Annotated in this window: 28 protein-coding genes and 2 pseudogenes (1 of these 30 cut by a window edge); 21 read left to right on the forward strand and 9 right to left on the reverse strand. The window is 59.5% G+C overall.

Going from position 1 to position 40511, the window contains the following annotated elements; genetic code table 11:
• The 4 genes from BN1130_RS16280 to BN1130_RS16295 form a co-directional block, all read left to right on the forward strand.
• Window positions 1-85, forward strand: the 3' end of a protein-coding gene (locus tag BN1130_RS16280; RefSeq protein ID WP_084218236.1) for a chitinase. It extends 1367 nt beyond the left edge of the window; only the last 85 of its 1452 coding nucleotides appear in the window; its start codon lies beyond the left edge, outside the window; the stop codon is at window positions 83-85.
• A gap of 169 nt (window positions 86-254) precedes the next feature.
• Window positions 255-620, forward strand: a complete 366-nt coding sequence (locus BN1130_RS16285; RefSeq protein WP_042043230.1) for a VOC family protein — start codon at window positions 255-257, stop codon at window positions 618-620.
• Window positions 621-832: 212 nt separating this feature from the next.
• Complete coding sequence (locus BN1130_RS16290) at window positions 833-1231, forward strand: GFA family protein (protein ID WP_042043232.1); 399 nt, start codon at window positions 833-835, stop codon at window positions 1229-1231.
• A gap of 52 nt (window positions 1232-1283) precedes the next feature.
• Entirely contained in the window at window positions 1284-1493 is a 210-nt protein-coding gene (locus BN1130_RS16295; RefSeq protein WP_042043234.1) for a DUF4287 domain-containing protein, read from the forward strand.
• 236 nt (window positions 1494-1729) lie between these two features.
• On the opposite strand, the gene smrB is transcribed toward BN1130_RS16295, so the two are convergent.
• Window positions 1730-2254 carry an endonuclease SmrB gene (gene smrB, locus BN1130_RS16300; protein ID WP_042043236.1) on the reverse strand — a complete coding sequence of 175 codons (525 nt, stop codon included), beginning with the start codon at window positions 2252-2254 and terminating at the stop codon, window positions 1730-1732.
• 66 nt (window positions 2255-2320) lie between these two features.
• Between smrB and prmB the strand changes: the two genes are divergently transcribed.
• The 10 genes and pseudogenes from prmB to BN1130_RS16350 all read left to right on the forward strand — a co-directional run.
• Entirely contained in the window at window positions 2321-3256 is a 936-nt protein-coding gene (prmB, locus tag BN1130_RS16305; RefSeq protein WP_042043271.1) for a 50S ribosomal protein L3 N(5)-glutamine methyltransferase, read from the forward strand.
• A gap of 9 nt (window positions 3257-3265) precedes the next feature.
• Window positions 3266-4354 carry a chorismate synthase gene (aroC, locus tag BN1130_RS16310; protein ID WP_042043237.1) on the forward strand — a complete coding sequence of 363 codons (1089 nt, stop codon included), beginning with the start codon at window positions 3266-3268 and terminating at the stop codon, window positions 4352-4354.
• A 371-nt stretch (window positions 4355-4725) separates the two neighbouring features.
• Window positions 4726-6114: a DEAD/DEAH box helicase gene (locus tag BN1130_RS16315; RefSeq protein WP_042043238.1), complete on the forward strand. Its 1389-nt coding sequence runs from the start codon at window positions 4726-4728 to the stop codon at window positions 6112-6114.
• A gap of 541 nt (window positions 6115-6655) precedes the next feature.
• Window positions 6656-8197 (forward strand): ShlB/FhaC/HecB family hemolysin secretion/activation protein, encoded by a 1542-nt coding sequence (locus tag BN1130_RS16320; protein ID WP_052448247.1) that lies wholly within the window; start codon window positions 6656-6658, stop codon window positions 8195-8197.
• Between the two features lie 11 nt (window positions 8198-8208).
• Window positions 8209-19704, forward strand: a complete 11496-nt coding sequence (locus BN1130_RS16325; RefSeq protein WP_042043240.1) for a two-partner secretion domain-containing protein — start codon at window positions 8209-8211, stop codon at window positions 19702-19704.
• Window positions 19697-19942 (forward strand): hypothetical protein, encoded by a 246-nt coding sequence (locus tag BN1130_RS16330; RefSeq protein ID WP_042043241.1) that lies wholly within the window; start codon window positions 19697-19699, stop codon window positions 19940-19942. Before BN1130_RS16325 ends, BN1130_RS16330 begins: the two co-directional genes overlap by 8 nt.
• A 282-nt stretch (window positions 19943-20224) precedes the next feature.
• Entirely contained in the window at window positions 20225-21448 is a 1224-nt protein-coding gene (locus BN1130_RS22375; protein WP_157014059.1) for a DUF637 domain-containing protein, read from the forward strand.
• Between the two features lie 303 nt (window positions 21449-21751).
• On the forward strand, window positions 21752-23038 hold the full coding sequence (locus BN1130_RS21360; RefSeq protein ID WP_052448248.1) for a DNA/RNA non-specific endonuclease: 1287 nt from the start codon (window positions 21752-21754) through the stop codon (window positions 23036-23038).
• Between the two features lie 2 nt (window positions 23039-23040).
• The gene (locus BN1130_RS21795) at window positions 23041-23571 is read left to right on the forward strand and encodes an SMI1/KNR4 family protein (RefSeq protein WP_084218238.1); all 531 of its coding nucleotides are present in this window, start codon (window positions 23041-23043) and stop codon (window positions 23569-23571) included.
• 178 nt (window positions 23572-23749) lie between these two features.
• Window positions 23750-23944: pseudogene (locus tag BN1130_RS16350) on the forward strand (alpha-amylase family glycosyl hydrolase); the annotation flags it as partial.
• 81 nt (window positions 23945-24025) lie between these two features.
• Here BN1130_RS16350 and BN1130_RS16355 read toward each other — a convergent pair.
• The 4 genes from BN1130_RS16355 to cra all read right to left on the reverse strand — a co-directional run bounded on the left by BN1130_RS16355 (window position 24026) and on the right by cra (window position 27963).
• On the reverse strand, window positions 24026-24715 hold the full coding sequence (locus BN1130_RS16355; protein WP_042043244.1) for an RES family NAD+ phosphorylase: 690 nt from the start codon (window positions 24713-24715) through the stop codon (window positions 24026-24028).
• On the reverse strand, window positions 24712-25116 hold the full coding sequence (locus BN1130_RS16360) for an MbcA/ParS/Xre antitoxin family protein (RefSeq protein ID WP_042043245.1): 405 nt from the start codon (window positions 25114-25116) through the stop codon (window positions 24712-24714). Before BN1130_RS16360 ends, BN1130_RS16355 begins: the two co-directional genes overlap by 4 nt.
• 256 nt (window positions 25117-25372) lie before the next feature.
• Window positions 25373-26566 (reverse strand): aromatic amino acid transport family protein, encoded by a 1194-nt coding sequence (locus BN1130_RS16365; protein WP_042043246.1) that lies wholly within the window; start codon window positions 26564-26566, stop codon window positions 25373-25375.
• 413 nt (window positions 26567-26979) lie between these two features.
• A complete protein-coding gene (gene cra / locus BN1130_RS16370) occupies window positions 26980-27963 on the reverse strand; it encodes a catabolite repressor/activator (RefSeq protein WP_042043275.1) in 984 nt (327 codons plus the stop codon).
• A gap of 333 nt (window positions 27964-28296) precedes the next feature.
• Between cra and fruB the strand changes: the two genes are divergently transcribed.
• From fruB to fruA, 3 genes are read left to right on the forward strand one after another with little or no spacing between them, the layout of a single operon-like run.
• A complete protein-coding gene (gene fruB / locus BN1130_RS16375) occupies window positions 28297-29397 on the forward strand; it encodes a fused PTS fructose transporter subunit IIA/HPr protein (RefSeq protein WP_042043247.1) in 1101 nt (366 codons plus the stop codon).
• A complete protein-coding gene (gene pfkB / locus BN1130_RS16380) occupies window positions 29397-30404 on the forward strand; it encodes a 1-phosphofructokinase (RefSeq protein WP_042043248.1) in 1008 nt (335 codons plus the stop codon). Before fruB ends, pfkB begins: the two co-directional genes overlap by 1 nt.
• The gene (fruA, locus tag BN1130_RS16385) at window positions 30401-32134 is read left to right on the forward strand and encodes a PTS fructose transporter subunit IIBC (RefSeq protein WP_042043251.1); all 1734 of its coding nucleotides are present in this window, start codon (window positions 30401-30403) and stop codon (window positions 32132-32134) included. Before pfkB ends, fruA begins: the two co-directional genes overlap by 4 nt.
• Window positions 32135-32267: 133 nt before the next feature.
• Here fruA and BN1130_RS16390 read toward each other — a convergent pair whose 3' ends face one another.
• Window positions 32268-32513 (reverse strand): DUF1289 domain-containing protein, encoded by a 246-nt coding sequence (locus BN1130_RS16390; RefSeq protein ID WP_042043252.1) that lies wholly within the window; start codon window positions 32511-32513, stop codon window positions 32268-32270.
• A 448-nt stretch (window positions 32514-32961) separates the two neighbouring features.
• Here BN1130_RS16390 and mltA point away from each other — a divergent pair, with 448 nt between their 5' ends.
• A complete protein-coding gene (gene mltA / locus BN1130_RS16395) occupies window positions 32962-34113 on the forward strand; it encodes a murein transglycosylase A (RefSeq protein WP_042043253.1) in 1152 nt (383 codons plus the stop codon).
• A 147-nt stretch (window positions 34114-34260) separates the two neighbouring features.
• Window positions 34261-35028, forward strand: a complete 768-nt coding sequence (locus BN1130_RS16400; protein ID WP_084218239.1) for a hypothetical protein — start codon at window positions 34261-34263, stop codon at window positions 35026-35028.
• Window positions 35029-35108: 80 nt separating this feature from the next.
• Here the strand turns inward: BN1130_RS16400 and BN1130_RS16405 are convergent, their stop codons facing one another.
• The 3 genes and pseudogenes from BN1130_RS16405 to BN1130_RS16415 form a co-directional block, all read right to left on the reverse strand.
• A complete protein-coding gene (locus tag BN1130_RS16405) occupies window positions 35109-35582 on the reverse strand; it encodes a DUF2919 domain-containing protein (RefSeq protein WP_042043278.1) in 474 nt (157 codons plus the stop codon).
• Window positions 35583-35750: 168 nt separating this feature from the next.
• The gene (gene corA, locus BN1130_RS16410; RefSeq protein ID WP_042043254.1) at window positions 35751-36698 is read right to left on the reverse strand and encodes a magnesium/cobalt transporter CorA; all 948 of its coding nucleotides are present in this window, start codon (window positions 36696-36698) and stop codon (window positions 35751-35753) included.
• A 200-nt stretch (window positions 36699-36898) separates the two neighbouring features.
• Window positions 36899-38486: pseudogene (locus tag BN1130_RS16415) on the reverse strand (electron transfer flavoprotein-ubiquinone oxidoreductase).
• A gap of 137 nt (window positions 38487-38623) precedes the next feature.
• On the opposite strand from BN1130_RS16415, the gene BN1130_RS16420 reads away from it, so the two are divergent.
• Window positions 38624-39388 carry an electron transfer flavoprotein subunit beta/FixA family protein gene (locus BN1130_RS16420; RefSeq protein WP_042043258.1) on the forward strand — a complete coding sequence of 255 codons (765 nt, stop codon included), beginning with the start codon at window positions 38624-38626 and terminating at the stop codon, window positions 39386-39388.
• On the forward strand, window positions 39385-40305 hold the full coding sequence (locus BN1130_RS16425) for an electron transfer flavoprotein subunit alpha/FixB family protein (protein WP_042043259.1): 921 nt from the start codon (window positions 39385-39387) through the stop codon (window positions 40303-40305). Before BN1130_RS16420 ends, BN1130_RS16425 begins: the two co-directional genes overlap by 4 nt.
• Window positions 40306-40511 lie beyond the last annotated feature (206 nt).

Raw genomic sequence — 40511 nt, forward strand, 5'->3', positions numbered from 1 at the left:
GGGCGCCACCTATCAGGCGAAGTGGTGGACCCAGGGTGATGAGCCAAACAAAGGCGGGCCCTGGGCGCTGCTTCCCACCAGTTAAGGGCAGCGTTAGCTTCACAGATTGAGTCCTAAGAGGGAGGCATTAGCCTCCCTCGATTGATTGTTGGCGAGGTTGTCACAAGGGTACTGACTCTGGTGCATAGGCGTTATGTTGATAAATAAGACACATAGTGATGACGGCGCGGGATATATCAAGGAGGGAGCCAAACATGAATATCGCCATGAATTTTGAAATACCGGTGACGGATATGGCACGAGCCATCGGCTTCTACTCCCGAGTATTTGGCATCCCATTCGAGCGAGCAGACATAGATGACAACGAGATGGCGCTATTTCCGCTGTGCGAGGGCATGGCGGGTTGCTCCGGCGCCCTGGCCAAGGGGGAGAGCTATGTACCCAGTCTCGACGGCGCCCGCATCTATCTGAGCGTGGCTGATATCGAACAGACCATGACCAGGGTGCTGCAGTGCGAGGGGAAGATACTCTATCCCATCACCCAGGTGAGTGATGGCATCAGGGTGGCCGAATGCCAGGATTGCGAAGGAAACCGCATCGCCTTGCAACAGTCGCGATAACCTTTATTCACCGGATGCATGCGTGGATGGAGTTCATTCGCCGTGTTTATAGTCATCGGGGTGGGTGGGCTCTTTGCCGGAAAGAGTGGCGTGCCGAGGATGGCGATGCGCAACATGGTCAGTTGCCGAGTTCGGGATTTGCATGATACTCATCTGACCGTAAATGGCGGCGGCACCCTGTCGGCGCCCACGCTGAATATGAGGAGGATGATATGCAAGGCAGCTGTCTGTGTGGCGGGATCGTCGTGTCGAGCGAGCAGCATAAAGAGGTCAGCCTGTGCCACTGCGCCATGTGTCGGCGCTGGTCAGGGGGGCCCATGTTCGCGGTACATGGCGGCACTGGCGTCATATTCAAGGGGTTGACTCCCGTCGCTTACCGCTCCTCCGAGTGGGCGGAGCGCGGCTTCTGCCCGACCTGTGGCACCCATCTTTTCTATCACCTGTTGCCAACGGATGAGTACATTCTCCCCGCTGGCCTGTTCCAGGAGGAAGGGTTCGAGCTTGCCAGCCAGATCTTCATCGACGAGAAGCCGGACTTCTACGAATTGAAGAACGAGACGCCAACCCTGACCGGGCAAGAGGTGTTCGAGCAGTTTGCCCCGAAACCCTGAGTCCACCATCGGCCGTGCCTGCCCGGACTGGCAGGCCATCAAGGAGCATGACATGGCTGAACAGCAGAAGGTAAAGGGGCCTGCCTCCTATTTCCCGGCCATCGAGCAGAAGTATGGCCAGCCCGTTGCGCACTGGCTGGCCCTGTTGGCAGGTCAGGAGCACAAGAAACACATGGCGCTGGTGGCCTGGCTCAAGGCAGAGCACGGCATGGGCCATGGCCATGCCAACGCCCTGGTGGCCCACTATCTGGCACAGGGGTAGAGCGCCCCTGTCTCTGTTAGGTGCCGTCACTCAGGGTAGGGCGGGGGTCCCCGTCTCATCACTATCCTGCGCCCCCCGACGTCATCAGGCATCGGGGGCGTTTTTTATCCAAAGCCGCAGGCCGCAGCTGGACGTCTGTTGTTCAACGAGGGCAGAGCAGGGGAAACAGGCCGGGTTTGGGATGGGCAAGCGCCCCGAGCCGTCGAGTGGCTTGCAAAGGGCGGCGGGCTTTTGAGTTACTCTTCGATGTCCAGCAGCACCAGGATGGCGCTGTCGCCGCCCCATTCGCGGGGAGCCTGATGGAAGGCGCGCACATTGGGGTGCTGGGCCAGCCAGTTCGGGATCCGCTGTTTGAGAATGTGTTTGCCGATGCCGTGCATGACGGAGGCGACATGAATATTCTCTTTTTGGCAGAGGCTGAGCAGGGCGGCGAGCTCCTGCTTGGCCTGATTCTGATTCATGCCATGCAGATCCAGGTAGATCTCCGGCGGATAGAGGCCGCGCTTGAGCTTTTTCAGCTCAAATTTTGACACATCTTCACGTACATATCGGGTCGGCCCCTCTTCGTCCAGATGGGGCTGATATTCATCGCTGAAAAAGTGGCCAACCCCAAGCATTTCGCGGCTCTCACGCATTTCGCGTTTCTGCTTGACCGGGCGCAACTCGGCCCTTAAGGTATCTTGCTTGATTTTCCGGGTACCTTTTATCGCATCGCGGAACAGCTGGCTTTCATCGCTTGTCAGTGAAGGCGTTTTTTTCATCAGGTACTCGTCTTGCTCGCTATATAAGAATGCTCGGGCCGGATATTACTCGACTTGGAGGTGGATTTGGACAAGATATTTATCGACGAGGTGGTTGCCGAAATGCACACCATCCAGGACATGTTGCGCTGGGCCATGAGTCGTTTCAACGACGCCGGTATCTTTTACGGCCACGGCACGGACAACGCCTGGGATGAGGCCGTGCAGCTGGTACTGCCTGCGTTGCATCTGCCGCCGGATGTGGACTCGGGCATGCGCCACTCCCGTCTGACCCCGACCGAGCGCCATCGTATTGCCGAGCTCATCATCCGCCGGGTGCAGGAGCGGGTCCCTGCGGCCTACCTGACCAACAAGGCCTGGTATGCGGGTTGGGAGTTCTACGTGGACGAGCGGGTGCTGATCCCGCGCTCCCCCATCTCCGAGCTGGTGGCCAATCGCTTCGAGCCCTTCTTGAAAGAAGAGCCGACCCGGATCATGGACTTGTGCACCGGCTCGGGTTGCATCGCCATCATCATGGCCCACGAGTTTCCCCATGCGGAAGTGGACGCCATCGACATCAGCGTCGACGCCCTCAACGTGGCCGAGCGCAACATCGCCGATCATGGCCTCGAGCAGCAGGTCATCCCGATCCGCTCCGACCTGTTCCGGGACTTGCCGGCCGGTGACAAGTACGATCTCATCGTCTCCAACCCGCCTTATGTGGACTCCGAAGACATGTCGGACTTGCCTGACGAGTTCCGTCATGAGCCCGAGCTGGCGCTGGCCTCCGGCTCCGATGGCCTCAAGCTCACCAAGCGTCTGCTGGCCCATGCCGCCGATTTCCTCAAAGACAATGGCGTGTTGGTGGTCGAGGTAGGCAATAGCATGATCCACCTGGAGACCCAGTTCCCCGAGGTGCCCTTTACCTGGGTCGAGTTCGAGAATGGCGGCCATGGTGTCTTCGTGATGACCAAGGCTGAACTTGAGCAATATCAGCCTCATTTCGCGATTTACAAGAACTAAGGAGCACAGATGGCAGGGAACAGTTTTGGCCAACTCTTTCGGGTCTCCACCTTCGGTGAGAGCCATGGCCCGGCGCTGGGCGCCGTGGTTGATGGCTGCCCGCCCGGGCTTGAGATAAGCGAAGCGGATCTGCAAGTCGATCTGGACAGGCGCAAGCCTGGCACCTCCCGCTACACCACTCAGCGCCGCGAAGCGGACGAGGTGAAGATCCTCGCCGGGGTGTTCGAGGGCAAGACCACGGGGACCTCCATTGGACTGCTGATCGAGAACACCGATCAGCGCTCCAAGGATTACTCGGATATCCAGGACCTGTTCCGCCCGGGTCATGCCGACTACACCTATCACCAGAAGTTCGGCCAGCGCGACTACCGTGGCGGCGGCCGCTCCTCGGCCCGGGAGACCGCGATGCGGGTCGCGGCGGGGGCCATTGCCAAGAAGTACCTCAAGCAGATCCATGGCATCGAGATCGTCGGCTTTCTCTCCCAGCTTGGCCCCATCAAGGCCGAGGCCTTCGATCGGGAGCAGATAGAGCAGAACCCCTTCTTCTTCCCGGATGCGGGCAAGCTTGAGGCCCTCGATGAGTACATGCGAGCCCTGAAAAAAGAGGGCAACAGCATAGGCGCCAAGGTGCAGGTGATGGCGATCAATGTGCCGGTGGGCCTCGGCGAGCCGGTGTTCGACCGGCTCGACGCCGACATCGCCCATGCCATGATGGGCATCAATGCGGTGAAAGGTGTGGAGATCGGTGACGGTTTCGCGGTGGTGGAGCAAAAAGGCTCCGAGCATCGCGACGAGATGACCCCGGCCGGCTTTGCCAGCAACCATGCCGGTGGCATCCTCGGCGGTATCTCGTCCGGTCAGGATATTGTGGTGAGCATGGCGCTCAAACCCACCTCCAGCATCACGGTGCCGGGCAAGACCATCAATACCCGGGGTGAAGCGACCGAGATGATCACCAAGGGTCGCCACGATCCCTGTGTCGGCATCCGCGCCGTGCCCATCGCCGAGGCCATGCTGGCCCTGGTGTTGATGGATCACCTGCTGCGCCACCGTGCCCAGAATGCCGGTGTCCATACCGCGACCCCGCAACTGCGCTGACGGTGGTTGCCCCATGATCTGAAACAGGCAGCCTTGGCTGCCTGTTTTGTTGGGGGTTGACTCAGGTTGGCCGGGATATTGCTGATGTGCCTCCCCCAGGGGCGTGCCACGGGCTGCTGGACAGAGATAAGGAGGGCAGGGCAGTCGATGCTATTTGCCTCGTTTTTTAATCATGTTGCGATAGTTGTCACATTTCTCTCGTCTCGGGACGCCAACTCCGCTAGACTGCGGCCTCTATTCTTTCCCCTTTGCTCTGCTCCCCGGGGAAAATCGTTGTTTTCTCAATAGGCCCAGTTCTTGTGAGATGGCATCGGCTCGGCAGAGGAGCCCCACCACAAATCCCCGGCGCCCCAAATCCCTAGCAGGTAACTATGAGTTTTACTTCCCTCGGTCTGGCCGAGCCTTTGCTCCGTGCCGTCGCCGAACAAGGCTACGACACTCCGTCCCCCATTCAGCTGCAAGCGATCCCGGCCGTACTGGCTGGCCGTGACCTGATGGCGGCGGCCCAAACCGGGACCGGCAAGACCGCAGGCTTTACCCTGCCGATGCTGCAACGTCTGACCGAGAGCAAGCGCAAAGTGTCGCCGAACCGGATCCGCGCCCTGGTGCTGACCCCGACTCGCGAGCTGGCCGCCCAGGTGGGCGAGAGCGTGCGCAACTACGGCAAACACCTGCCGATCCGCAGTCACGTGGTATTCGGTGGCGTCAGCATCAACCCGCAGATGATGGCGACTCGCCGTGGTCTGGACGTACTGGTGGCCTGCCCGGGTCGCCTGATGGATCTCTACAACCAGGGCGCCGTGAAGTTCGACGAAGTCGAGATCCTGGTGCTGGACGAAGCGGATCGCATGCTCGACATGGGCTTCATCCGCGACATTCGCAAGATCCTGGCCCTGATGCCCAAGCAGCGTCAGAACCTGCTGTTCTCCGCGACTTTCGCCGAAGAGATCCGCGAGCTGGCCACCGGCCTGCTCAACAACCCGGCCGTGATCGAAGTGGCCCCGCGCAACAGCACCGCCGAGCGCATCGAGCAGCTGGTTCACCCCTGCGACAAGGCCAACAAGATTGGTCTGCTGAGCCACCTGGTGACCAGCAACGATTGGCAGCAGGTACTGGTGTTCACCCGTACCAAGCACATGGCCAACCGTGTCGCCGAGACCCTGGACAAGAACGGCGTCAGCGCTGCCGCCATCCACGGTAACAAGAGCCAGGGCGCCCGTACCCGTGCCCTGGCCGGTTTCAAGGATGGCAACGTCAAGGTGCTGGTCGCCACCGACATCGCCGCCCGTGGTCTGGACATCGACAAGTTGCCGCAAGTGGTCAACTTCGAGCTGCCCAACGTCGCGGAAGACTATGTGCACCGTATCGGCCGTACTGGCCGTGCCGGTGCCACCGGTCACGCCATCTCCCTGGTTGCCGCCGATGAAGGCAAGCTGATCAAGGCCATCGAGCGCCTGACCAAGCAGAACATTCCCTGCGAGCAGGTTGCCGGTTTCGAAGCGTCCCGCGAGACTCTCGATAACATCGCCCGTGGCATCGGTGCGCCCCTGCGCAAAGAGCCGCGGGATCCGAGCGAAGAGCGCCGTGCGCCGCGCCCGCAGCAGCGCCAAGGCGCTGGCCGTTCCGGCAATGGCGGTGGCCGCTCCGGCGGTGCCAGCAATGGTGGTCAGCGTTCCGGTAACGGTCCTCGCCCCGAAGGCGCGGGTGCTGGCAAGCCAGCCCAGGCTCGTCGCCCCCGTCGCTCCAGCCATAACCAGTAAGCAGGCGAGGGGACTCCCTCACCGCTCACTGCGCTGTCGCGTAATATAAAAAAGCCCCGCCAATCTGGCGGGGCTTTTTCATGTCTGGGGCCAGGGTATTGGAGCAAAGTGGTTGGTGCTTTCCTCGATACATGCCTGCCTGTCATTGCTCCTCGACAGGTACAGCATTAGGAGTGATGGCTCGTCTGTCGAGCCATGAGGCCGTGATACATCAACCTATCAGGTGACATCATGCATACGTCTTTGGCGAGACGGATGTCACACGAATAAGACAAAAGGTGTCGCGTTAAGAACACTTTCTATATAATCCGGCTCGTTCAGGTCTTGTCATCCAACTTAAAGAAGCCGAGTCGAGTTTCTGGCCCATGGCAAGGTGGCACTAAAAAACAATAAAAGAATTATTACAATGAGTTGTCATACCTCACGCATGTGCACGGGCGCAATTGCGTTGCTTCTGTTATTGGCTCAGAGCGCCGATGCTGCTGGGCCTCTGTCGTCTCCGCTTGATCAAAGCGATATTGAACTTCGCCAGCGTACTCAGTTGGAAGAGGCTGCACGCCAGCGTGATGAGGTCGCACGGCAACAATCTTTACCCACCCAGGTGGCTCCGGCTAACGCCGATGAGGGTGGCCCCTGCTTCCTGGTGACCGAGATCCGTCTGGAGGGGAGCACTGTCCTAGATGCCAAGGCCAGATCCAGGCTCAACGCTTCCTATCTGAATACCTGTATGGGCCTTTCCCAGATCAACACCCTGATGCGTGACGTCAGTCAGTGGTATCTGGCCAAGGGCTATATCACCAGTCGGGCTTTCCTGCCGGAGCAGGATCTGGCTGGCGGTATCCTGACGCTGGGGGTACTGGAAGGGCGTATCGAGGCCATCCTTGTTGAGGGCAAGCCCGACCCTATAGCCCTGACGCTGTTCCCGGGACTGGAGGGGAAGATCCTCAATCTGCGAGATCTGGAGCAGGGGGTGGATCAACTCTCCCGATTGCGCTCACTCTCCTATCAACTCGACATTCAACCCGGCCATCAGGCTGGGCTCTCCATCGTCAATCTCAAGGGGGGGCGTGCCTCTCCCCTGCAGGGCAGCCTCGAATTTGATAATGGCGGCCAGCAGAGCACCGGCGAAGAGCAGGGCCGGTTCTCTCTGAGTGCCGATGATCTGCTGTCGCTCGCCGAGCTGTGGACCCTGGGGGTTGTCAGCAGTACCGATGGACGTACCGCCCACAACGCCGCCAGTTGGCAGGCAGGGATCAGCCTGCCTTATGGCTATTGGTTACTGGATGCCGGTTATCAGTACAGTGAATATCGCAACGATCTGCTGTCGCGAGGGCACCTGTTCGAGAGCCGTGGCGACACGCGTACCACCATCGCGAACCTGACTCGTACCCTCTATCGAGATGGTCACAGCAAGATGTCGGCGGTGGCTGGTGTTACCCATCGCCAGAGCCGCAATCTCATCATGGAGCAGTTGCTAGATAGCAGCAGCTATGAACTCTCTTCCCTGCGGCTGGGCCTCAATTTTGCAACCCGGCTGGATCGCCACTTCTTCACCCTGAATCCTGCCTTGACGCTCGGCACCGACTGGTTTGGTGCCGACAATGACAGTGGCCGCTCGGATCTGTGGCCTCAGGCACAGTTTGAAAAGTGGGGGTTGTTTGGCAGCTACAGTACGGCTGGTGAGCATCTGGGCTGGTTGTCGACTGGTTCGTTGCAGTGGTCACCTGATGTGCTCTACAGCGTGGAGCGTCTCTCCTTGGGAGGGGATGGCTCGGTGCGCGGTTTCAAGGAGCAGAGCATCAGTGGCGAGAGTGGTGGCTATCTGCGCAACGAGCTGAGCTGGCAGGGGCAAGCCCCCAGCTGGTTAGGTCAGTGGCGCACCTGGTTGGCCCTCGACATGGGACGGGTCGATCTGGGCAACCAGCAAGATGGCTGGCGCAGCCTGGTGGGGACCGCCATGGGCTGGGAGCAGCGCTACCGCCATGTGACTACCCACATCAGCATAGGATTTCCCGTCAGCGCACCTGGCTGGCTCAACCCCGACCCCTGGGTATTGTACTACCGCGCCAGCGTCGCGTTTTAAGGAAAAAACCGATGACCACCAAGACCATCCGTCAACCTCAACTCTCTCTGGTGTGCCGCGCTCTGGTGTACCAGACCTGTCTGATGATGGTCCTGCAGCCTGCTCACCCGGCCTTTGCCGCAGGGATAGCCGTAGCAACAGGTAATACCAGCCTCAATCAGGCTGGTAACGGGGTGCCCATAGTGGATATAGCCACCCCCAACGGCGCTGGGGTGTCCCACAACCGCTACACAGATTTCAACGTCGGTCAGGTTGGCGCCATTCTCAACAATGCCACGGGTCAGCTGACCCAGACCCAACTGGGGGGGCTGATCCAAAACAACCCCCATCTCAATGGCCAAGCGGCCAGCCTCATCATCAATGAAGTGGTGGGCGCCAATCCATCGCAGTTACGAGGCTATCTGGAAATCGCAGGCCAACAGGCTGGTGTGGTGGTGGCCAACCCCAATGGGCTGACGTGCGATGGTTGTGGCTTCATCAATACCCCGAATGTGACGCTGTCGACCGGCAAGCCGGTGCTGGATGCCCATGGACAGCTGCAAGCACTCGATGTCAAACGCGGCACGCTGACGGTGGGAGGCAAGGGGCTGGATGCCAGCCATCAGGCCTCGGTCGATCTGATCGCGCGAGCAGTGCACCTCAATGGTGCCCTGCATGGCAAAGAGGTCAACGTGATAGCCGGGGCGAATCAGGTCAACCGCCAGACCGGGGAAATCCGGGCCCAAGCTGGTGAAGGTCCGGCACCGGAGGTAGCCATCGACACCGCGGCGTTGGGCGGTATGTACGCGGGCACAATTCGGCTGGTCTCGACTGAGCAGGGGGTGGGAGTCAACTTGGCCAATGCGGTGGCAAGTCAAGGGGATCTGACCCTGGATGCCAGCGGCAAGATCCGGTTGCGAAACTCATCTTCCGCTGGCGCCCTGCGGGTAGCGGGGCGTGATGACGTTGCCCTGACTGGCAAGGTACAGGCCGGTGGCTCTGCCCAGATTGGCGCAGCGGGGACGCTGAGTGTACAGAATGCAGACATTCAGGCCGCACAAGACGCTCGTCTTGCGGGCAAGTCGCTGCGGCTCGATCAGAGTAACCTCACCAGTGGTGGCACCTTGGCACTGCAAGCCGATGAGGGGTTGACACTCGCGGGGGGCAAGTCGCAAGCGAATGTTATCGATGCCAACGCCCGGAATATGAATACGCATACCGAGATGACGGCCAAACGGGTTGTCCTAGCGGCAGATGATCTCGTTCAGGCGGGGGAGCTTCAAGGGGATAGCGTCAGTCTCACCGGAAAAAGTGTGCGCAACCATGGAAAGGTGAAAGCAGGGCAAACTCTGAATGTGCAGAGTCAGCATCTTGATAACAAAGGCCTCCTAAAGAGCGGACAGGCGTTGACCGTCACGCTTAATGACAGCGGTAGTAACGATGGCTTGCTGAGTTCGGCGGGCTCGTTGGAAATCAGGGCTGGCGATGAGTGGCAGCAAGGCTCACAGGGCAAAAGTGAATCGGGAACCAAGACCACTCTGCAGGCAGGGCGAGCGGCCTTGGAGGGTGAGGTTACCGCTCAGCGGCTTGAGGTGAATGCCGAAGACCTGACCGTCGGCGGCAAGGTCCGGGGTAAGGAAGTCCAGCTGGCGGCGGGCAAACTCAGCAACCAGGGTGAGGTACAGGCTGGTCAGACCTTGAGCTGGCAAGGGCGTGAGCTGGAGAACAGCGGCAGCCTGCAGGGGGACAAGCATCTGGTGCTCAAGGGGGACTCCCTGAGCAACCGGGGTTCCCTGGCTGGCGGTGACACCCTGGCAGTCGAGGCTGGGAAGCTGACCAACGGGGGGCGCATCGCCAGCCAGGATGTGGCGATTGACGCCCATCAACTCACCAGTGATGGCACCTTGCTGGGGGTATCGCGGCTTGTGCTCGACGGGGATGAGTTGGTGCTGGCGGGTCAGCAGTTGACCGACGGTGAACTGCAGCTGGGCAGCCGGCTGTTGCAACTGAGTGGTCAGACTCTGGTGGGGGGCAAAGCCCAGGTCACGGCCGAGAAAGGCGAGTTCGATGGATTGCTCAAGGCGCAGTCACTGGTGCTGGCCGTAAACCAGGCCAAGAGTGACGGCAAGCTGCACAGCCGGGAGGGGATAGCGTGGCTGGGACAAGAACTCACGACCGGCCCTGACAGCGAGCTGATAGCCAACCAGAGCGTGACGCTGACGGGGCAAATGCTGACCCTGGGCGGCACGGTGGGTGCGGGTAATGCACTGAACATCCAGGGTAAAGAGGTCAGCCAGAGCGGCATCCTGGTCAGTGGCCAGGCCATGACCATCAAGGCCGATGACTTGTCATTGGCGGGGCAGGTACAGGGGCAGTCTGTTCAACTGACCAGCGACCGTGGTCATCAGAGTGGTCGACTGTTGGCATCGGACAACTTGGTATGGCAAAGCACGCAGCTGGAAGGTAATGGCTGGATGCAGGCGGGGGCCGATCTGACCCTGTCAGGAGATACCTTGATCCACAAGGGCACGGCACTGGCGCAGGGACATATGGCGCTCGATTTTGCGGAGTTAAGCAGCCAGGGGGGATTGCTCGCCCGGGATATGACCTTGACGGGATCTCGATTGATCCTGGATGGAGCCCTGGAGACGACTCAGGGCGCTCACTTGCAGGGGAATACGCTGCAACTCGGCGGGGAGTCCCGCATCGGCACGGATCTGACCCTGGGTGCCACCCTGTTAAGCCTGTCTGGCACACTGCAAGTCGGTGGCACGCTGCAGCTGAGGGCGAAAGAGGCCAACCTCGGCGGTGAACTGGAAGTGGGCGAGGGGCTCAACGTGAAGGCCCAGACCCTGCGCAGCGCCGGCAAGGTGCTGGCCAAGCAGGCTGATATCGAAGCTGATCAGTGGGATCTACTGGGATCGCTGACAGCGGACGATGCGCTGGTCTGGCGTGGAACACGGCTGACCCAGCAAGACAAAGGTGTGTTGCAGGCAGGTGGCAAGCTGTCATTGGCCGGAGATGCGGTGAACCTGGCGGGTACCTTGGCAGCCAAGGGGAACGTGGGTATCACGGCGGGCAACTATGTCCAGCTCGGTACGCTGAACACAACCCAGGACCTCAGTATTAAGGCCGACAAGCTGCAACTGGGCGGCTCGACACAAGCCAGGATGGCGGCGTTGCAAAGTCGTGAGGGTCTGAGCAGTGGCCAGCACCTTATCAGCGATGGCTTTACCTGGCAGAGCGATCTGCTGACCAATAAGGGGTGGTTGCAGGCGGGCAAGGATCTGACGCTGACCACTCGCACCCTCGATAACGATGGAACTCTCATCGCCGGTGGTAAACACAGCATCGAGGCCCAGGAGCATCTGACCAATCTGGGGAGCCTCGCGGGTAACCAACTCTCCCTGACCAGTAAAGAGCTGCAAAATAGTGGCTTGTTGCAAGGCAAACAGGGAGTTGAGCTTTCGGCGGAGCGCGCCACCCTGACCGGGCGTCTCACCAGTCAGGGGGCTGTCCAGCTTGGCGCCAGCCTGCTGACTCTGGGAGGGAATACCGATATCGGTGGCTCTTTGACCTTGAAGGGAGATGAGCAGCAGTTGTCCGGTAATTGGCGTGTTGGCGGCCTGCTGCACAGCACGGGCAAGAAACTGACGCTCGATGGGGACTGGCAAGCCAGCCAATGGCAGCTGTTGGCCGACTCCCTGGTCAACAAGGGGCGTTTGGCGAGTGAACAGGCAGCGAACTTTACCGTCGGAGAAGTACATAACCAGCAGGGGGCAACTCTGGTGGCCGGTGGGCCGCTCACTCTGGTCGGCACGAGCCTGTTGCAAGAAGGCTCCTGGCTCGGCGCAGGCGATCAGTCCATCAAGGTTGATGATGTGCAACAGCATGGCCAGTGGGTCAGTGATGGTGCGCTGCAAATGGAAGGCTCTCAATTCAACAACAGCGGCGCCTTGCGTGCGGCCAGTATGGGGCTGGCATTCGACCAACTGACAAACCGTGGGCGGATGGAGAGCCTGGGGGAATTTGGCTGGGAGGGGAAACAATGGCACAACCTGGGGACCTTGATTGCCGGAGGGGCGACCCTGTCGGGCCAACATCTCATCAACAGTGGTGATGTGGGTGTTCATCGGCTGACCATGAAGGCCAGCGATCGTCTCGTGAACAATGGGGTCCTTGTTGGCAAGGACCAGTTCAACTTGACCGCTGCGACTCTCGACTCCCAAGGAGACATGCTCAGTAGCGGCGATCTGGCCCTGGGAGCCGACTCCTTGACCCTGGGTGGCCTCACCCAGGCCAAAAACCAACTCGCACTGACTGCAGGGCAGGCAAGTTTGGCAGGCAATGTCGTGGCCGATCGCCTGCAATGGGGTGGTCAGCATCTGATCATGGGGGGGACAACCGTCGCCCGCGAGGCCGAACTCACCGGTAGCCAGATCTCCCTGGAGGGGACCCTCAAGGGGGATCGCCAGACACTGGAAGCCAGCACTCTCACTACAGGCAAGGCAAGTAGCCTGCTGGCCAGGGACAATCAGCAATTAAAAGCTGACCAGATGACATTGCAAGGCAGTATAGTGGCTGGCTTGCAGCAGAATATTCTGGCGACAGCCTTGACCCAGCAGGGTGTCTTGGCCAGTGGGGGAAGCCTGGCTCTGCAGGTGGCAAATACCCTGCATAACGAAGGCAAGATCTCGAGTGAGACGCTTGCGCTGGAAGCCGGTCATATCGACAACGGTGGTGCTCTGGTCAGCAAAAGGGCTCTGGTCTTGCAGACTGGTGATCTGATCAACCGTGGTCATTGGCAATCCGATCAAGGCATCACATTGACTGCATCCCGATTGCTCAATAGCGGATCCTGGATCAGCGGCCTTGCGCAAAGCCTGACACTGGGTGAGCTGGACAATAGCGGTACGCTGCAATCTGGCAGCATCATGACCCTGACGGCGCAGCACCTTGATAGCCGTGGCAAGTTGTTGGCCAACCGGGATATGTCCCTGACTGCCGACGAGATAATTCTTGAGAGCGGCAGTACCACAGCCAGCAACGGCCGGTTGACGCTCAATGCTGCGGATGTCAGCAGCGCCGGCATGCTCTCCGCTGCTGATGACCTGAGTTGGCAGGGTCAACGCTTCAACCACAGGGGCACGACCGTCACGGATGGGGCGCTGCGACTAGAAGGCGAGACCTTGACGTTGGATGGCGCCTTGCAGGGGGAGACTGTCGCTCTGGATACCAACAGCCTGACGACAGGAGGCAGCCTCAACAGCCAGGGTGATCTGGTGGTAAACGCCCGAGGTGCGATTCAGCATGGCGGGCAGTTGCAAGGCGGTAATCTTGTTCTGAACAGTGCGAGCTGGCAAGGGGCGGGTACTCTGGGTAGCAACGGCACTCTGACGCTGCGCACCGGCCAACTGCAACAGCAGGGTCCATGGCGTATCCTCGGCGTGACCGATATCCAGGCGGATACAGTCACGATAAACGGTTCATTGATAAGCGGCGGCGATCTAACGCTGCTGAGCCGCGGCGATCTGGACAGCAAGAGTGGCAGCCAGCTGGTATCGGGCGGGAATCTGTCGGTCGAAGGCAAGCTGCTGACTCAGCAGGGGCTCTGGCAGTCCGAGCGAGCGATGCAGGTCAAGGGCAGCAGCTTTGAACAGCAGGGGGATATGCTGGCAGGGACCGATCTCGGACTGCGCAGTGGCAGCTGGCAACAGAGTGGCAAGACCCGCGCCAGCGGTACCTTGAATGCCACATTCACCGAGAATTCGGTGCTTGCGGGCACGGTACAGGCCGATGGGGGCATCCTTCTCTCTGCGCCTTCACTGACTCTCAAGGGAACGCTGGCCTCCAAGGGCAATGTCAATCTCACCACTGCCTCCCAGCTAACTCAGTTGGGTAATCTGCTCAGTGGTGGTGAACTGGCTCTGGGGGCGGCCCGCATCGACCAGCAAGGACGTATCGAGGCTGGCAGTCTGCAGAGTCGTGGTGAGCTGCAAAACGACGGCATCATGCTGGTTGCCGGTCAAGGGGGCCTGAGTGGTGCCCGGCTGGATAACAGGGGAACCTTGCAAGGGGATGGGCTCACCATCACGAGCGCTCAACTCGATAACCGGGGAGCCTTACTTGCCAATAATCTGGCCATCATCAATACCGGGGTTCAGAACCGTGGGCGTGTGCAGGGGGGCTCTGTGCGCCTTGAGACACAGTCCCTCGACAATCAGCAGGGCGCCGTGCTGCGAGCACAGAACCAGGGAGACATTTCGGCGGCCATACTGAGTAATGCTGGTGAGATATCATCCCGCAACCATTTGATCCTCAAGGGGAATCAGTTCAGCAACTCGGGGCTCGTCAGCGCCAATTGGCTGGAGGCCTCTCCATTGGCCCGCCTGGTCAATACAGGCACTCTGTTCGGGCAACAGCTGACCCTGCGCAGTGCCAACTTTTACGCACCCGGCAAGATCCTGGCGGGGCAGAAGGCCACGCTGGAGGCAGGCCAGGTAACCGGCATAGGTGAATGGCTATCCGGTGGCGATCTCTCCCTCAAGGTTGGATCCTCCCTCAATAGTCAGGGCACCCTGAGTGCCAAGGGCATACTGGACTTGCAGGTGCAGGGCAACTGGCAGCATCAGGGACAGTGGGGAGCGGGTCAGCGTTTCAATGCAGGCGTCACCGGTCAGCTCACCAATAGCGGGGCTCTGGTGAGTAACGGCGTGATGCAGCTGAGTGCTCAGCGACTGGAGAACAATGGCAGTATCCAATCCGGCCAAGGTCTGACTCTGAATAGCCAGGGTGAGCTGCGTAACACCGGACTGATGGCCAGCAACGGGGATATTGGGTGGCAAGGTAATTCCCTTTATAACCGAGGGACTATCTATAGTGGTGGAACTCAGAATCTGACGGCAAACAGTAATCTGACTAATGAATACGGTACATTGCTGGCAGAAAAGAGCTCTTATTTAAAAGTTCATAATGGCAGCATTCTCAACTCGTCAGGAACAATAGAATCTAATGGGGATTTGACGTTATTGGCAGGTAGGGTTGTCAATCAACGAGCTAAGTTTGTTTCTACTCATGAAGGAGGGGCGGGCAGTCAACCACCTCAAGGCAAGGTGGTTACACCAGAATGGTCCGAAGGTACGGAAGGTCGAGGGGGTGACCATGCCGACAGATACTATGTTAGGTTGTCTTATCCAAAGTTCGTAACTGATGCTATCGCAGGTCAAAATATTAAAGTGTCAGACTACTCTTCAGCGGGTAAAATAAATGCCGCTCGACATTTATCAATATCTTCTGGCGAACTTGTCAATTCATACTCTGATGTATACTCAGGTCAAAATATGAGCCTTGACATAGGTGCGCTGACAAATAGCTCTTTAGTGGAGGGAAGGACGGAAATAAATTTGGAATATAGGCCTGATGAAGGCTTCAAAACTTCTCAAAAATATGTAGGGGGAAACCAAGGTTCGAGGCCAAATGTTCCCCATAGTGCTAGGTCCGCAACTTACAAGCTGTACTCTGTAAATGAAGTTCTAATCGGTGAGGGAAGAGTATTCAATAGTTTCATCTCCGCCGGCGGCAATCTAACCGGCACAGTTGCTGGCATGATTGATAACGTCACCATCAAGGCTCATGCCGGGCCGGTCAGCAGCAGCACTCAACGCCCTGGAATGTCACTGCCTCAAGCCCAGGGAGCCGGTGCGGTACCTGGATTGCAGGGGGATGCCCAATATCTGTCACAGGTGCTCAAGCCGGTCGGCCCCGACAACGGGGTGCCGATGCCGGACTTCCAGTTGCCCTCGGGAGACAAGGGACTCTTTACCATCAATCACAGCGGTGACAGCCCTTATCTGATTGAGGTCAATCCGCTGCTTGCCAACCTGGGGCAAGCCGGCAACGGCATGATGGAGCGTATCGATGCCGCTCTCCAGCAGCAGTTACAGGGTACTGGGCAGCTCTCCTTCGATAGCATTTCTGGCAATGGCGGAATAACCCCGGCTAATGGTCAGAACGCGAGCTGGTCGTTGCCTGGGCGTGTGATTGGCGAAACTGCATCCCCCAACCTCCAAGACTTGAATAGCGTCAGGCCAGTCAACAATGGCCATGCTACCGTCTCTCAGCAATGGCAGCAGAGCCTGCAACCAGACTTTGACCCCAATGCACAGGGTCCTCAGATTGGGTCTGGAGCGACCGGTGTCTCAGGCCAATGGCAACAGAGCCTGCAGCATGGCTGGCAGGGCCAGATCGTCAGCGGCGTGTCGGTGACGGCGCCCGGCGCCGTGCAGATAAACAACCAGCCCATGCCAGCCCTGGTAACGGCTCCAGTGGTTGAAACCAGCCCGGTTTTGACCCAGGTCGACCAGTTTCTCGGCTCCAACTATTTTTTCGAACAGGTGAACTTCGCCCCGGAGAAAGACATCAAGCTGCTCGGGGATGCGGCTTTTGATACCCGTGTCATCCGTGATGCAGTATTGGCTCAGACAGGTCGGCGCTTCATCAACAATGAGATGGGGTCGGATCTGGCCCAGATGCGGGCGCTTATCGACAACGCAGCAAGGAACCAACGTGAGCTCGGGCTCTCTCCTGGGGTCGCCTTGACTGCCGCCCAGGTGGCGCAGCTTGGCCGCAGCATGGTGTGGTGGGAGCCTGTCTGGTATCAGGGCAAGATAGTCTTGGCACCCAAGCTCTATCTGACCGAGGCCGACCAGCGCCACCTCTCCGGTAGCGTCATCACGGCGGGCAATATCGATCTCAGTGCAGGGGGTATCAACAACAGCGGCACCCTCTTGGCCGATGGCACCCTCTCTCTCAAGAGCGGCAGTACCCTGACCAACCAGGGCGCGCTGCAAGCCGGAAGCGACCTCAGCTTGCTGGCGCTGGATGACATTCTCAACCAGGGGCAGATATCCGGCCAGAACGTGACGCTTGCCAGCGCCAACGGCAGCATCATCAACCAGTCCCAGACCGCCCAGCGCCATGTGGATGTCAACGGCATCCTCTCCGATGTCTTGAGCAATCAGACCCGCTTTAGCCGCACCGATGTCGGTGACACCGCCAGTATCACGTCAATGGGCAATCTGTGGCTGCAGGCGGGGCAGAACATTCAGCTCAGTGCCGCCGAGCTGCTGGCGGGCGATAATATGGCCCTGCAGGCGGGTAACGATATCACCATCGGCAGCCTTGAGAATCGCCACATCTGGGAGGCGGGACAAAACCGCTTCTCACGCATCGACCAGCTGATGAGCGAGCTCAACGCCGGTGGCAACCTCTCTCTCAGTGCCGGTAATGACCTGAGCCTGGTGGCCTCAACGGCCGAGGCCAAGGGCGATGTAAACCTGAGTGCAGGCAATAATCTGGTACTGGCCAGCGAAGCGAACCAGACCAGTGACGATATACGCAAGGGCAACAAACACACCATCGACCGCACCACTACCCAGGTGGGTGCGACTATCTCTGGCGATAACGTGAGCCTGAGCGCAGGCAACAACCTGCTGGCCCAGGCCAGCATCATCGAGGCGCAAGGCAATGCCAGCCTGCAAGCCGGTGGCGAGCTGCAACTGCTCACCGCAGACAACGAGGTCTACCACTTCGAAAAGAGCAAGAGCAGCAGTACCTTTGGCTCCAAAAGCAAAGAGGTAGAGCAACGTGATAGCAGAGCTCAGGGAACGACCATCATGGCGGGGGGCGATGTCACCCTGACCAGCCAGGGAGACATGACCCTTAAAGGCAGCAACATCAAGGCAGAGGAAACCTTGCACCTTAACACGGAGGGCATGCTTAACTTGCTCACCGCCACCGATGAGCACTTCTATCGCAAGGATGAGAAGAAGAGCGGTGTCATGGTGAAGATGTCCGGGGAGGGGGAGACCAGCACTAACGAGCGTCAGAACCAACTCAGTGCCGCCGCCATCAAGGTTCATGCAGGGGAAGGTGTCTTGTTGCAGGTGGGGCAGCGGGAGGGTGAAAGCCTGCAGGCGCGGCTGGATACATTGGCGACGCAACCCGGCATGGAATGGGTCAAGCAGCTGGAACAGCTGCCGGATGTGCAGCGCCAGGCGGTACAAGAAGCGTTTGATGAGTGGCACTACAGCCAGCAGAGCCTGGGGCCTGCGGCGGCGGCCATCATCGCCATCGCGCTTGCCGTCGTGACGGCTGGGGCGGGGGCCGCGGCCCTGGCCGCGGCACAAGGGGTCGCAACTACTGCCGTGACAGGGGCGACGGCGGCCATGGCCAATGCCGCCATGAGTACGCTGATCAGTCAAGCGGCCTTGTCTACCATCAACAACGGCGGGGATCTGGGGGCGGTTCTGAAAGAGATGGGCAGCAGCGCCAATATCCGTCAGCTGGCCACCTCGGTGGCGACGGCGGGGGCCTTGAGTGGCTTTAACGAATGGGCTGGCTTGTCAAGCGGTGCCCCCAACGCTCCGGCGCCCTATGCCCAGCCGGGAGCGGCAGAGATGTTCTCCTGGGATACTTTCAACCGAGTTACCAGCAACGCCGGGATCACGGCCGGAATAGATAGCACCATCAATGGCTCCCACTTTGCAGACAGCTTCAAAGCCAGCCTGCTGGCCAATATTCAGGGGGAAGTGGGCCAGTCCACCGCCAACTGGATAGGGGATAATGGGGACGTTCTGGGTAAGGCGGGCAAGACGGTTGCCCACGGGGTCACCAGCGGCGCCATTGCCGAGATCACCGGTGGCAAGTTTGCGGCGGGGGCGGCAGGGGGCGCCATGTCGGAGTGGAGCAGCGGCTGGGTCAGCCAGACCTTTACCAACCCGGAAGCCCAGGTTGGGTTGAGTCAGATCCTGGGCGGCTTGGCCGCAGTGGCAGTGACCGGCGATCAACACGAGTTCAATACCGGCGCAGACCGGGCGGAGACGGTGTATCGGTACAATGCGATGGCTCATACGTTGGCCGGATTGAAAGCACGCGATCCTGAGCAATTTTCCAAGTTAATGAAGGCAAAGCAAGATCAGTTCCGTGTCTGTGGTGAATCTACAGAGTGCAAGAATGTTGCGATAGCCAGTTTTGGTGTACTGGGTCTTCCATTACTGTCATCCGAACTGCTACTGGTTGCGGGGATTGGAGGCAGTGCAAGTACGGGCTTTCAGTTGTGGGCAAGCGGTGGCGATATCAGTAAGGTAGATGCCAGTGATGCGGTATTTGCGGCTTATTTGAGTGCAGCTACAGCGGGCTGGGGATTTTGGCCAACAGTGGGGGCAAACGGTGCTGGGGGGGCATACATGAGCTACCTGAAAGGAGAGGACCCGCTTACTGGTGGTATTGCAAGTGGTGTTGGTGCCAGTATTGGGTACGGTGTGGGTAAAGTGATTGAGGTGCCCTTGAATGGCGTATTTAATCCCAATTGGAAGAATTATGAATGGGTTGATTTAGGTTTTGGGATAAGTAAGCCGCTTGAAGCTAGCTCAGTACCAAGTACAGTTGGTAACGTCATTAACTCTGGCTTTTCAGAGGCATTTTCTGACGAGACTAAAAAAATAGTTAAGGAAGCGCCTCATGATTAAAAATAAATTTTCACAACTGGTTTTCTTTATATTTATATTGTTCGCATGCTCATTGCTAACTGCTGTCGCTTTTGGTGCTGGAGGCATTGCCATGAAGTCCTTTGTATACCTCATTTACGGCTCGGATTTCGATGCGATAGATGTGTTTTTATTTTTCTGTAAAAAAGGTGCTGTTGTTGGAGTGGTGGCGGTCTTATCAGCTTCATTGTTAGTTTTATATAAAAACAAGGGAGGTTGAAGTGTAATACACTGATGAAAAATAAAAGGCTTACAAGAAAATTTTATATCATTATCAGTTTGGCATGAGGTCGTAGACTCGATTCATGTACATCTCATACTGTTGGGCTAAATCTTGTTGGTTAGTGTTGAATGCAGTGAAGCCCAACGCTTACCGCGAAGATGATTTTATTTTCGGCCAGTAAAGGCGCAACGTTGGCAATATTGGCTTAGAACGCCACTTTTCAATCAGCGTCAACCACAAGGCATTAATACTGCTCTTTAAAAATTAGAACCTACCTTTTTGCTGGCCAATATTCAGGGGGAAGTCGGGCAATCCACGGCGAATGTCATCGGCGACAATAGCGAGGTGCTTGGCCAGGCGGGCAAGATGGTTGCCCACGGGGTCACCAGCGGCGCCATTGCAGAGATCACCGGTGGCAAGTTTGCGGCGGTGGCGGCGGGGGGCGCCATATCGGAATGGAGTAGCGGCTGGGTCAGCCAGACCTTTACCAACCCGGAGGCGCAGATTGGGTTGAGTCAGATCCTGGGCGGCTTGGCCGCAGTGGCAGTGACTGGCGATCAACACGAGTTCAATACCGGCGCAGGCAGGGCGGAGACGGTTCATCGCTACAACTATTTGAGCCACCAACAGAAAGATATTCGTGAACAGGATTTCGCCTCGTGTCAGGGGGAATTGCTGTGTGTCGCCCAGCATGGTGCCAAGTGGGATGCCATCAGTGCGTTACAAGAGACCAGCTACGGTGCGGGCTTATTGGTAGGCGTACCAGCAGGCATGGTGGATAGTGTACAAGGGTTGGTGCAACTGGGGCTGAACCCTGCGCAAACGTTGGATGCCATAAAAAGTCTGATCACCAGTGGCGATCTGCTTGGTAACGTGACCGATGCGGTAAAGCAGAATTACCTGGCCCGAGTTGAGGCTGCGGAGGCCCAATACCAGAAGGCCGGAGCCAGTGGCTCGTTCAATGCCAGTGTGGAGTATGGCAAACTACTGGCCGAGGGGGCTTCGCTGGTCGCTGGGGGTGTTGGTGCAATCAAAGGCGCAGCGCTGCTGACCGAGAAAATCACAGCTAAGTTGGTGAGGGAGGGAGTTGGTCAGACTGTAACTGCAGGATCAAAAGGCGTAGGGCAAATAGTTGCGCAGTATGGACCAATCAATCAAGGTTCTTTGCCTAAAGGCATTGCAGATACATTTCGTAGTGGTACGTATTCTGAGATTGTCACACAACAACCGACCACGCTGTACAGGGTCTATGGTGGCACAGCTCAGGAGTTAGGAGGGTATTGGACAACAACGCCCCCATCCGGACCTGTTCAATCAATCATTGACAGCGCTCTGAACCCTAAATGGGGAAATACAGCTACGAATGTTGTAAAAATTGAAGTACCGAAAGGAATAAAATACTTTGAGGGCATTGCTGCTCCTCAAGGGGGATTGGTCGGTGGTGGTAACCAAGTACTTTTCCCAAAAGATTTTAAAATAGACCCTTCTTGGATAAAAGAATGAAAAACTGTAATTGGGAAGTCATAGATGGATTTTCATCTCCTTGGGAGTATGAGCGGTTCACAATCTGGATAAACAGTCAGGTTACAGCTGGACTGGCAATTCAAGTGTCAGTTCAGGAATATTATGCAGGATCTGCTTTTGATGAAAAATGGTTTAAATGTCTCAGCTCATCTGATATTTGGAGATTAGTTTCGCCTCAGGCTCCATTTCATGGTTATTGGGGGCCAGTATAGTCCCTATTAGTGAAGAATTATCGAGCGCATAGGCTTTGGTGATGGCCTGCTGGCCAATATTCAGGGACAAGTGGGTAAATCGGTCTCTGGCGTTATCGGTGATAAAGCCGATGCGTTGGGTGAGGCTGGCAAAACCATCGCCCACGGCGTCACTAGCGGCGCCATTGTCGAGATCACCGGTGGCAAGTTTGCGGCAGGGGCGGCAGGGGGCGCCATATCGGAATGGAGTAGCGGCTGGGTCAGCCAGACCTTTACCAACCCAAATGCGCAGGCTGGATTAAGCCAGATCTTGGGAGGCTTGGCCGCAGTGGCAGTGACTGGCGATCAAAACGACTTCAATACCGGCGCAGACCGGGCTGAGACGGTGCATCGCTACAACTATTTGAGCCACCAACAGAAAGAGATTCGTGAACAGGATTTCGCCTCGTGTCAGGGGGAATTGCTGTGTGTCGCCCAGCATGGTGCCAAGTGGGATGCCATCAGTGCGTTACAAGAGACCAGCTACGGTGCGGGATTATTGGCAGGTGTGCCAGCAGGCATGCTGGATAGCGTACAAGGCTTGGTGCAGTTGGGGCTGAACCCTGCTCAAACGTTGGAGGCGCTAAAGAGCCTGATAACCAGCAGCGATCTGCTTGGTAACGTGACCGATGCGATAAAGCAGAATTACCTGGCCCGAGTTGAGGCGGCGGAGGCCCAATACCAGCAGGCAGGAGCCAGTGGCTCGTTCAATGCCGGTGTGGAGTATGGCAAACTACTGGCCGAGGGGGCTTCGCTGGTCGCTGGGGGTGTTGGCGTAGTCAAAGGCGGTGCGCTGCTGACCGAGAAGATCACGGCCAAGTTAGTGAAGGAGGGTGTTGGTAAGGCTGTAACTGCAGGGCCAAAAGCAATTCCAGAAAGCAGTTACCCGTCGCTTGCCAAGCCAAGTCCAAATGCCCCAAGCAATGTAATTCTTGGTGAGCTTGACTCACTTGGTCGACCTACTGGGGTTACAGCAGTCCTTAGGGAGGATTCATTGGGAGGCGGTTCAAGCGCTAACCCAGCGATTCGACCTCCAGGTTTTGAGGGGCAGCCTGCTAACCATGCGCGAGGACATTTGCTTGCAAATTCACTAGGAGGGGCTGGTGATGATGCAAGAAATTTGGTAACACTTTTCCAGCGTAACGCAAATCATCCAAATATGAGTTCATTTGAGCGTCAAGTCAGGGGGGCAGTGCAGAGTGGTGAAACAGTAAGCTATAGGGCGGTGCCTATTTATACAGGTACAAACCCAATGCCAACCGGAGTAACGTTGTCTGCTCGTTGGTCAGGCGGTTTTACTCTTGATGTATCAATTCCGAACGTAAGTGGAGTTAAGTGAGAATGATAAATAAGCTGGTTAGTCTTCTTTCGCCACCCTCTCAGCGAATCTTTGATAATGCGGATTGGACGAACTTTGAATCTGAGGGAAGTCTGCGATTACCGAACGATTTTAGACAGTTCATATCAATTTACGGATGTGGAGCAGTAGACGATTTTCTATGGGTGTTAAACCCGCTTTCAAAAAATCAAAATTTGAATTTTGAAAAAAGCAAATATTTTATAGATGCTTACGCCGTAATGAGGCAGGAGTTTTTATCGGACTATCCAAGACCAGATTACCCAGCGGAAGGTTCTTTTCTTCCTTGGGCGGTAACGGATAATGGTGAAACTATTGTGTGGTTGGTTGATGGAGAACCAGACTCATGGAAAGTTGCTATTCATAGCTCGGATCAGGGGGAAGAGGAGGTCTACAACTTCGGCTGTGTTGAGTTTCTTTTAAAGCTGCTTAGCAGAGATATTTCGTCAAAAATTCTACCTAGTCAATTTCCTCCTGTTGATCTAGATAAGCACTTTTTTACAGCTGCTGACTAGGCTGCGTTCTCAAAATGCTGGTTTTCTGTCCACCAATAGTTCCCGTAAGTAACGAAGGCAGAAAGCCAGCTTGATAAAGGCGGCAAAACTTCCCGCCGAAAGATTCTGGGACACCCACCATTATGACTGGGGGGTAGCGGACTGCTTGACTTGAGGCATCACTGCCGAGGCGCTCGCCATGACCATCGCCCGTTCACGTCAAATCAGTCTGCAGGATACGCCTTACTACCACGTGGTCAGCCGCTGCGTGCGGCGGGCCTTTCTGTGTGGGGAAGATGCCCACTCGGGCCAGAGTTACGAGCATCGCCGTCAGTGGGTGGTCGACCGGCTGGGTCAGCTGTCGCGGCTCTTTGCCATCGGTATCTGCACCTATTTGTTGGGGCGGGAGAAGTTCGTTAGCAGGGTGACACAAACACCTTTTGATAGAGCCAGCCCGACTTGTGAGGGCGTTTAGTCACTCCCCATAGAGCTTGATCTCCAGCACGTTGGCGATGGCGTTGCCGTTCCAGTGGTACTCCAGATGCTGGGCCTGGTGGATCCTGGTGACCAGGCAGGGGCGATAGAGCACATGGCAGTGGTGGCCGCTGTGACGCACCGAGCGATAGTGAATGCCGTCCATGGCCTTGCCCTTTTGCATCTTGGCAAAGGCCTGGGAGTGGCTGTAGTCGGTGGCGTGATAGAGGGGGGTGGAGAGAAAATCCTCCCCGCTGATGTCGGCAAGATTGGCGCAAAATTCGGTATGGAGCACCCGCATCTGTACCTTCTGGGCGGGCTCCTTGGTGTAACCGAAGATCCGCTCCTGGTGATAAACGGTCTCCTTGACGGCGGTGTCGAGCAGGGGGGCGCAGTAGTAGCCCCCGAAATCACCGGTGGTGAAGCGGGCCCCTTCCGGATTGAGATGGGTAAAGGCGGCCATCACATAGCTGCCCCCATGCAGGCCGACCAGCCAATCCTCCTTCGCAACCCGAGTCAGGTCGCCCGCCTCTTCCCGCAGGCGATCGTTGGTGAGCGCCTCAATGGCCCAGACGGCCTCTAGCTCGTCGGCGTTGGCCACATCTTCATAAATGCAGATGGTGGGATAGCGACTCGGAATGATCCGGTATGCCTGCTGCCCCTTGAACGCAATCAATGGCGCTTCCATCAGCCCATGCCCCCACGCCAGGCGTGCAAGCGGGTGGCGACTTCATACAAGTCTGCCACGCGACCCCCTTTCATTATGTCCATGGCGCTGCGCCCGGCAAAGAAGGGGTGGCTGCTGGGCTTGCGCACCCAGCCGTAAATACTGTCATCGACGCTGAACAGCACCCGCAGGCTCTTGTGGATGTTGAGGATGTAGCTCATCCGCTCCTGCATATCCACACTCAGGCGGATACCGCCGCTCGACTCTTTGTATTTGTTCAATGTTGAACGGGATGAGATGCCCAGCAGTTTCAGCTGCTCATCGGTCGTGCACTGCCATTTATCCAGGATGCGAAAGACCACGGGCAGCGCCTTGCTAGGGTCAATGGCACTATCGTTCAGGGTTTGTTGGGCGGCTTGAGTCATATCTCCTCCTTGCTGCACCCCCTTTCAAAGGGTCTGGTGCGCACTGTTCTCAGTGTAGGAGGGTTGTGCGGTAATGTACACATATGTACATATATACCAGATTAAAACACTTATGTTGTCAGTGTGGCTTGGTGGCAGACCCGTCGCGGGGCGAGCAGGGGTTGTCTGTCGGCTATCTCCGTTGATGAAATTCGTTGATGAAAAAGCCCCGCCAACGGGGTTGGCGGGGCTTTCGGCAGTTCATCACGGGGAGGACTTAGAGGGCGGGTAACAGCCCAAAACTGACGCTCAGCTGCACCCCGACGATCAATATCCCCATGGCACCGGCAACACCGAGGGCCAGCACGCCGCCCGGCGCGCGGTAGTGGTGCGGCTCAGCTTGCTTGCGGCTCTGCCACACCAGGGCTACCGGCAGCAGTACCGCCAGTATGGCCAGGGCGATGGCGGCGTAACCCAGGGCCATGATGAAGCCTTGCGGGAAGTAGAGGGCAAACAACAGGGGCGGCACGAAGGTGATGAGCCCGGTCTGCAGACGGCCGCTGGCGTTATCGTCGCGTTTGCTCACCTTGGCCATGAAGTCAAACAGCCCCAGGGTCACCCCGAGGAAAGAGGTGGCCAGGGCCAGGTCCGCAAACAGGTGCATGGCCTGGTTGAACAGGGGCCAGTTGACCAGCTTGCCGACGCTGGCCAGCAGGCTGTCCAGGGCGCCGCCACTGTCGAGCAGGCTCTGCTGGCCGAGCAGCCCCAGGATGGCAACTTGCCACAAGACATAGAGGATCAGCGGCAAGGCAGAGCCCCACACGAACACCCGGCGCAGCCGCTTGGGGCAATCCCCCAGGTAGAGCATGACGCTCGGGATGGAGCCGTGGAAGCCAAATGAGGTGAAGATGACCGGCAAGCCCGCCAGCAGCAGCCCCTGACCCAGCGGCATGGAGAGCAGGTGTTGCCCTTCGGCGCGGGGCAGCAGCAGGGCCAGCACGGCCACCATGATCACCAGTTTCACGGTGAACATCAGTCGATTGAGGTAATCCACCTGCTTGGTGCCGACGCAGACCATGCCGCCAAACAGCAGGGTGAAGGCCCAGGCGGCCTGACCCTGACTGAGGGAGAGTCCGGCATCGGCCAGTGCCTGCACCAGCAGACTGCTGCCACCGCTGATATAGGCGGAGGCCAGGGAGTAGAACAGCATCAGGATGCAGAAGGAGGCGATGCGCTTGCCCCAGGGGCCGAGCAGCTGATCCGCCAGCTGATGAAGGTACCACTTGCCGGTGCTGAGGCTGGCTTCGACTTGCAGCATGGCGGTGAAGGCCATCAGCGCCCAGAGCCCCAGCATCAGTGCCAGGGTGGCGGGGCCGCCCAGGGAAGAAGAGGCCAGGGGCAGCGCCAGCATGCCGGCGCCTATGGTGGTACCGGCGATGAGCAGGGTACATCCGAGAGTCTTGGTATTCATGAGTCCAATCCGATATTGAGGATAACAAGGCCGCGCGGGCGGCTAGGGCATAACGGGGCAGTGCGCCTTCGGGTCCGATCCGAAGGCTAGCAATATCGCAGCAGACGCATCTGTACTCAAAACCTGTCGTTTGTAAAAAGAGATTGCCAAGCTAACGGATCAAAATGGGGGAAACAAGCCCGCCATAGCTGGATAAGTGATTTTCTTGCGCTGGATCTGGCAATAAATGCTGACAGTGATGAGTCGGGTGGTGAATTAGTCGGCGGCAATGGGGCCGTTGTCAGCACGGGGAGGGTATGAGGTGCACTGATCAGTTGGCACCGCCATGGGGCCCTGCCGCCCGGGACAGAGCGTGGCCCTGATCACGAGAGAGCAAACCCGGCTGGCGCTGGGGTTTGCTCAAGAGGGAGGGATCAGCGCCGCCGTTTCAGGCTGCGGGCGATATGGTGCAGACCGCAGCGGTACTCCCCTGTGATGGCCTGGAAGGCGAGATCCAGGGCCAGGCCCGCCAGCTCATCATGGCGCTGGGGCAGCGAATTGATGCCGAAGGGGAGAAAATCGAGCAGGCGATCATCACCGAAAGTAGCCATGGCCAGTTGGCTCATGTCCGCCTCTTGCTCTATCAGGTAATCGAGCACCCCTTCCATCAAGATGTAGGAGGTGGTCACCAGGGCCGGGGGCAGGGCGCCCAGCTTATGATGCAGGGCGCTGATCAGCCGATAGCCTTCGGCGCGGGAGAAATGCTGCCCCTCGCACAGATGACGCTCGGCGTTGCACCCCTCCAGGGCTTGCAAGAAGCCGAGCCGCCGCTCCTGGCTGATCGTCAACCCTGGCAGTGCAGTGATCAAGGCGATATGGGCGAGCCCCGGGTGCAGCAGGGAGGCGGTCAGCTCCTCGCATGCCTTGCGGTTCTCGCTGGCGACGCTGATGAAGCGCCCCGGCGCCATGGTCCGGTCGATGGCGATGATCTGGGTGCCGCTCGCCTGCTTGGTCTGATACCAGGGATCGTCCGGTGACAGGCAGCTCGCCACCAGCAAGGCATCCACATGACGGCTGATCAGCATGTCGCACAACGCCTTTTCGGTGTCGGGCTCATCTTCCGAACAGACGATAAGCAACTGGTAACCCCGGGCGCGGGCGCCCTGCTCGAGCCGCTTGGCCAGCTTGGCATAACTGGCGTTCTCCAGATCCGGCAGGATGAAACCCAGGGTGCGGGTCTGGCCGCCGCGCAAGGAGGCGGCGCGGCTGTCGGGTCGATAGTTATGGGCCTCGACCACGGCCATCACCTTGTCACGGGTCGCCTGACTGATACGGTGTTGATCGGCCTTGCCGTTGATCACATAGCTGGCCGTGGTGCGCGAGACACCGGCGAGGGCGGCCACTTCATCCAGTTTCATCTTGTTGGCCCTGTCTTGTTTGGCTCTCTCTGGCAACAATATCCCGCCCTCCTTACCCTGTTCCGACCCGAAAAGTGTGCGCCGGATCATATCATTGAACAAGGTGAAGTGCGGGGACTTGATCAAATAGCTGAAACGATTCAGTCTGAGTGTAAGTGAAACGATTCAGCTTGTCAGTAAGCAAAGGCAAACAGAGGACAAACCCCCCAGTGGGATGCGATCCGGTCTATTGTGAGCAGGGCAAGCGGGGTCAACCGACCCTTATCACAGAGCCTTATCATTGAGCGCAATCCAGGTGGCCGCCTCGGCCGCCTCAGCGGATGGAGAGAGAGTATGTTGAAGTTGGCGCAAGAGCAGATCCTGTTGAATCAGACCGCCGCTAGCAAGGAGGAGGCCATCGCGCTGCTGGCCGAGCGATTGACCCAGGCCGGTCTGGTCGAGGCGGGCTATGTGGCCGGCATGCTGGCCCGTGAAGCCCAGCACGCCACATACCTTGGCAGCGGTATCGCCATTCCCCACGGCACCACAGAGACGCGACATTTGGTGAAGCAGACCGGGGTCATGGTGGCCCAGTTCCCGGCAGGCATTGAATGGGATCAGGGCCAGGTCGCCTATGTGGCCATTGGCATCGCCGCCAAGTCCGATGAGCACCTCGGCATCTTGCGCCAGCTTACCCATGTACTGGGGGACGAGCAGGCCGCCCTGGCCCTCAAAGATGCCAAGGATGCCGCCACCATCATCGACATACTGACGGGGGCGAGCGCACCGGCCGAGGTGCAATTCCTGACCCTCGCTGATTTCCCTGCCGATGATGCCGACCAGCTGCTGCTGGGCGCCGCCGCCCGCGCCAAGTCCGCCGGTTGGGGTGGCGCCGAGATGGTGACGGCTCTGATGGCGAGCCAGCCAAGGGCCCTGGGGCAAGGGATCTGGCTGGCGAGTGCAAGGGCGCAGCTGTCTGGCTGGGTGCTGGCCACGCCGAGTCATGCCATCCGCCATCAGGATGCACAAGTGAAAGCCCTGCTGCTGCTGTGCGGCAAGGATGAGTCTCACCTGACCCAGCTCGACAACCTGGCGGCCCTGGCCGCGGCCGGTCAACTCGACGCCCTGGCGGGAAGCGAAGGGCTGGCGCTGCTGCAAAACGGACCAGCCAAGGGATTGGCAGACACCTTCACCATCATCAACCCCCATGGCCTCCATGCTCGTCCCGGCGCCATGCTGGTCAAGGTCGCCAAGGAGTATGGTGCCGATATCCGGGTCGCCAACCTGGATGGCAGCGGTGAGGCCGTGTCCGCCAAGAGCCTGATGAAAGTGATCGGTCTGGGGGTGAAGTGCGGCCACCGACTCGAATTTCGCGCCGAAGGGGCTGACGCCGAAGCGGCCCTGCGTGGCATCGGCGAGGCGATCAAGGCCGGGCTGGGAGAGGGGGCGCACTGATGAACATCGTCACCATCACCCTCAATCCGGCGCTGGATCTCACCGCCTCCCTCGACCAGCTGCAGGCTGGCGAAGTGAATCTGGTGCGTGACGCCTCCCTGCGTGCGGCAGGCAAGGGCATCAACGTCGCCATGGTGCTCAAGGATCTGGGCCGCGAGGTGGCCCTCACCGGCTGGCTCGGCGCCGATAATCAGCAAGCCTTCGTCGACCTGTTTGCCCAGAAGGGGCTGGAAGATCATTTCGTGCGGGTCCCGGGCAGCACCCGCATCAACGTCAAGGTCTCCGAGCGCTCGGGTCGGGTCACGGATCTCAACTTGCCGGGGCTCGATATCGCCCCCGAGGCCATCGCGACCCTCGATCTCTTGCTGGATGAGCTGGCCGAAAAGGCTGACTGGTTTGTACTGGCGGGCAGTTTGCCCAAGGGCGTCGAGACAGCGCACGTCGCCCACCTCATCACCGCCCTCAAGCTGCGCGGCAAGCGGGTCATCTTTGACTGCAGCGGCGCGGCCCTGAGCGCCGGGATCAGCGCAGGCCCCACCCTGATCAAACCCAATCTGGAGGAGCTCAGTCAGTGGGCGGGCCGGCCCATCCGCACCCTCACTGAGCAGGCCGAGTGCGCCCGCGCCTTGCAGGCGCAAGGGGTGGGCCAGGTGGTGATCTCCAATGGCGCCGAAGGGGTGATCTGGTTTGGCGAAGCTGAAACCTGGCAGGCCAAGCCGCCACGGATGCCGGTGGTCAGCACAGTCGGTGCCGGGGACTCCCTCGTAGCAGGCCTTGCCCATGGTCTGAGCCTGGGCTGGCCCATGGCGCAGACCCTGGGTCTAGCCACCGCCGTCTCGGCCCTGGCGGTGAGCCAGGTTGCGGTCGGTTTTGCGGATCAACAGCAACTGACCCCACTTCTTGAACAAATAACCATCACGCGACTGGATGACGACACCGCCATGGATAATCGGCAGGCAGCTTCCCAGGACGCGACACACCACACACCCACAGGAGATGCCCAATGAAAGCTATCTTGGTAACGGCCTGCCCGGCGGGCATCGCCACCAGCTTCCTCGTCGCCAAACGACTCACCCAACAGGCAGAACAGGCCGGTTGGACGCTGATCGGTGACATCCACTCCACCATAGCGGCGCACAGCGCGCCGACGGCGACCCAGATTGCCGAGGCCGATCTGGTCATCGTCGCGGCCAGCGCACCGGTGGACTTGTCCGCCTATGAGGGCAAGCGACTCTATCGGGCCGAGATGGATGCCGCATTGCAAGATCCCGCCGCCGTGCTGGAGGCTGCCCGCGAGCGTGCCGAGCCCTATCACCATGTGGCGAGTGCAGTGGCTGCGGTTGCGCCTGCGTCAGCCAGCGCGGGCAAACGCATCGTTGCCGTCACCGCCTGCCCGACCGGGGTGGCCCATACCTTTATGTCCGCCGAGGCCCTGGAGAATACCGCCAAACAACTCGGTTATGAGATCCGGGTCGAGACCCAAGGCTCGGTCGGTGCGCAAAATGCCCTGACTGCCGATGAGATAGCCGCCGCCGATCTGGTGTTCCTCGCCACCGACATCGAGGTGGACATGGCCCGCTTCGATGGCAAGCCGCTCTACCACACCAGCACAGGGGCTGCCCTCAAGAAGACCAAAGCTGAGCTGGACAAGGCGTGGACGCAGGCCAAGCCGTATCGCCACAGCGGCGGTGCAGTGGTCAAGAAAGAGGATAAGGCCGGTCCCTACAAGCATCTGCTGACCGGGGTCTCCTTCATGTTGCCCATGGTGGTGGCAGGGGGGCTTATTATCGCCATCTCCTTCATCTTCGGGATTGAAGCGTTCAAGGAGGAGGGCACCCTGGCGGCGGCGCTGATGAAGATAGGCGGCGCCTCGGCCTTTGCCCTGATGATCCCGGTGCTGGCGGGCTATATCGCTTACTCCATCGCCGATCGCCCCGGTCTGGCACCTGGCATGATAGGCGGTATGCTGGCCAGCTCCCTGGGCGCCGGCTTCCTCGGCGGTATCGTCGCCGGTTTCCTGGCCGGTTACTGCGCCAAGTTCCTGAGTGACAAGGTGCGTCTGCCCGTGACTCTGGAGGCGCTCAAACCCATCCTCATCATTCCCCTGGTGGCGAGCCTGTTTACCGGTCTGGTGATGATCTATGTGGTTGGTGGCCCGGTGGCCGACATCATGAATGCCATGACCACCTTCCTCAATAACATGGGCTCGGCCAATGCCGTGCTGCTGGGGGTCATCATAGGTGCCATGATGTGCTTCGACATGGGCGGCCCGGTCAACAAGGCGGCCTACGCCTTCGGGGTCGGCTTGCTGGCCTCCAAGACCTATGCCCCCATGGCGGCGGTGATGGCGGCGGGCATGGTGCCTGCGCTGGGGATGGGGATTGCCACCTTCCTGGCCAGCAAGAAGTTCATCAAGACCGAACAGGAAGCGGGCAAGGCCTCCTTCGTACTGGGGTTGTGCTTCATCTCCGAGGGGGCCATTCCCTTTGCGGCCAAGGATCCGATGCGGGTCATCCCGGCCTGCATGGTGGGCGGTGCCCTGACCGGTGCCCTCTCCATGCTGTTTGCCTGTGAGCTGGTGGCGCCCCACGGTGGCCTGTTCGTGCTCTTCATCCCCAATGCCATCAGCCATGTGTGGCTCTACATTGTGGCCATCACTGCGGGTTCCCTGCTGACCGGGGTGAGTTACGCCATGCTCAAGCGTACCGAGGCACCGGCCAGCTTGGCCACGGCATGATCCCCAGAGCTCGGCCGCACCCGCGGTAACGATGCGTGATAAACAAGGCGGCCCTGGGGCCGCCTTGTCTATTTGAGGGGAGAGAAGCCCTCATGGAGAGCGACGGATGTCGCCACTGCGCAGCAGCCTCGGGTCAGAAGTCCCAGCCTTGTTGCTGCGGCGCTTGCTCTGGCTCCTGAGCTTTGCGCAGGGCAGCCAGGACCCGGGCCTTGCGTGCCCGGCACAGCCGCATCACATCCTGCTGTTGATCCGGACTCATGGTCAGCCAGTTGAAACGCTCTTCCCTGCTGCGAAAGCATCCCTTGCAATAGCCCTTGTTGTTTGCCTGACAGACCCCGATACAGGGGCTCTGCAGGGGGAAGATCTCGAGCTGTTCCATCCATGACCTCGCACACCTTGTCCCTCTGTTATAACCCAAATGATGGGCCTTTGGAAAAATCCCTGTGCGCCGGCAGAGGCGGTGTTTGCTCATTTGCTGAGGGCCAATCGAGGGGGAGATCAAGGGGGCGGCTGTCGTCACCACCATATGGCCAGGCACTTGCGTACACCCGATCACTCCATCTTGCTGTCACCGGGTCATCAGGTCATCCGATTGCCGGTCGCCCTCATCGCACCCTGGCAGTTGGATCAATCAGCGGTATTGTTTAATTTAAGGGGCCAACAGGGCCTTTGTTTTTGTATGATAGCGCCGCCTGCTGATGCGCTGCGGACATGGCAGCGCGGCGGCTGTGGGCGAGAGGCGGAGCCAAGCTGGTATCCGTCGCGGCCTTTGGTTGCATTCATCACCATTTTCATGGTGTTAGCGTTTTTCGGTTAGATGAGGATATATGAAAAAACACGCGTACTGGCTGACTGCCGCTGTGGTTGGGTTGGCCGGTTGTGCGGGCAACCCTGAACCTGCCAAGGTGCCCCAGAAGAAGTCCGAAGCCAGATGCTTTCTGAACTGCGAGGTGCCAGAAAATCTGGGCAAGCAGTATCTGGATGGTACCCTGCCAGATGATCTGGTGCGGGTGGAGCGCGTCAACAGCCAGCAGGGGTCGGATTTCAGCAAGTTCGGCCCCCAGAGCCGGTTGGTGCTGGAGCGCTCCGGCAAGATGACCCGCCGTTACGGCGAGCTCTATCGCCAGCTCTCCCGCTGGGTCGCGCAGGGTGGCAACCCGGCCCTGATCACCCAGTACGGCATCAGCCTGGCCCAGCTTGGCGGCGCCGATCGACAGGGGAATGTGCTGTTCACCGGCTACTATTCTCCGGTACTGGAAGTGCGCCACCGGCCGGACAGTGAGTTCAAATACCCCATCTACGCCATGCCCAACTGCGCCGGACGCTGCCCGAGCCGGGCCCAGATCCATCAGGGGGCGCTGGCCAACCGTGGGCTGGAGCTGGGCTACAGCAAATCCCTCATCGACAACTTCCTGATGGATGTGCAGGGGTCTGGCTTCGTGCACTACGGGGACGATGATCGCCTGCAATATCTGGGCTACAGCGGCAAGAATGGTCACGGCTACGTCAGCATCGGTCGGGTGTTGATCGATCGGGGCGAAGTGCCCAAGGCGCAGATGTCCCTCAAGGCCATCAAAGATTGGGCCAATGCCCAGCCGGAGGCCGGGGTCATGGAGCTGGTGGAGCAGAACCCCTCCTATGTCTTCTTCGAACGGCGCCCCACCAATGATGTGGTCGGGGCGGCAGGCATTCCGCTGTTGCCCATGGCGGCGGTGGCGGCCGACAAGACCCTGCTGCCGATGGGCACGCCCATACTGGCGGAAGTGCCGCTGCTGGATCTTGAGGGCAACTGGACCGGCAAGCATCAGCTGCGCCTGCTGATTGCGCTGGACGTGGGGGGGGCGGTCAAGAAGGGGCACCTGGATCTCTACCATGGCATGGGGGAGAAGGCCGGGGTGGCCGCCGGTCACTACAAACATTTTGGCCGGGTCTGGAAGCTGGGCCTCAGACAGGGGCCCACTGCCGCTCCCTGGCTCTGATCGCGCGGGCATCCTGGCTTGTCGCCAGATGCTGAGTTGAGTCATGCTGAAACCGCCGCATCTCGGCGGTTTTTTTCATCCCATCATTGGCAACAGCGCCCCTCAGGGGTGAGCCTATGATCAAGCCCATCACGGCAGGAGAGCCCTATGCAGAGACGTTGCCACGTGCGAGTGAGCCTCTGGTTGACCATGTCACTGGCGGTGCTGGTAGTCGCCCCGGTACGGGGGGAGGTGAAGGTGATCACCGTCTTTGAACCGGAGGGGTTGATACACACCTTGCGTGAACTCAATCCGAGTCTCGGGGTGAGTGCCATGGGTAACCAGCTGGTGCTCAGCGGCACCCCAGAGCAGCTCGCGGAGGCGGAGCAGCTGGTGGCGCGCCTCAACCAGCCACCGCAGATGCTGCTCATCGAGTGGCGGGTCTCCCAGCAGCGCGATAGTCAGGGGGCGGCCCTGGGGGCCAGACAGGGTCGCAGTGGTGATTGGCAGGGGGGAGGCGCCTTGGAGCAAGGCAGTGAACAGGGCCAGCAAGCCTGGCAGGTTCGCGGCCTGTCGGGGCGACCCGTGCTGTTGCAGATGGGCAGTTATCAGCCGGTCAGCCTCTATCGCTGGCGCGGGGGCAAGGTCACGGCGCTGCTGCCCATCGTCAATGGCCTCTATGCCAGCGCGACCCTGGTCGGTGACAACGTGCTGATCCGGCTCTCCAGCGAGCAGACCAGTTTGCGCCAGGGATTACCGGAGCGGGGACAGAGCGATACGGAGCTGAATGTCGCCCCTGGGCAGTGGGTGGAGGTGGGAGGGTTGGCCAACAGCCAGCAGCGTCAGGGGACGGAGATAGGGACGACCTCGGGGGCCGGGATCCGCCAGGAGCACCAGCAGCAGACCCTCGCCATCCGGGTGACGCCGGTCAACTAGTCTCACCCGCCCGGGCAACCCTATGCTGATCTGTCCTGTCGGGGCTGATCAGGGCGCTGTCCTGACTCGATGGCGCGCTCTCAGTCATTGGCTATATGGGGCTTGTCCGCCGCGTACTCGCGCAGTTGACGACTCTTGAGCAGATACCAGAGGCACCAGAGGCTGGCGATCAGCACCAGGGCGTTGGCCCAGCTAAATTGCCAACCCAGGCTCACCAGGGCATGACATTGGATGATGAGCCCGGTCAGGGCCGAACTGAGCAGCAGGCTGGGACTCAAGCGCCGCAGGCGAGCGCGCCACCCCTGGGGGTTGGCAAAGGTGCCACCACAGGCCAGCAGGGCCAGCAGCGCGGGCAGGTCGGTGAGCAGGCTCACATAGAGACTCCAGCGCTCCGGGTAGAGCAGGGCCAGGATGTCGCTTCCCCCCTGACGGCTGGCGCCGGCCATCACGAACAACCAGACGGAGCGGGTCAGCAGCAGGCTGATGGGCCAGAACCAGAGCGGCGGGCGCAACTGACCGTGATCATCGTAACGGTGTTCGGGATAGAGAGTCATGGAGGAGGAGAAGGCCGCAATGGATAAATGATGCAACAGATATGGGGGCTGAGACCCGCCTTGCAAGAGGAGAAAGTGAAAAAGCCCGGGGGATAGCGGCCAGGGGCGTCCATCAACACCAAGGGGGCCCTGGGCCCCCTCGTACCATAGCGCCCTGTTCGGCGCGCGCTACAGCCAGCCTTTGCGTTTGAAGAAGAGCCCGGTGCCGAGGGACGACATCACCATCAGCACCAGGGACATCTGATAGCCATATTCCCACTGCAGTTCCGGCATGCGGCCGAAGTTCATGCCGTAAATACTGGCGATCAGGGTCGGCGGCAGGAAGATGACCGCGGCAACCGAGAAGATCTTGATCACCTTGTTCTGCTCCAGATTGGTCACCCCCATGGCGGCCTCGAGCTGGAAGTTGATCTTGTCGAACAGGAACTGGGTGTGGGGCAGCAGAGACTCTACGTCGTGCAACATCTCGTCGATCCACTTGTTCTGCTCATTGGTCATCTTCTGGCGCAGACTGCGCTTCAAGAAGCGCAGGGCACGCCGGGTATCGTGCAGGGAGAGGCGGATCTGGCCGTTGGCCTCTTCCTGGGCCATCAGCTCCTTGAGCATGGCGTTGATCTGATCGGGCTCGAAGATCTGATCGGCGGTATTTTCCAGGGTCTTGTAGCCATCTTCGATGAGATCGGAGAGGTATTCGACCTTGAGGTTTTGCACCTCAAGCAGGACATCCAGGGCATCTTCCACCTCCAGTCTGTCCTGGCGCATATAGTGGCGCATCAGCCGTACCAAGCCGATATCGTCCTCGCGGATGCTGATCAGCAGGTTGTTGCGCAGGGTAAAGGAGACATGGACACCCTTGGTGTCACGGCCGATCCGCTGGGGAAACAGGGAGTGGATATGCAAACCATCCGTATCCCAGTAGAAACGAGCAGAAGCCTCGATGTCATCGAGCTCCTCTTTGTCGGGGACCTCTTCCAGAAAGAGTCCCGTCAACCATTCTCGCTCCGCCGCGTCAGGCTTGTAGGCATCGAGCCAGACGGTGTTGTCGGGCAGGATATCGTCAGGGCCGAGCGTGACGATGTCGAGCACCTTGTTATTGAGGATGTAGGCGGTGATCATCTGTCCCCCTTAAAGTCTTGGGTTATCAGGGATGGTTGAACAGGTTCATGCGGCTTCGATCCCAAGAAGGGGATCGTATGAAGCATAGCGGGGCCGATGGGCAACCTGACTGCGGCGAACTATACAGGCGCTCGCCGCCATTGTCAGGGCTTATTCAGCTGATATTCATCCCGTTTGTCCAGAAAACGCCCCTGGTCGGATCACATATTGGGGTAGTTGGGGCCAGAGCCCCCCTGAGGGGGAGTCCAGATGATGTTTTGGCTAGGATCCTTGATATCACAGGTCTTGCAGTGGATGCAGTTGGCGCTGTTTATCTGCAGATGGGGTTGTTCATCCACCGTCACCAGCTCGAACACTCCGGCCGGGCAGTATCGCAGCGCGGGCTCGGCCCAGGTGGGCAGATTGACCTCGACCGGGATGCGCGCATCCTGCAATCGCAGGTGACAAGGCTGATCTTCATCGTGGCTGGTGTTGGCCAGATAGACGGATGAGAGCTTGTCAAAGCTGAGCACCCCGTCCGGTTTTGGGTATGAGATGGGTTGGCAGCGATTGGCCGCCTTGAGGGCGCGGTAATCGTCACCCTTGTCCAGCCATTGCAACGGGGATTGCCCCTTGAATAACCGCTGCTCCAGCCAATTGAAGGCGCCACCTAGCCAGGGACCCGCGCCGTGCAAGGCGGCGCCGAAGTTGCGGGCCCCCTTCAGATCCGCGCCAAGCCAGCTGGCCGCCAGGGCCGCGCNNGGCGGCCAGCAGACCACTCTTCATGGCGGTGTGAATCCCCTTGATGCGGGAAAAATCCAGGGTGCCGGCGTCGCAGCCGAGCAGCAGACCACCGGGAAAGTGCATGCGCGGCAGGGAGTGCCAGCCACCCTTGGTGATGGCGCGGGCACCATAGCTGATGCGCTCTCCTCCCTGGAGGGTCTGTTTGAGCAGAGGGTGATGTTTCAGACGCTGAAACTCGTCGAAGGGACTGAGCCAGGGATTCTGGTAGTTGAGATCGACAATCAGCCCGACCGAGACCTGATTGTCCGCCAGATGATAGAGGTAGAAGCCGCCATGGCTGCGGCTCTCGCTCCCTTGACCACCGAGTGGCCAGCCGCTGCCATGCAGCACCTGTCCGGGCCGGGATTGAGCCGGGGGCACCTGCCACAGCTCCTTGAAGCCGATGGCATAGTGTTGCGGCTGGGTATGATTTTCCAGCCCGAATGCGTTGATCAGCTGCTTGCCAAGGTGGCCACGGGCCCCCTCGGCAAACAGGGTATAGCGCCCCAGCAGTGCCATGCCCGGCACATGATCCCCCTTGGGCCGACCTGCCTTGTCCAGACCCAGATCGCCGGTCAGCACCCCCTTGACCACCCCCTCTTCGATGATGAGTTCGCTGGCGGCAAACCCCGGATAGATCTCGACCCCAAGAGACTCGGCCTCCCTGGCGAGCCAACGGCAGAGAGTGCCCAGACTGATGATGTGACAACCCTGATTGCTCATGCTGGGGGGGAGGGCCCAATGGGGCAAGCGACTGGCACGGCTGTCACTTTGCAGCAGCCAGAGCTGATCGTCGCTGACCTGGGTGCCGAGCGGTGCCTCCTGCCAGCGCGCTGGCAGCAGCTCTTGCAGGGCGCGGGGATCGAGCAGGGCGCCAGAGAGCAGATGAGCCCCAATCTCGGCCCCTTTCTCCAGCAGACAGACGCTGCAATCGGGCGCCCGCTGCTTGAGGGCGATGGCGGCACTGAGCCCCGCAGGACCGCCCCCAACGATGACCACATCGTATTCCATTGCTTCTCGTTCCATCTTGCCTCCGTGCTCGACTTGGCCTAGGGTAGTGTTAGTTTACGTAAACGTAAACCTAGCTGTAAACTCTCGTTATGGAATTATTCATGGATGGTAGCGGCGCGAGCCTACCGAGCAACAGGATGAGGAGTGGCCGAATGAAGCTGCTGGTCGCAGTCAAACGGGTCGTTGACTACAACGTCAAGATCCGGGTCAAGGGTGATGGCTCCGACGTGGAGTTGGCCAACGTCAAGATGGGCATCAACCCGTTTTGCGAGATAGCGGTCGAGCAGGGGGTCAGGTTGCGCGAAGCGGGCCTTGCCAGCGAATTGGTGGTGGTGACCCTGGGACCTGCTGCGGCAAGTGAACAGTTGCGCCATGCCCTGGCACTGGGGGCGGATCGCGCCCTGCATTTCGTCACCCCCGATGGTGGCGATGAACGGCTGGATCCCCTGACCGTGGCCCGGGCCCTGCAAGTCATCTGCGAGCGTGAGCAGCCGGATCTGGTGCTGCTCGGCAAGCAGTCCATCGACTCTGACAACAACCAGGTCGGCCAGATGCTGGCGGCGCTGTGCGACTGGCCCCTGGCCACGTTTGCTTCGGCCATCGAATGCAAGGGAGACGAGATCTGGGTGACCCGGGAGGTGGATGGCGGCTTGGAGACATGGGGGATGGCGCTGCCGGCGGTGGTGACCGTGGACTTGCGCCTCAACGAACCGCGCTTTGCCTCCTTGCCCAACATCATGAAGGCGAAACGCAAGCCCCTTGAGACGGAACCCTTTGCCACCCTGGGCATCCATCCGCTCGATCATAACCGGCAGTTGGGGGTCATGGCGCCCCCGGTGCGCAGCGGCGGGGTACGGGTTGGCTCTGTGGATGAGCTTATCGACAAACTCAAACATGAGGCGAAGGTACTGCCATGAGCATATTGATCATTGCGCAGCAAGCAGAGAGCCCCCTGGCTGCCAGCACGATCCAGCTGGTGGGGGGCGCGCAGGCCCTGCCGGGCGACATCCATCTGTTGCTGCTTGGGGATAAACTCACCCAGGCGGCCACGGAGGCTGCCCGCCTGCAAGGGGTGACCCGGGTATTGCTGGCCGAGCTTGGCTGTGACTGGTGCGATGGCCTGGACAGCCCCCTCGCGACCCTGGCCCGGGATTACCACCATGTGTTGATGGCATCGGGCACGGCGGCCAAGGATCTGTTGCCCCGCATGGCGGCGCGGCTCGGTGTCGAGATGCTCTCCGAAGTCATCGCCATCGAGGGAGATGACAGCTTCTTGCGGCCCATCTATGCGGGCAACGCCATCGCCAGGGTGCAGAGCCATGCACCCATCAAGCTGATGACCCTGCGCGCCAGCAGTTTCCCCATGGCGGCGCCGGGAGAGGCGAGTGCGCCGGTTGAGACCCTGCCGCCCCTTGCCATTGCCACGCGCACCCGCTTGATCTCCCGCCAGGCCGTGGTGTCTGGCCGTCCCGAACTCGGCAGCGCCCGGGTGGTGGTCTCCGGGGGCAGGGCGCTCGGCTCGAAAGAGCAGTTTGCCCTGATAGAGGCCCTGGCGGACAAGCTGGGCGGGGCGGTGGGGGCCTCGCGCGCCGCCGTGGATGCGGGTTTTGTCGGCAATGATCTGCAGGTGGGCCAGACCGGCAAGGTGGTGGCCCCCGAGCTCTACATCGCCGTCGGCATCTCGGGTGCCATCCAGCATCTGGCGGGCATGAAGGAGTCAAAGGTGATTGTGGCCATCAACAAGGATGGCGAGGCGCCCATCTTCCAGATCGCCGACTACGGCCTGGTGGGGGACTTGTTCACCCTGTTGCCCGAGCTGACCGCCAAGCTGTGAGCCTGGGGCGACGCGCCGGCTTCATCCCTTGAACAGCGCGTTCTCCCAACCACAGACCCCGCCTCGGCGGGGTCTGTGTCATGGCCCCTTCAGGCTGGCTGCTCGCTCTGTGCCCCGACCCTGAGGCGGCAGCCGCTTGATATCTGGTATTGAGATCGGCAAGGGCAGGGGGGCAAAACCTTGAGCCAGCTCCCAAAAATCCTTTG

Source organism: Aeromonas rivuli (assembly GCF_000820045.1).
GTDB lineage: Bacteria > Pseudomonadota > Gammaproteobacteria > Enterobacterales > Aeromonadaceae > Aeromonas > Aeromonas rivuli.

Bases quoted from the DNA above. Each gene is read 5' to 3' on its own strand.
- corA (WP_042043254.1), bottom strand. From the start codon at position 36,698: ATGATCACCGCCTACATCCTCAATAACAAGGTGCTCGACATCGTCACG.
- BN1130_RS21795 (WP_084218238.1), top strand. From the start codon at position 23,041: ATGATAAATAAGCTGGTTAGTCTTCTTTCGCCACCCTCTCAGCGAATC.
- BN1130_RS16295 (WP_042043234.1), top strand. From the start codon at position 1,284: ATGGCTGAACAGCAGAAGGTAAAGGGGCCTGCCTCCTATTTCCCGGCC.
- BN1130_RS16365 (WP_042043246.1), bottom strand. From the start codon at position 26,566: ATGAATACCAAGACTCTCGGATGTACCCTGCTCATCGCCGGTACCACC.
- BN1130_RS16285 (WP_042043230.1), top strand. From the start codon at position 255: ATGAATATCGCCATGAATTTTGAAATACCGGTGACGGATATGGCACGA.
- fruA (WP_042043251.1), top strand. From the start codon at position 30,401: ATGAAAGCTATCTTGGTAACGGCCTGCCCGGCGGGCATCGCCACCAGC.
- BN1130_RS16405 (WP_042043278.1), bottom strand. From the start codon at position 35,582: ATGACTCTCTATCCCGAACACCGTTACGATGATCACGGTCAGTTGCGC.
- BN1130_RS16325 (WP_042043240.1), top strand. From the start codon at position 8,209: ATGACCACCAAGACCATCCGTCAACCTCAACTCTCTCTGGTGTGCCGC.
- mltA (WP_042043253.1), top strand. From the start codon at position 32,962: ATGAAAAAACACGCGTACTGGCTGACTGCCGCTGTGGTTGGGTTGGCC.
- smrB (WP_042043236.1), bottom strand. From the start codon at position 2,254: ATGAAAAAAACGCCTTCACTGACAAGCGATGAAAGCCAGCTGTTCCGC.
- fruB (WP_042043247.1), top strand. From the start codon at position 28,297: ATGTTGAAGTTGGCGCAAGAGCAGATCCTGTTGAATCAGACCGCCGCT.
- BN1130_RS16425 (WP_042043259.1), top strand. From the start codon at position 39,385: ATGAGCATATTGATCATTGCGCAGCAAGCAGAGAGCCCCCTGGCTGCC.
- pfkB (WP_042043248.1), top strand. From the start codon at position 29,397: ATGAACATCGTCACCATCACCCTCAATCCGGCGCTGGATCTCACCGCC.
- BN1130_RS16390 (WP_042043252.1), bottom strand. From the start codon at position 32,513: ATGGAACAGCTCGAGATCTTCCCCCTGCAGAGCCCCTGTATCGGGGTC.
- BN1130_RS16290 (WP_042043232.1), top strand. From the start codon at position 833: ATGCAAGGCAGCTGTCTGTGTGGCGGGATCGTCGTGTCGAGCGAGCAG.
- BN1130_RS16315 (WP_042043238.1), top strand. From the start codon at position 4,726: ATGAGTTTTACTTCCCTCGGTCTGGCCGAGCCTTTGCTCCGTGCCGTC.
- aroC (WP_042043237.1), top strand. From the start codon at position 3,266: ATGGCAGGGAACAGTTTTGGCCAACTCTTTCGGGTCTCCACCTTCGGT.
- cra (WP_042043275.1), bottom strand. From the start codon at position 27,963: ATGAAACTGGATGAAGTGGCCGCCCTCGCCGGTGTCTCGCGCACCACG.
- BN1130_RS16420 (WP_042043258.1), top strand. From the start codon at position 38,624: ATGAAGCTGCTGGTCGCAGTCAAACGGGTCGTTGACTACAACGTCAAG.
- BN1130_RS16360 (WP_042043245.1), bottom strand. From the start codon at position 25,116: ATGACTCAAGCCGCCCAACAAACCCTGAACGATAGTGCCATTGACCCT.
- BN1130_RS16400 (WP_084218239.1), top strand. From the start codon at position 34,261: ATGCAGAGACGTTGCCACGTGCGAGTGAGCCTCTGGTTGACCATGTCA.
- BN1130_RS16330 (WP_042043241.1), top strand. From the start codon at position 19,697: ATGATTAAAAATAAATTTTCACAACTGGTTTTCTTTATATTTATATTG.